At 34.9% G+C, this 57671-nt stretch carries 49 protein-coding genes (1 of these 49 running past the window's edge); 35 read left to right on the top strand and 14 right to left on the bottom strand.

All coding sequences use genetic code 11. The features are described 5' to 3' along the window. The 14 genes from J8H85_RS16350 to J8H85_RS16285 all read left to right on the top strand — a co-directional run. On the top strand, positions 1–82 hold the final stretch of the coding sequence (locus J8H85_RS16350; RefSeq protein ID WP_209656400.1) for a helix-turn-helix and ligand-binding sensor domain-containing protein. 2699 nt of this gene lie to the left of the window's left edge; only the last 82 of its 2781 coding nucleotides appear in the window; its start codon lies off the left edge, out of view; it ends in the stop codon at positions 80–82. A gap of 295 nt (positions 83–377) precedes the next feature. Beyond that, entirely contained in the window at positions 378–3422 is a 3045-nt protein-coding gene (locus J8H85_RS16345; RefSeq protein ID WP_209656398.1) for a SusC/RagA family TonB-linked outer membrane protein, read from the top strand. Between the two features lie 20 nt (positions 3423–3442). Further along, a complete protein-coding gene (locus tag J8H85_RS16340; RefSeq protein ID WP_209656396.1) occupies positions 3443–5083 on the top strand; it encodes a RagB/SusD family nutrient uptake outer membrane protein in 1641 nt (546 codons plus the stop codon). 152 nt (positions 5084–5235) lie between these two features. Further along, a complete protein-coding gene (locus J8H85_RS16335; protein WP_209656394.1) occupies positions 5236–6819 on the top strand; it encodes a glycerophosphodiester phosphodiesterase family protein in 1584 nt (527 codons plus the stop codon). Between the two features lie 79 nt (positions 6820–6898). Continuing rightward, on the top strand, positions 6899–7660 hold the full coding sequence (locus J8H85_RS16330; protein ID WP_317195022.1) for an endonuclease/exonuclease/phosphatase family protein: 762 nt from the start codon (positions 6899–6901) through the stop codon (positions 7658–7660). A gap of 266 nt (positions 7661–7926) precedes the next feature. After that, a complete protein-coding gene (locus J8H85_RS16325; RefSeq protein ID WP_209656390.1) occupies positions 7927–9405 on the top strand; it encodes a sulfatase family protein in 1479 nt (492 codons plus the stop codon). Positions 9406–9441: 36 nt separating this feature from the next. Continuing rightward, positions 9442–11766, top strand: a complete 2325-nt coding sequence (gene bglX / locus J8H85_RS16320) for a beta-glucosidase BglX (RefSeq protein ID WP_209656388.1) — start codon at positions 9442–9444, stop codon at positions 11764–11766. Positions 11767–11835: 69 nt separating this feature from the next. Then, positions 11836–13374, top strand: coding sequence for a glycerol-3-phosphate dehydrogenase/oxidase (locus tag J8H85_RS16315; RefSeq protein ID WP_209656406.1), 1539 nt, complete (start codon positions 11836–11838; stop codon positions 13372–13374). 116 nt (positions 13375–13490) lie between these two features. Beyond that, positions 13491–14984 carry a glycerol kinase GlpK gene (glpK, locus tag J8H85_RS16310; protein WP_209656386.1) on the top strand — a complete coding sequence of 498 codons (1494 nt, stop codon included), beginning with the start codon at positions 13491–13493 and terminating at the stop codon, positions 14982–14984. 106 nt (positions 14985–15090) lie between these two features. After that, the gene (locus tag J8H85_RS16305) at positions 15091–15819 is read left to right on the top strand and encodes an MIP/aquaporin family protein (protein ID WP_209656384.1); all 729 of its coding nucleotides are present in this window, start codon (positions 15091–15093) and stop codon (positions 15817–15819) included. Positions 15820–16045: 226 nt separating this feature from the next. After that, positions 16046–17896, top strand: a complete 1851-nt coding sequence (locus J8H85_RS16300; protein WP_209656404.1) for a glycoside hydrolase family 13 protein — start codon at positions 16046–16048, stop codon at positions 17894–17896. A gap of 235 nt (positions 17897–18131) precedes the next feature. Beyond that, positions 18132–18716, top strand: a complete 585-nt coding sequence (locus J8H85_RS16295; RefSeq protein WP_209656382.1) for a YceI family protein — start codon at positions 18132–18134, stop codon at positions 18714–18716. Between the two features lie 23 nt (positions 18717–18739). Beyond that, complete coding sequence (locus tag J8H85_RS16290) at positions 18740–20008, top strand: hypothetical protein (protein WP_209656379.1); 1269 nt, start codon at positions 18740–18742, stop codon at positions 20006–20008. A 121-nt stretch (positions 20009–20129) separates the two neighbouring features. Next, positions 20130–20720 carry a YceI family protein gene (locus J8H85_RS16285; protein WP_209656378.1) on the top strand — a complete coding sequence of 197 codons (591 nt, stop codon included), beginning with the start codon at positions 20130–20132 and terminating at the stop codon, positions 20718–20720. Positions 20721–20760: 40 nt separating this feature from the next. Here J8H85_RS16285 and J8H85_RS16280 read toward each other — a convergent pair whose 3' ends face one another. Continuing rightward, positions 20761–21597, bottom strand: coding sequence for a GIN domain-containing protein (locus tag J8H85_RS16280; protein WP_209656376.1), 837 nt, complete (start codon positions 21595–21597; stop codon positions 20761–20763). Positions 21598–21789: 192 nt separating this feature from the next. Between J8H85_RS16280 and J8H85_RS16275 the strand changes: the two genes are divergently transcribed. Then, a complete protein-coding gene (locus J8H85_RS16275; RefSeq protein WP_209656374.1) occupies positions 21790–23958 on the top strand; it encodes a prolyl oligopeptidase family serine peptidase in 2169 nt (722 codons plus the stop codon). A 168-nt stretch (positions 23959–24126) separates the two neighbouring features. Here J8H85_RS16275 and J8H85_RS16270 read toward each other — a convergent pair whose 3' ends face one another. From J8H85_RS16270 to J8H85_RS16255, 4 genes are all read right to left on the bottom strand, one after another. Beyond that, the gene (locus J8H85_RS16270) at positions 24127–24843 is read right to left on the bottom strand and encodes a head GIN domain-containing protein (RefSeq protein ID WP_209656372.1); all 717 of its coding nucleotides are present in this window, start codon (positions 24841–24843) and stop codon (positions 24127–24129) included. Positions 24844–25082: 239 nt separating this feature from the next. Next, positions 25083–26852 carry a PspC domain-containing protein gene (locus J8H85_RS16265; protein ID WP_209656370.1) on the bottom strand — a complete coding sequence of 590 codons (1770 nt, stop codon included), beginning with the start codon at positions 26850–26852 and terminating at the stop codon, positions 25083–25085. Then, positions 26849–27193 (bottom strand): PadR family transcriptional regulator, encoded by a 345-nt coding sequence (locus J8H85_RS16260; RefSeq protein ID WP_209656368.1) that lies wholly within the window; start codon positions 27191–27193, stop codon positions 26849–26851. Before J8H85_RS16260 ends, J8H85_RS16265 begins: the two co-directional genes overlap by 4 nt. A 184-nt stretch (positions 27194–27377) precedes the next feature. After that, a complete protein-coding gene (locus J8H85_RS16255; RefSeq protein WP_209656366.1) occupies positions 27378–27824 on the bottom strand; it encodes a DUF4870 domain-containing protein in 447 nt (148 codons plus the stop codon). A 146-nt stretch (positions 27825–27970) separates the two neighbouring features. Here J8H85_RS16255 and J8H85_RS16250 point away from each other — a divergent pair, with 146 nt between their 5' ends. The 7 genes from J8H85_RS16250 (at position 27971) to J8H85_RS16220 (ending at position 33356) form a co-directional block, all read left to right on the top strand. Next, the gene (locus J8H85_RS16250; RefSeq protein WP_209656363.1) at positions 27971–28426 is read left to right on the top strand and encodes a DUF4442 domain-containing protein; all 456 of its coding nucleotides are present in this window, start codon (positions 27971–27973) and stop codon (positions 28424–28426) included. A gap of 135 nt (positions 28427–28561) precedes the next feature. Next, a complete protein-coding gene (locus J8H85_RS16245; RefSeq protein ID WP_209656362.1) occupies positions 28562–29362 on the top strand; it encodes a TIGR00266 family protein in 801 nt (266 codons plus the stop codon). Between the two features lie 262 nt (positions 29363–29624). After that, positions 29625–29822 (top strand): hypothetical protein, encoded by a 198-nt coding sequence (locus J8H85_RS16240; protein WP_209656361.1) that lies wholly within the window; start codon positions 29625–29627, stop codon positions 29820–29822. 61 nt (positions 29823–29883) lie between these two features. Beyond that, positions 29884–30294 (top strand): hypothetical protein, encoded by a 411-nt coding sequence (locus J8H85_RS16235; protein ID WP_209656360.1) that lies wholly within the window; start codon positions 29884–29886, stop codon positions 30292–30294. 169 nt (positions 30295–30463) lie between these two features. Next, positions 30464–31264, top strand: coding sequence for an MbnP family protein (locus tag J8H85_RS16230; protein WP_209656359.1), 801 nt, complete (start codon positions 30464–30466; stop codon positions 31262–31264). Between the two features lie 81 nt (positions 31265–31345). Further along, positions 31346–32389: a cytochrome-c peroxidase gene (locus tag J8H85_RS16225; RefSeq protein WP_209656358.1), complete on the top strand. Its 1044-nt coding sequence runs from the start codon at positions 31346–31348 to the stop codon at positions 32387–32389. After that, a complete protein-coding gene (locus J8H85_RS16220) occupies positions 32364–33356 on the top strand; it encodes a transporter family protein (protein WP_209656357.1) in 993 nt (330 codons plus the stop codon). Before J8H85_RS16225 ends, J8H85_RS16220 begins: the two co-directional genes overlap by 26 nt. A 98-nt stretch (positions 33357–33454) precedes the next feature. Here J8H85_RS16220 and J8H85_RS16215 read toward each other — a convergent pair whose 3' ends face one another. Then, positions 33455–34396 carry a LysR substrate-binding domain-containing protein gene (locus J8H85_RS16215; protein WP_209656355.1) on the bottom strand — a complete coding sequence of 314 codons (942 nt, stop codon included), beginning with the start codon at positions 34394–34396 and terminating at the stop codon, positions 33455–33457. 103 nt (positions 34397–34499) lie between these two features. On the opposite strand from J8H85_RS16215, the gene J8H85_RS16210 reads away from it, so the two are divergent. Continuing rightward, positions 34500–34979 (top strand): Dps family protein, encoded by a 480-nt coding sequence (locus J8H85_RS16210; protein WP_209656353.1) that lies wholly within the window; start codon positions 34500–34502, stop codon positions 34977–34979. A 53-nt stretch (positions 34980–35032) separates the two neighbouring features. Here the strand turns inward: J8H85_RS16210 and J8H85_RS16205 are convergent, their stop codons facing one another. The 6 genes from J8H85_RS16205 to J8H85_RS16180 form a co-directional block, all read right to left on the bottom strand. Then, positions 35033–36364, bottom strand: a complete 1332-nt coding sequence (locus tag J8H85_RS16205) for a DUF58 domain-containing protein (RefSeq protein WP_209656351.1) — start codon at positions 36362–36364, stop codon at positions 35033–35035. A 228-nt stretch (positions 36365–36592) separates the two neighbouring features. Next, positions 36593–37591: an AAA family ATPase gene (locus tag J8H85_RS16200; protein ID WP_209656349.1), complete on the bottom strand. Its 999-nt coding sequence runs from the start codon at positions 37589–37591 to the stop codon at positions 36593–36595. After that, complete coding sequence (locus tag J8H85_RS16195; RefSeq protein ID WP_209656347.1) at positions 37591–38811, bottom strand: DUF4350 domain-containing protein; 1221 nt, start codon at positions 38809–38811, stop codon at positions 37591–37593. The genes J8H85_RS16200 and J8H85_RS16195 overlap by 1 nt, the downstream gene beginning before the upstream one ends. Next, positions 38804–39544 carry a hypothetical protein gene (locus J8H85_RS16190; RefSeq protein WP_209656345.1) on the bottom strand — a complete coding sequence of 247 codons (741 nt, stop codon included), beginning with the start codon at positions 39542–39544 and terminating at the stop codon, positions 38804–38806. Before J8H85_RS16190 ends, J8H85_RS16195 begins: the two co-directional genes overlap by 8 nt. Then, positions 39537–40457, bottom strand: coding sequence for a hypothetical protein (locus J8H85_RS16185; protein WP_209656343.1), 921 nt, complete (start codon positions 40455–40457; stop codon positions 39537–39539). Before J8H85_RS16185 ends, J8H85_RS16190 begins: the two co-directional genes overlap by 8 nt. Next, complete coding sequence (locus J8H85_RS16180) at positions 40454–41425, bottom strand: stage II sporulation protein M (RefSeq protein ID WP_209656341.1); 972 nt, start codon at positions 41423–41425, stop codon at positions 40454–40456. The genes J8H85_RS16185 and J8H85_RS16180 overlap by 4 nt, the downstream gene beginning before the upstream one ends. A 35-nt stretch (positions 41426–41460) precedes the next feature. Here J8H85_RS16180 and J8H85_RS16175 point away from each other — a divergent pair, with 35 nt between their 5' ends. Both J8H85_RS16175 and J8H85_RS16170 read left to right on the top strand, forming a co-directional pair. Beyond that, positions 41461–42186 carry an RDD family protein gene (locus J8H85_RS16175; protein WP_209656339.1) on the top strand — a complete coding sequence of 242 codons (726 nt, stop codon included), beginning with the start codon at positions 41461–41463 and terminating at the stop codon, positions 42184–42186. A 95-nt stretch (positions 42187–42281) separates the two neighbouring features. Continuing rightward, positions 42282–42893, top strand: a complete 612-nt coding sequence (locus tag J8H85_RS16170; protein WP_209656402.1) for a trimeric intracellular cation channel family protein — start codon at positions 42282–42284, stop codon at positions 42891–42893. A gap of 110 nt (positions 42894–43003) precedes the next feature. On the opposite strand, the gene J8H85_RS16165 is transcribed toward J8H85_RS16170, so the two are convergent. Further along, positions 43004–43717 carry a peptidylprolyl isomerase gene (locus tag J8H85_RS16165; RefSeq protein WP_209656337.1) on the bottom strand — a complete coding sequence of 238 codons (714 nt, stop codon included), beginning with the start codon at positions 43715–43717 and terminating at the stop codon, positions 43004–43006. Between the two features lie 5 nt (positions 43718–43722). Between J8H85_RS16165 and J8H85_RS16160 the strand changes: the two genes are divergently transcribed. Both J8H85_RS16160 and J8H85_RS16155 read left to right on the top strand, forming a co-directional pair. Then, complete coding sequence (locus tag J8H85_RS16160) at positions 43723–44364, top strand: NUDIX hydrolase (RefSeq protein ID WP_209656335.1); 642 nt, start codon at positions 43723–43725, stop codon at positions 44362–44364. Between the two features lie 50 nt (positions 44365–44414). Further along, positions 44415–45212 carry a lysophospholipid acyltransferase family protein gene (locus tag J8H85_RS16155; RefSeq protein ID WP_209656334.1) on the top strand — a complete coding sequence of 266 codons (798 nt, stop codon included), beginning with the start codon at positions 44415–44417 and terminating at the stop codon, positions 45210–45212. A 159-nt stretch (positions 45213–45371) separates the two neighbouring features. Here the strand turns inward: J8H85_RS16155 and J8H85_RS16150 are convergent, their stop codons facing one another. Continuing rightward, entirely contained in the window at positions 45372–46298 is a 927-nt protein-coding gene (locus J8H85_RS16150) for a T9SS type A sorting domain-containing protein (protein WP_209656332.1), read from the bottom strand. A 366-nt stretch (positions 46299–46664) separates the two neighbouring features. Between J8H85_RS16150 and J8H85_RS16145 the strand changes: the two genes are divergently transcribed. The 8 genes from J8H85_RS16145 (at position 46665) to J8H85_RS16110 (ending at position 57529) form a co-directional block, all read left to right on the top strand. Further along, positions 46665–49286, top strand: a complete 2622-nt coding sequence (locus J8H85_RS16145) for an MGH1-like glycoside hydrolase domain-containing protein (RefSeq protein WP_209656330.1) — start codon at positions 46665–46667, stop codon at positions 49284–49286. A gap of 107 nt (positions 49287–49393) precedes the next feature. Next, positions 49394–49606, top strand: a complete 213-nt coding sequence (locus J8H85_RS16140; RefSeq protein WP_209656328.1) for a hypothetical protein — start codon at positions 49394–49396, stop codon at positions 49604–49606. Between the two features lie 135 nt (positions 49607–49741). After that, on the top strand, positions 49742–50653 hold the full coding sequence (locus tag J8H85_RS16135) for a fibronectin type III domain-containing protein (RefSeq protein WP_209656326.1): 912 nt from the start codon (positions 49742–49744) through the stop codon (positions 50651–50653). A gap of 324 nt (positions 50654–50977) precedes the next feature. After that, positions 50978–51919 (top strand): TerC/Alx family metal homeostasis membrane protein, encoded by a 942-nt coding sequence (locus J8H85_RS16130; RefSeq protein WP_209656324.1) that lies wholly within the window; start codon positions 50978–50980, stop codon positions 51917–51919. 445 nt (positions 51920–52364) lie between these two features. Further along, complete coding sequence (locus J8H85_RS16125; RefSeq protein WP_209656322.1) at positions 52365–53228, top strand: UDP-2,3-diacylglucosamine diphosphatase; 864 nt, start codon at positions 52365–52367, stop codon at positions 53226–53228. A gap of 5 nt (positions 53229–53233) precedes the next feature. After that, positions 53234–54223: a glycosyltransferase family protein gene (locus J8H85_RS16120; RefSeq protein WP_209656320.1), complete on the top strand. Its 990-nt coding sequence runs from the start codon at positions 53234–53236 to the stop codon at positions 54221–54223. A 14-nt stretch (positions 54224–54237) separates the two neighbouring features. Next, positions 54238–55602, top strand: a complete 1365-nt coding sequence (locus J8H85_RS16115) for a GH1 family beta-glucosidase (protein WP_209656318.1) — start codon at positions 54238–54240, stop codon at positions 55600–55602. A gap of 694 nt (positions 55603–56296) precedes the next feature. Beyond that, a complete protein-coding gene (locus tag J8H85_RS16110; protein ID WP_209656316.1) occupies positions 56297–57529 on the top strand; it encodes a hypothetical protein in 1233 nt (410 codons plus the stop codon). Positions 57530–57671 lie beyond the last annotated feature (142 nt).

Raw genomic sequence — 57671 nt, 5'->3', positions numbered from 1 at the left:
TGAAACTAAACGTTACAGGTTAAGAAAGAAATTAGGTTTAGAGCATGATAGTGGGCTAGTTAACTATATCTTAAACTTCTAGTAACACTACAAGCCTGTTTTTTACCACGACATTACCACTACAAGGGCCGAAAAGCTAATGTTTTCGCGGGTTTCTGTATAAAATTTTTCTAATTATAACTTTACCGTATTTATAGGGCTTTTGGCTTAATATTTAAAAGTTAACACCTTTTTAAATTACGATGTTCGTTTTTTGTCGGGGTTAAAATTATGGAATTATCAATTTTAGGGGTTAAGTTTACATATGCTTAATTTTTATGTAAAAGTTAAAATCGAGCAGAACTATACTTTTGAAACTAAACTTAAAATTACATTCTATGAAACTAAAATTATTTAATCAAAAAATTAAAATCCTAATTCCATTATTGTTTTTTCTGGCTTCGGTTGTAGCCATGGCACAATCGCAAAAAACAATAACTGGAACGGTATTATCTGCAGACGATAATATGCCATTACCAGGAGCTTCGGTAATTGTAAAAGGAACTACCAATGGTGTGTCTACAGATTTTGATGGAAAATTTTCAATATCGGTTGCCAATAGCGCAACAACCTTAACCATATCATATATAGGTTTTAAAACTAAAGATGTAGCAATTACTTCAAATACAATAAATGTTTTATTAGCGGTAGATGCCAGTACTTTAGATGAGGTTGTTGTGGTAGGTTATGGTACACAAAGAAAAAGCGATTTGGTAAATGCTGTGGGAACAGCCGATTTATCTAAAGCCGTAATGACGCCAACATCCGATGTTACCGAAATGCTTAGAGGTAGAATTGCGGGCTTGCAAGTTGAAGTTGGCGGTGGTACCTTAAGACCAGGAGGTAGTTCTGAAGTTATATTTAGAGGTCGCAGTTCTATTGAAGGTAACACAAGCGCTATTTACGTTGTAGATGGTATTATTAGAGAAGGAGGTATTGAAGATATCAATTCGGATGATATAAAATCAATTGAAGTTCTTAAAGATGCTTCTGCACAAGCTATTTATGGGTCTCGAGGTGCTAATGGTGTTATTTTGATAACCACTAAAAGAGGTACTGTAGGGAAGGTAAATGTTTCTTATCATGGCTATGTTACCACAAAAAATATTGAACGCAATTTTGATGTATATAGCGGACAGGAATTTGCGCAGTTAAGAAGGGAAGCTTTAAGGGCGGACGATGCTAACGATGCGTACCCTGGTGAAACAGTGGCGTTTACTTCTGTAGAGTTAAATAATATTGCCAACAATAATTTTGTTGATTGGGAAGAAGAATTGTTAAGAACTGGAACTATTAACAGTCAGTCTATTAGTGTAGCTGGTGGTACTGAATTAACAAAAGTGTACGGAAGTATAAACTATTTTAAAGAAGACGGTATCATACCTACCTCTAGCTATGCAAGAAAAAATTTAAGATTGAATGTAGATCAAAAAATTAATGACAAGTTCTCTGTTAATTTTGATTTGAATCTGTTGAATGATGACATAGACAGAGCTGCGGCGGTTAACGTTATAACATTTTCCCCATTGGGAAGTGCTTACAATCCCGATGGTAGCATAACCCAATTTCCAGATGGTGAACTTGGTAGTGCAACAAACCCTTTATGGAATTTACGCGAACAAACCAACAATGAAAAAGGGAATGACTTTGTAATAAACGTAACGCCTACATGGCAAATTACTAAAAACTTACAATATCAATTAAAAACCAATTTAACGCGAAAAAACTCTGAACGCGGCCAATATCAATCTTCTTTAAGTTCTGCGGGTGATGCAGACAGAGGTATCGCAAGAATTGACAATCAATTAAGAGAATCGTATTTAATTGAAAATATTTTAACTTATGATAAAGAATTCAATGCAGACCATAAGTTCGATTTAACATTAGTACAATCTTCTCAAGAAGATAAATTCTCTAGAACTTTTACGCAAGCAACAGGGTTTCCAAATGAAAGCTTAGGCTATAATGGTATTACAAATGCCATTGGACTTGTTTCGGTAGAACGCGATCAAACCTCTCAAAGAAATGCATCGTTTATGGGAAGAGCACGTTATAACTTAATGGATAGATACTTGTTTTCAGCAACGTACAGAGCAGATGGCGCTTCAGTTAATGCATCGGGAAATAAGTGGGCACATAATCCTGCCGCTTCATTCGCATGGAAAATTCACAATGAAAGTTTTTTAGAAGATGTAGATGCTATTCAAGAATTAAAGTTTAGAGCCAGTTATGGTAGCTTAGTTAATGGTTTAAAACAAGCTTACACATCACTTTTTACGGCAGAAGGTCAAAATTATATTTTTGATGGTGAAACAGCATCTGGGTATTCGCCTTCTGTAGTTTTGCCTAACCTAGATTTGAAATATGAAAAAATAACAACCTTAAATTTAGGTCTTGATTATGCATTATTCAACAGGTTCTTAACAGGTTCCATTGAGTATTATGATTCAAGAACAACCAATTTGTTGTTAAGAAGACCAGTGCCTTCTATCACCGGTTATCAATATACATTTTTTAATGCAGGCGAATTACAAAACTCAGGTATTGAGTTAAGCTTAACAGCCAATTTGATTAATACCGATGATTTTAAATGGTCTGTTACTACCAATTGGTCTAATAATAAAAATGAATTGATAGAGCTTTATAATGATGGTGATGGTAATCCTGTTTTAGAAGACAATGCCTATAATTATTATGTTGGGCAACCAAGCAGGGTTATTAGACACTATCAATTTGATGGCATCTATCAAGAAGGAGATGATTTTGCAAATGCACCACAAGCAAATCCAGATTCTGCAATACCACAACCAAATCTTAGATCTGGTGATATTAGAGTTAAAGATGTGAATAATGATGGTAAAATAACCCAAGAGGATATCGTTTATACAGACCCTAATCCAGACTGGTTTGGCTCGCTTTCTTCAACAGTATCTTACAAGGGGTTTGATTTGTTAGTCGATTTTTATGCCGTAGAAGGTGCTACCAGAGTAAACCCGTTTTTAACCGATTTCAATAATGGTGGTACATTGCAAAGTAGAGTAAATGGGGTAAAAGTACCTTATTACACTCCCGAAAATCCATCAACAACCTATCCAAGACCTAGTTACACGTCGCCACCTCAATTTTTAAATTCATTGGGTGTTAAAGACGCTTCATATATAAGACTTAGAACCCTTAGTTTAGGGTACACGTTGCCACAATCTGTTTTTACAAAACTCAGCATTGAAGAAATTAAGTTTTATGTAACAGCAACAAATTTATGGACTAAAACAGATTACATAGGGTATAGTCCAGAAGTAAATATAAGAAACACTTTTTCTAGTGCGGATACAGGATATCCAGATGCAAGAAGTTTAACATTTGGAGTAAAAGTTAATTTATAATTTTAAAAAATATAGATATTATGAATACAAAACATTTTTATAAAAGGACAGCAGCTTGTTTGCTGGTATTTATAGCACTTTTCACAACGGTATCGTGCGAGGAGTTTTTGGAAGAACAACCAAGTACCTTAATTGATTCTGGTTATGTGTACAACACAGAAGCTGGGTTACAAGCGGGTGTTGTAAGTTTATACAATTTTAACAGAGATCGTTATGATATAAATGAACAAGATTATATGGGTGGGGTAATCTTATCCGCTTTAGCTGATTTAAGTTTAACCAGATCTGGTTATGCAGGTAATATAGGAAGATACACAAGAAATATTGCACCTAGTGGCGATTTGGGAGCGCAATTTATGTCAAGGCTATTTTGGAAAAATTATTATAAAATAGCATCCAAAGCCACCGATATTATCAATGCGGCAGAAGTGGTTAAAGGTGTAAGTGAAGCGTCCAGAAATCAAATTATTGCAGAAGCCAAATTTTTTAGGGCCGAAGCTTATTTTATGTTATACAGAATGTATAATAACATTTATGTAACTACAGAATCTGTAACAGTTGATAATGCCTTTATTGTTATTCAAGATAAATCTTCAAAAGAAGAAATATATGCATTGTTAAATAGTGATTTAAGTTTTGCTATAGAGCATTTGGATTGGAATGTAACTTTTGGCCGTGTATCTAAAGGAACAGCTAAACATGTTAAAGCCGTAGTGGCCATGACTGAAGGCAATTGGGCAGAAGCCAAAGCGCAAGCGTTAGATGTTATAGAAAACCCTAATAGTCCTCATAAATTAGTACCTACTACTGCTGATGTATTTAAAGGCGATAGAAATCACTCAGAACAATTATTTGTTATTCAAGCTAAAGATGATGTGTTAGGTGGTGGTGGTGCCAATATGGTTAATGCATATTATACAGCCCAATACTTCCAGTTAGATGGTGGTGCCGAAGTTGATTCTGATATATCTCAAGGAGGAAGAGGCTTTGCGCGTATTAGACCAAATCGTTATTTATTAGGTCTTTTGGAACAGGATCCAAATGACACAAGAGATGATGATACCTATTTCAGATTAAAATACTATTACAATAAAGGCCCTAGATCAGGACAACAAATAACTGCATTCAGACGTAGAGAAACGTCTACTAGTACAACTCCAAGTGCTTCCGAAGTGAATAATTATTATCGTTTTATATCGCCTTCTTGCCTTAAGTTTGCTCAAGAGGATGACGATCCTAATTCCTATACACAAAGAAGTAATATTATGGTGTATCGATTGGCGGAAACCTATTTAATAGCCGCTGAAGCCATATTGAGATCTGGTAGCGGAGATCCTTTACCTTATTTTAATGCTATTAGAAAAAGAGCCAAAGCAGCAGAATTTACCAGTTTAACATTACAAGATATTTTAGACGAGAATGCACGCGAATTGGCTTTTGAAGGACAACGTTGGTTTACTTTAAAAAGGTTCGGACAAGAAGTAATGAACTATCAAATGAGAACATATTCTGGAGATGGTCCTTATTACCCAACGTATTATAACGGTGCCCAAGACTCTAGATTAAATTGGAAAGACCATTATATAAATATGCCCATCTTTCAAGATGATATCGATTTATTTGGGCCTAACTACCCTCAAAATGATGGTTACAATAATTAAAATTTTTTAATATTTATCACAAGAGATTATAGTTTCTCACTGATTAATAGCAGGTTTAAGATATAAGGGCAATTAACTGCCCTTGTATCTTAATAAAATATATAATGAAATAGATTTAAGATGGCATTATAAGAGCCATTATTTAAGAAGCAATGCGGTATTTATTTATATGTATAGTAGTAATAGGTTTTATTTCCTGTAAAGCCACTTTTCAAAAGGATATGGTTGCTTTTGCAGATAATCCTGTAATTGCACACCGTGGCGCATGGAAAACGAATAATCTCCCGGAAAATTCCATAGCATCATTAAAACGTGCTATTGAATTTAACTGTGTAGGGTCTGAGTTTGATGTTAGAATGACTTCGGACGATGTACTTATTGTTACCCACGATGCCGATTATAACAATTTGGTTGTAGAAGAAACCACCTATGCAGAATTATCCAAACACAAACTTTCTAATGGTGAAACGTTGCCAACTTTAGAACAATATCTATTGGTGGGTATGCAAAACAATACAGGTACAGGTTTGGTATGCGAAATAAAACCTTCTAAAACAGAAGGACAAAATTTGGTTATTGCAGAGAAAGTGGTGAAAATGGTTAAAGCATTAAATGCGGAACCTTTCATATTAACATACATCAGTTTTAGTTATGAAATTCTAAAAAAAGTAAAAGAGCTAGATCCAAATGCTAAAACACAATATTTAGATGGTTCTAAAACACCCGAACGTTTAAAAGAAGATGGCATAACGGGTATGGACTACCTAGTTTATAAGTATAAAATACGTCCGCAATGGATTGATGGTGCTAAAGAACATGGATTGATATTGAATGCTTGGGTAGCCAATACCACTGAAGATATGGATTGGTTATTGGCAAACGATTTTGATTTTATCACGACCGATGAGCCCGAATTATTATTTGAAAGAATAGCAAAGAGCCCAACAAAACAAGGTTACAAGTTGGTTTGGAGCGATGAGTTTAATTATAAAGGCAAACCCGATAACACCAAATGGGCTTACGATTATGGCTTTATAAGCAACCAAGAAAAACAATATTTTACCGATAGTTTAAAAAACGCTAGAGTAGAAAACGGTCATTTAATTATTGAAGCCCATAAAGAGAAAATTGCCAATAAAGATTATGGTAACGAGGAATTAAAGAAGAAAAGTTGGTTAAAATATGTTGCCGAAATTGATACCGCACAATATACCTCGGCACGATTAAAAACTGATGGATTGGCATCATGGAAATACGGACGTATAGAAGTGAAAGCAAAATTGCCAAAAGGCGTTGGTTTATGGCCCGCCATTTGGATGCTTGGTGAAAACAGAAAACAAGTAGGTTGGCCAGAAAGTGGCGAAATAGATATTATGGAGCATGTGGGTTTTAATCCCGATTCTATATTCGGAACCATCCATACCAAAGCCTATAACCACATGATTGGCACCGAAAGAGGCAAAAAAATATTCATAGACAAGCCTTATGATACTTTTCATGTGTTTGCTTTAGAATGGACACCAGAAAAAATGGATTTTATTTTAGATGATGTGGTTTATAATCAAATTGAAAACGAGCATAAAACAACAGCGGAATGGCCATTCGACCAGAAGTTTCATTTAATATTGAACGTGTCCGTTGGTGGTATGTTAGGTGGACAAAAAGGAATTGACGACAGTGTGTTTCCTCAAAAAATGATGATTGATTACGTTAGAGTTTTTCAAAAAAAAGAATAAGCATATGAAAAAATATTTAGGATTATTACTCATTGTTATGCTAAGCGTTACAAGTTGCCAAAGTCAAAATTTTAGCGCTATGACGTATAATATTCGTTTGGATGTGGCTTCCGATGGTGAAAATGCATGGACACACAGAAAAGACTTTTTAAGTTCGCAAGTGCTGTTTTTTGCTCCAGATATTTTAGGGGTACAGGAGGCAAGACCAAACCAAATGAGTGACTTAAAACAAGCCTTAAAAAATTATAATACTATTGGCTTAGGAAGGGACGGCGGCAGTGAAGGGGAGCATTCTTCCATATTTTACAATACCAAAAAGTTTAAGGTTGAAAACGAAAACACATTTTGGCTTTCTGAAACACCTGAAAAAGTTTCAAAAGGTTGGGATGCCGCTTATCCAAGAATTTGCACCTATGGTTTGTTTACCGATTTAAAAACCAAAAAGAAATTTTGGGTTTTCAATACGCATTTAGATCATGTGGGCGAGCAGGCAAAGTTAAACGGTATCAAGCAAATCCAGAAAAAAATGGTGGAAGTGAATACCAAAAATTATCCTGTGATTTTGATGGGCGATTTTAATGTAGAACTGAATAGTTTGCTGATTAAAAATTTATTGGAAGATATGCTGAATACCGAAACAGCTGCCAAATTAACGTTTGGGCCTAACGGAACATTCAATGGTTTTAAATTTAATGAAGCGGTAACCCGAAAGATTGATTACGTTTTTATATCAAAATCTGAAAACCTTAAGGTAAACAAACAAGCGGTTTTGAGTGATTCTAAAGAGTTGAAATATCCGTCGGACCACTTTCCGGTGTATGTTGAATTTACTTTAAAATAGAATTTTTTAATACGAAAAATAGTTGTCATTTAATTGAAATACAAATGAATAACTATATGTCACACTGAGCTTGTCGAAGTGGGTATTGAAAAGATATTTTTAATGCAACATAGACTTGGATTGGTCTAAATGATAGCTGGTAATTCCGCGTTAGGGATTGCAGCGGAAAGCCCACAGCGGTCCCGAAATTTCGGGAGCGCGAGGCTTGTAGCGGAAAGCCCGACCCAAAGGGTAACGCCCAAATTATAAACTAATTAAATAAACACATGAAAAATATACTCATTATTGCGCTGTTTTTTGGTTTGTTTTCTTGTAAAAATAATGTGCAGTCTGTAAAAAAAGATAAGGCACCTAATGTCCTTTTGATTGTTGTGGACGATCAAGGATATGCTGATTTTGAGCCTTTTAAAAACCATGATACCTCGGCAGAAACGCCCAATATGGGGAAGTTGGCAAAATCGGGGATGGTATTTACCCAAGCATATACTACGGCGCCTGTTTGCAGTCCGTCGAGAGTGGGTATGCTCACGGGGAAAAACCAAATTAGATGGGATAAATATGCCAGTTGGGGACCTGGTTTGCCCGATTCGGTTAAAACCATTGCTGAATATTTAAAAGAAGCGGGGTATGCCACGGCTAGAATTGGGAAGAACGATTTAGGGAAAAATTTCCATAAGTATGATGTTAGGGAATACCCTTTAAAGCACGGTTACGACGAGTTTTTAGGTTTTAGTGCCCATGCGCACGACTATTGGTTGCTTTCGCAAGAAATGAAAGATAGAACGCCCGATCCTAACGGAACGAGTGCTGTTTTAGGCCCGTTAATGCACAATAATGGCGTGAAAAGTTATGATGAAGGCTATTTGACGGATATTTTAACAGACGAGGCTATTCAGTACATTCAAAAATCTAAAGACAAGCCGTTTTTTTTGACGCTGGCTTACAATTCGGTGCATCATTTAATTCATGAAGTCCCACAGAAATATTTAGACAAATATGATGTGAAACCCATTCCCAATTATGATCCTGATAGTTTAATGGCTTATGCGAAACATAAACCCGGGAGTTATGCGGCGTATTATGATAAATATTCGCGGTTAGGCGATATTCAAGATGAAGATTTGAGAAAATATTATTTAGCAAATTTGAATTGTTTGGATGATAATATTGGAAAGCTTTTAGAATCTATTAAGAATCAAGGTTTAGATAATGAAACGCTCATCATCTTTTTGTCTGATAATGGCGGAACACCTTTAAATGGTGCCAATAACAGCCCGTTGACTGCCGGGAAATACTCCATTTGGGAAGGTGGTATTCGGGTGCCCATGGCAATAAGCTGGCTTGGAAAAATTGCTGCTGGTCAAACCCAAAATGCGTATGTGTCCGCTATGGATATTTTACCAACCATTGCATCGGCAGTTGGTATTAAATTAACGGATAATACCATTGATGGTATCAATTTATTACAACCAGAAAAAGACAGGGTGTTGGTTTGGAAATGGCAAAAAACCTGGGCCGTTAGAAAAGGCGATTGGAAATTAACAAACACCAATGAAGAACACTGGAAAGGCAGACCAAGTAATTTATATATTAAGCCTATTAGAGATGATTTTACGTTAAAATTATTCAATTTAGAAGAAGACCCTGGAGAAAGAATTGATTTATCAACCCAATATCCCGATAAAGTAAAAGAATTAGAAACTGCTTACCAAAACTGGTGTGATACCAATATTGGCAAGTATTAAAAGTTATGTCCGATGGATAGAAACAAGCGCAAAAAAATGAAAAAACAAATCCTATTATTCATTCCAATACTACTCATAGCTGTTTTATTATATAGCTTTAAGAAACGTGTCACTAGTGAAAAGCATGATTATGCAGTCAGTCATTTAGATGCAAGAACAGAACAAAAAGTAGATTCTGTTTTAGCACTTATGCGTGTGAATGAAAAAATTGGACAGTTGGTACAATACAGCGGTAAGTGGGATGCTACTGGTCCGTCATCCTCTAATGGCGATCAGCATAAATTAGACAAACTTAAAAATGGCGAAGTTGGTTCCATGTTGAACATCGCTTCAGTAGCAACCATTCGGGAAACCCAGAAAATAGTTATGGAACATTCCAGACTTAAAATACCATTAATTTTTGGGTATGATGTCATTCACGGTTACAAAACCATTTTCCCAATTCCACTGGGTGAAAGCGCCAGTTGGGATTTAGATATCATCAAACAAACCGCTGCCATTGCTGCTAAAGAAACTGCTGCTTCAGGGATCCACTGGACCTTTGCACCCATGATTGATGTGTCTAGAGACGCACGCTGGGGCAGAATTATGGAAGGTGCTGGTGAAGACACTTATTTGAATACTGTAATAGGGGTGGCTCGTATTCAAGGCTTTCAAGGAAACGATTTATCTTCAACAAGCACTATTGCCGCATGTGCAAAACATTTTGCGGGCTACGGATTTGCAGAGGCTGGAAGGGATTATAATACTGTAAATATTGGTGAATACGAATTGCATAACACCATTTTGCCACCATTTAAAGCGGCGGCAGAGGCTGGTGTGGCTACATTTATGAATTCGTTTAACGATATAGATGGCATTCCTTCCACAGGAAATAAAGTGCTGCAAAGAGATATTTTGAAAAGGGATTGGGGTTGGAATGGTTTTGTAGTATCCGATTGGGGTTCTATTGGAGAAATGATAGCACACGGTTATGCCAAAGATAAAAAACAAGCCAGTGAAATAGCGTTGAATGCCGGTAGCGATATGGATATGGAATCGTATGCTTATGAAGCACATTTAGAAACCTTGTTGAAAGAAAATAAAATAACTATGGCTCAATTGGATGATGCCGTAAAGCGTGTTTTACGGTTGAAATTTCAATTAGGTTTGTTTGATGACCCTTATAAATATTGCAATGAAGAACGCGAAAAAAACGATGTTTACACCAAAGAACATTTGGCCATTGCTCGCGATGGTGCAAAAAAATCCATCGTTTTACTTAAAAATGAAACGAAACTGTTACCAATTTCCAAAAGCATAAAAAGTATTGCAGTTATCGGGCCGCTTGCCAACGATAAAGATGCACCGCTAGGAAACTGGAGAGCAAAAGGTACATACAATTCGGCAGTTTCACTTTTAGAAGGTGTTAAAAATGCCGTAGGTAAAACAACCAAAGTCTATTATGAAAAGGGAGCTGAGTTAACCATACCTACCGTAAAACCTGGAGAAAACCAATTTTTACATCCTTTAAAATTTAATGATACGGATACTTCGGGTATTCCTGCTGCTGTTGAAGCCGCTAAAAAAGCTGAGGTTGTTTTGTTGGCAATAGGAGAGGATGCTTTTCAAACGGGCGAGGGTAGAAGTCAGACTAATATTGGTTTTTTCGGTGTACAGCAACAATTATTGGAAGCCGTTTACAAAGTGAATAAAAACGTGGTAATTGTTTTAATGAACGGAAGACCCATGGATATTTCTTGGGCAGCAAAAAATATTCCTTCTATTTTAGAATGTTGGTTTTTAGGTTCAGAATCAGGTAATGCCATTGCCGATGTATTGTTTGGAGACTATAATCCGTCGGGTAAATTACCGGTTTCATTTCCACATAACGTAGGGCAAGAACCTTTATATTACAACCAAAAAAATACAGGTAGGCCTTATAGCCCAAGTCATGTTACGTATTCGGGTTATATAGATGCACCAAAAACCGCTTTATATCCTTTTGGTTTTGGGTTGAGCTATACCACTTTTGAATATAAAAACTTGAAATTGGATAAAAAAGAAATCGCAAAAAACGGAGAAATCAAATTATCTGTTGAAGTTTCAAATACAGGAACTAGAGATGGTGAAGAAGTGATTCAGCTATATATCCGAGATTTATTTGGAAGTTTAACACGTCCAATAAAAGAATTAAAAGACTTCAAAAAAATAATGATTAAAGCTGGTGAAACAAAAACCGTTAACTTTATAATTAATGCTGAAAAGCTTCAGTTTTACACCATCAACAAAAAATGGGAGGTTGAACCTGGCGATTTTAATGTATGGGTCGGAGGCGATTCAAACGCTAAATTAAAAGCAACATTTTCAGTGACAGAATAAAAAACATAAAATCACATCAAAAAATAACTATTGAAAGAGAACAATATTTTTAAAAGAGAAACACTCATAATGCAATTGGAAGCAAATACCAATTGGGATGTGATAATTATTGGAGGTGGTGCCACAGGTTTGGGCGTTGCTTTAGATAGTGCCACGCGAGGGTTTAAAACACTGTTATTGGAACAAGTGGATTTTGCAAAAGGCACCTCGAGTAGGAGTACAAAATTGCTTCATGGCGGGGTGCGCTATTTGGCACAAGGCAACATCGATTTGGTTAAAGAAGCGTTGTACGAAAGAGGTTTGTTGTTAAAAAATGCTTCTCATTTGGCAAATAATCAGTCTTTTATCATTCCAAATTATAATTGGTTTGATACGATTAAATATACAATCGGACTTAAAATTTACGATGCTTTGGCAGGTAAATTAAGTTTTGGAACCTCCATTCGAATTAATAAAAAAGAAACACTTTCAAGATTAAGTACCATTAAAAACGGAAAACTTAAAGGCGGTGTGGTATATCATGATGGTCAATTTGATGATGCCAGATTAGCAGTAAATATAGCACAAACGGCTATAGAGCACGGAGCGACTGTTTTAAATCATTTTAAAGTAAATCAGCTAACAAAAAATAGCAAAGGAATAGTAAATGGCGTGGTGGCAGAAGATACTGAAACAAAAGTTTCCTATACCTTAAACGCTAAAGTGGTTATAAATGCTACAGGTGTTTTTACTGATGAAATTCTGAAAATGGATAATTCTGAAGCAAAAAACATGGTGCGCCCAAGTCAAGGCATACATTTGGTTTTAGATAAATCATTTTTGCCAGGAAACGATGCGATTATGATTCCAAAAACCAACGATGGCAGGGTATTGTTTTTAGTGCCGTGGCATGATAAAATAGTGGTTGGAACTACCGATACCTTGCTTGATAGCCATAGTTTAGAGCCCAAAGCTTTAGATGAAGAAATAGATTTCATTATCGATACAGCAAACAGTTATCTAACAAAAATGGTAAGTAGGGCAGATGTGTTGAGCATTTTTGCAGGTTTACGCCCATTGTCAGCACCCAAAAATAAGTCTGAAAAAACCAAAGAAATTTCAAGAAGCCATAAAATTATTGTTTCAAATTCTGAATTGATTACCATAACGGGCGGTAAATGGACAACTTATAGACGTATGGCTCAAGACACCGTGAATAAAGCTATTTCCATTGGGAAATTAGAAAGTAAACCCTGTAAAACAAAAGGTGTAAAAATCCATGGGGCTATGGATTCAATTGATAAAACACAGCATCAATATATTTATGGAAGTGATAAGGCTGCTATTCAAGAATTAATCAGGGAAACTCCAGAATTAGGAGATACACTACACCCACGGCTTCCTTATACCAAAGCAGAAATTATTTGGGCCATTCGATATGAAATGGCAAGAACTGTGGAAGATATTTTGGCAAGAAGAGTTCGTACACTGTTTTTAGATGCTAAAGCTACTTTAGAAATAATTCCTATGGTAACCAAAATATTAGCAAATGAATTAGGTAAAGATGATATATGGGAATTACAGCAAATTAATGAATGTACCAAAATAGCAAATCAATATGTATTGTAAAGAAAGTTAAGACGTTTGTCGTGGAGGTGTTAAGTTGAAGTTCTTTAACAACCAACCACTAATCAACCAAAAACCAACTAACACCAACTACCAACTAAATAATAAAACTAATTACTATGGAAAAATATATACTTGCCCTAGACCAAGGAACAACCAGTTCCCGAGCTATTGTTTTCGACAAAAAAGGAAGCATCGTATCTGTAGCACAAAAAGAATTTACCCAATATTTTCCAAAACCAGGTTGGGTGGAACACGACCCTAATGAAATTTGGTCCACACAAGCTGGTGTTGCAGCCGAAGCTATTGCAAAAAAAGGTTTGAATGTTGAAAACATGGCGGCTATTGGAATTACCAACCAGCGTGAAACGGTTGTGGTTTGGGATAAAAACACCGGAAAGCCTGTTTACAATGCTATTGTGTGGCAAGATAAAAGAACTTCCGATTATTGCGATGAGCTTAAAAAGCAAGGTAAAAGTGATTTGATAAGAGAAAAAACAGGATTGGTAATTGATTCCTATTTTTCGGGCACCAAAGTAAAATGGATTTTAGACCATGTAGAAGGTGCAAGAAAAAAAGCCGAAGCGGGAGACTTAATTTTAGGAACTATTGATACCTGGTTGATTTGGAATTTCACCAAAGGCGATCAACACGTAACCGATGTTTCCAATGCATCAAGAACCTTGCTGTTCAACATCAATACCATGGATTGGGATGATGAGTTGCTAGAGTTGCTCACCATTCCTAAAAGTATGTTGCCAGAAGTTAAACAATCTAGCGAAGTATATGGGCATACAAAATCGACGTTTTATGATGCCAACATTCCAATTTCTGGAATAGCAGGCGATCAACAAGCTGCTTTATTCGGGCAAATGTGTACCAAACCCGGCATGGTTAAAAATACCTATGGCACAGGCTGTTTCATGTTGATGAACATTGGGGAGAAACCCATAGTTTCAAAAAACAACTTATTAACCACAGTAGCGTGGAAAATTAATGGAAAAACCCACTACGCTTTAGAAGGCAGTATCTTCATTGCTGGCGCTGTGGTTCAGTGGTTGCGCGATAGTTTGAAAATAATAAGAACCTCTGATGATGTTGAAAAGTTAGCGGGCTCCGTTAAAAGTTCTGATGGGGTTTATTTTGTGCCAGCATTTGCAGGATTAGGAGCGCCACATTGGAACCAACATGCACAAGGAACTATTTTTGGGTTGACTAGAGGTAGTACCGATGCCCATATAGCACGTGCTGCTATAGAATCTATGGCGTATCAAACCATGGATGTATTAAAAGCGATGGAAGCCGATTCGGGGATCTCTATAAAAGAGTTACGGGTTGATGGTGGCGCTACGGTAAATAACACCCTTATGCAATTTCAGGCAGATGTGTTGAATACGGTAACAGTACGTCCTAAAGTGGTGGAAACGACTGCTATGGGTGCAGCATTTTTAGCGGGATTAGCTGTTGGTTATTGGGAAAGTGCTGAGGAAATTCAGGAAATATGGCAAACCGATACGTCTTTTAAACCAACGACAGAAAGAGATATCATTGATAAGGAAATTAAAGGTTGGTATAAAGCTATTGATGCTTTGGAATATTGGTCAAAATTGTAATAAAAATAATTACGAATTAAGAATTACGCATCACGATTCACGATTCACGAATTTCAATAGTTAAAAGCAATAAAATCGTATATCAACCTTCAAAACATAAATAATTATGACACCATTTATAGCAGAAATTATAGGGACAGCTTTACTAATTTTATTAGGAGGTGGCGTAGTTGCCAACGTCGTTTTAAATAAAACAATAGGTAATAATAGTGGTTGGATTGTTATCACAGCAGGTTGGGCATTGGCTGTTTATGTAGCGGTGGTTGTAACTGGGCCATATAGTGGTGCTCATATTAATCCTGCGGTTAGTATTGCGTTAGCTATTGCTGGTAAATTTCCTTGGGAGTCGGTACCTTCTTATATTGTAGCACAAATGATAGGTGCCATGTTAGGTGCTTCAACTGTTTGGTTGGTTTATAAAAACCATTTCGAGGCTACTGATGATGGCGCTACCAAAAAAGCGGTTTTTTGTACAGCACCGGCAATTCGGAATACGGTTTCAAATTTAATTAGTGAAATCGTGGGTACTTTTGTATTGATTTTCACCATTCTATATTTTACAAATGCAACTATTAATGATACACAAACCATAATAGGCTTAGGTTCTTTAGGTGCTGTTCCCGTTGCTTTTTTGGTTTGGGCTATAGGTTTGTCATTAGGTGGTACAACAGGGTACGCTATTAATCCGGCGAGGGATTTAGGTCCACGAATTATGCACGCACTTCTTCCTATTAAAAATAAAGCTTCAAGTGATTGGGGTTATTCCTGGATTCCTATTTTGGGCCCTATTATCGGGGCTTCTATGGCAGCTTTTTTAATGTTGGCTTTGTCGTAATTAGAAATGTTTTTTTTTAATTTTTATTTTGATACTAATTATTTATAAAACATAGTATCCAGTGAATATTGCCAAAAGTGTTTTTTTAGGTACTTCATTTAAAGATTTTATTAAAAATAGATTGTATATATGAAATTTCATTTCAAATAATAATAGTTGTATTATATTTATTAAGTTGCTAAGGTTTTATATTTACTGTTTAGTGGATTAAAATTAAAGCCATAAAATTTTTATAATAGTGAAACGAAATGATATTGAACGTATAGAGCCTTCCAATTGGTGGGTAGGGTTTAAAAATTCTGAATTACAGTTATTGGTAAGGCACCCAATGATATCTATGGCTATACCTGAAATAAATTATTTGGGTGTAACCATAAAAAGTGTACATAAAGGCGATAGTGATAATTACTTATTTATAGATTTAGAAATAGATAAAACAACCAGGGCAGGTGCATTCAATATTGTATTTAAGTTGGATAATGGTGATGTTATAGAACAAAACTACGAACTGAAATCGAGAAAAAAACCTGCTGAAGATTTTGTAGGGTTTGATAGTTCAGATGTTATCTATCTTATCACCCCAGATCGATTTTCAAAAGGAAATCCTTCCAACGAAATTAATGAAGATTTATTAGAAAAAACCATTGATAGAAGCAATCCTTATGCGCGACATGGTGGCGATATTAAAGGAATTATCAATCATTTGGATTATATAGAAAGTATGGGATTTACCGCCATTTGGTCATGCCCTGTATTAACAAATAATATGCCCAGTGGTTCATATCATGGGTATGCCATGACCGATTTTTATGAAATCGATCCTCGGTTTGGAACTTTAGAAGATTATCTAGAGTTGGCACATAAAACCAAGGAAAAAGGGATGAAACTTATTATGGATCAAGTGGCAAACCATTGCGGATTGGAACATTGGTGGATGAAGGATTTACCATTTCATGATTGGGTTAATTATCAGGATCACTATGAAGAAAACAAAGATTCGTGGGATAAAAAAGCCATCATTACATCCAATCACAGACGTACCATTAACCAAGATATTTACGCTTCAAGAAAAGACCGTGAACAAATGAATGATGGTTGGTTTATGTCTGGGATGCCCGATTTAAATCAACGCAACCCATTTATGGCAAACTACCTCATTCAAAACAGTATTTGGTGGATTGAAACTGCCAATTTAGGTGGTATTCGTCAAGATACCTATCCATATTCTGATAAAGAGTTTATGAGCCGGTGGGCGGGTGCTATCATGGAACAATACCCCAATTTTAATATTGTTGGCGAAGAATGGAGTTACAACCCTTTAATTATTGGATATTGGCAAAAAGGCGCTATTAATAGGGATGGTTATAAATCTAACTTAAAATCCCCTATGGATTTTGCAATGCAACGTCAAATTGTAAACGCTTTAAATGAACAAGAAAACTGGGACACAGGCTTGGTTAAAATGTATGAAGGGTTGGCAAACGACTTTCACTACGCAACACCAAAAGACATTATGGTTTTTCCCGATAACCATGATATGAGCCGCATTTTTACCCAATTAAATGAAGATTTATTGAGCAATAAAATGGCAGTGGGTTATATTTTAACTTTACCTCGAATACCGCAAATTTATTACGGCACCGAAGTTTTAATGAACGATTCCGCAAACCCAGGCGATCACGGTTTAATTCGTAGTGATTTTCCAGGTGGTTGGGAAGGCGATGCCGTAAATGCGTTTACAGGAAAAGGTTTAACCGATGCGCAAATAGATATGCAAGGTTTTATAAAACAAATATTGCTGTATCGTAAAAAAAGTAAAGCCATACACAAAGGAAAAACCATCCATTTTGCTCCATTTAATAGCACGTATTTATTGTTTAGAATTTTTGAAAATGAAACGGTAGCTGTTATTATCAACAAAAATGAAGAACCAATAACTATTAATCTGGAACATTTTGAAGAAATATGTTTATATGGAAAAACTTTGAAAAATATTGTGAATAACGATGTGTTTATTTGGGGAAAAGACATGCTACTAAATTCAAAAGGAATTACTATTCTATCAACAAAGTTTTAAAATTTTTTCTTAACTAATTAATTTGATGTCATTTTTTTTGGTCCATTAATTAAAATGAATTTTACGTTTTACTAAATTGATATTTAGTTATTTAAGAGGTCTTCAATGTGCTGTGGGCCTCTTTTTTTGTGGTGAAAATTTACTTGCCTAGAATCAAAAAATTAGTAATATGACTATTATCATATTTTAATACTTGCTTAACTAAGAAATTTGCTTCATAATAAAAATCAAAATTATGAATAGCAATATTAAAATGTTTAAAAGAGTTTTTGGCTTTATGCTTCTTTTAGTCTTCACATCTCATTCAATCCAAGCCCAACAATTTAATTTAGTAAACAAAGAATCTACATTAACGGTTTTAGGAACTTCAAGTTTACACGATTGGCACTTAACTGCCGAACAACAAAGTGGAAAAATAGTTTTTAAAAGTCTTGAAGCAGGTGAAATTGAGTCATGTACCATTAATATAGTTGCAGAAAGCCTTAAAAGTGGTAAGTCTAGCATGGATAAAAACACCTATAAAGCTTTAAATACAAGCAGCCACAAAAATATTTCTTTTCAATTAACTAGTGTAAAAGAAACAGTAAATAAAGGAAATGGCAAATTTGTAATTAAAGCAGAAGGAAACTTAAGTATTTCTGGAGTTAAAAAAAGCATTCCTTTAGAGTTTTCTCTTAGCATAGTAGACGGTAAAATTACGCTTACAGGTGAAAAGAAAATTAAAATGACCGACTTTAAAATCGATCCTCCAACAGCTTTATTAGGCACCATCACAACGGGTGATGATATAACAATTAAATTTTCAACCATATATAAATAATCAACAAATAAAAAACAAAAATCATGAAATCAATATTAAATAAAGCAATATTCTTAGGAATCGCATTAGTAGGGTTCGGTATAAATGCCCAAAACCGAAATTTAGATAATTTTCAACCACAAGACCAAGATGGTATAGGTGTTTTTGAGACGCGTAAAGATACTGTTACAACTTTTGATGGTGTAAAAGTTAGAGTTGGTGGTGCTTCTACACTTCAATTCCAAGCTTTGGACAATGAGAACTCTGGAGCTGTTCCTTTAGGCGAAATTGGAAGCAATTTTAACTTAGCAACTGCCAATTTAGATTTAGACGTGGCACTTTATGATGGTGTTAGAATGCATTTAAGAACATATCTATCTTCTAGACACCACCCAGAACCTTATGTTAAAGGTGGATATTTCCAAATTGATAAATTAAATTTTATTAGTGAAGGCTTTTTGGAAGACCTTATGAAAAAAACCACTATTAAAATTGGACACATGGAAAATAACTACGGTGATGCGCACTTTAGAAGAAGTGATAATGCACAAACACTTTTCAATCCGTTTGTTGGAAACTTAATTATGGATTCTTTTACAACCGAAGTAGGCGCTGAAGTTTTTTACCAATGCAATAGTGGATTATTCGGAATGATTGGGTTCTCTAACGGTAAACTTAACCAAAATGTTAAGATAGCAAATGGTACTACAGGAGGCGCTGCATTTTTAGCTAAAGTAGGTTATGATAAACAAATTAACGACGATTTTAGATTTAGATTATCTGGCTCTTTATATAATACAGGATACGCACCATCTGTTTATTTATACACAGCAGACAGAGCAGGTTCTAGATATTACAGTGTGATGCAAGATGCCACTGCAACTAGCGATAACTTTAGATCTGGACGTTTCGACCCAGGATTCAAAAACAAAATTACTGCAGTTATGATTAATCCTTTCTTAAAATATGGAGGTTTGGAAGTTTTTGGAACTGTTGAGTTAACTTCAGGAAGAGCTTTAACTGAAGCCGATAGAAGAAAAGCTACACAATACGCAGGTGAACTTATCTATAGATTTGGTGCTAAAGAGAACGTTTATTTAGGTACTCGATACAATACTGTAAATGCTGAATTAGCTAGTGGCGATGATGTAAGCATAAACAGATTCCAACTAGGTGCTGGTTGGTTTATGACAAAAAACATCTTGTTAAAAGCTGAATATGTAAACCAAAAATATAACGATTACCCAACTGGAAACTTGTTAGAAGATGGTAAGTTTAACGGTCTTGTAATTGAAGCTGCCATAAGTTTCTAATATAAAAACAATTAAAACCCCAACAAGTCTCAAAGGTAGGTATTCCATTAAATTAATTAAAATTGGCACTTACTTTTGAGACTTGTATTTTATAATAAAATTTACGAATATTAGTTTTAATATGATGATTATCAAGAAGTTTGTATTTTTAATTGCTATTTTAACAGCAGTAGCTTTTACAACTAGAGACTCGGTTAGTAAAAGCACATCGGTTGTTATAACTGCAGAAAGTTCTTTGTTTGTGAAGGGTACTACCAATGTAAGTAACTTTTCTTGTGTATTTAATATTAATAAATTTAAAAACCCAATACAGGTAACGTATCACCTGAAAAGTGATAAAATGGTTTTCAATAAAACCGCATTAATTTTAGAAACTGATTGTTTCGACTGCGGAGGAAAAGCTATAAATAGCGATTTTCAAAAAATTCTAAAAGCCGATAGATATCCTCAAATTAAATTGTATTTAAAGGAAATTAGTCAAATTGAAAACACCTTGGATGTTCACGCACTGGTAAATATTGAAATTGCTGGAATAACCAAAAGCTATAAAATTCCTGTAAAGGTTAAAAATAACGAAACCTTGCGAATTGCTGGAGACTTAAGAATAAGTTTATCCGATTATAATCTAGAAGCACCTAAAAAAATTTTCGGACTCATTTCTGTAGATGATAAAATTGAAATCCATTTTCAATTGGGAGTTATAGAAAAATAAAATATTATAATAGTTCAAATTCTAGTATAGTGTATTGCTATTATTTTTCTTTCTTTTGAAGTTTAGAAGTGCCCCTAAGTTTATTTATAATAATTTTAGGTTCTCCATACAAATAAACACTACTGGTACCCGAAGCATCAATAGTTACGGTATCTGTAACTTCTATAAAGGCGTCACTGGACATTTCGTTTAAAGTGTTACAAGTTGTAGCAGTAAAATTTTTACCATTAAACCCTGAAGAATTATCGGTTCTTAATCCAAATTCATTGGTTTCCCCTTCAATATTGGCGCTGGCATGTTGATATAAATCGATATTGGTTACAGGCGCGTATATTAGTGCGTCAATTTTACTATTATCGGTTAATGATAGTTTTGCATTCTCGCAGGTTAAATTAAGCTTCACTTTGGATTTCCCATTACTTTGAAACTCAAAATTGGTGGTTTTTATAGTTAAACCCGCTTTTGAAGAACCTTCTGTTATAAGAATAGCATTTTCCAGATCCATGGTAGTTAACGACAGTATTTCGCCAGAATCGGTGGTTTTAATATTGTTTAAACTATCATCATAATTAACGGTTATATTCAATCTTTTTTTTGAGGTGATTTTTGCAGTTTTATCAAACGATAAAACACCGTTACTCACATTAAACTTTATAAATTCATGTAAGTTTTCATCGGTTTCAATAGTTACGGAAGGTACGGTGTTATAAATTATTTCAATATCAAAATCTTCATCAACAATAATGGTATGAAATGGGTTGATTTCTGTTTGAATGACGGTCACATTTTTATTTCCTTTTACTTTTTCGGGTTTTTGTGCCTCAGAAATAAAGCAGAAAAATAAAACAAATAAAATAGTGAAAAATGGTTTATTCATCGATTTGAAAGAAAGTTGTTGTGTTAACAAAGATAAGCAAAAACCATACTAAACCTTAATTTAAGCTTCTACGAAAAAAAATAGGTTCCTTTAATTTATAAAGGCATGCTTTATTTTTGTAAATTGAAGACTATTCCTAAGAGTTTTTTGATAATTTATTTTTAAGGTTAAACTGTTGATAATTAAATTATTATGAAAAAAATATTAAGTACTGTATTAATGGTGGTAGGCTTTGCTATAAATGCGCAAGAATCCATTAAGCCAGCTTTAGCTCCAGTTAAAGTTGTAACTAACCAATATCATGGCATAACATTAGAAGATCCATATCAATATATGGAAGATTTAAGTAATCCAGAAGTTGTTTCATGGATGAAAGAAAACGCAAATTATGCATCCTCCGTTTTAAATAGTATTTCAGGAAAAAAGGTATTATTTGATAAAATGATGGAGTTGATAGATAGGAGAGCTTCCTCAGTGAATGGTTTAAAAATTACCAAGAGTAATGTTTACTATTATTTAAAGCGCGTCCCTGGTGAAGAGATTGCTAAAATGTATAAACGAAATGGCTATGAAGGAGAAGAATCTCTTTTTTTTGATCCAGAAACCTATAAAGAAGGTACTGATGAAACATATGCTATCCAATCAATTAGCCCTAATATACAAGGAGATAAAATAGCTGTAACCGTTGCAGCTAACGGTTCTGAGAATCCAGAGACTTTGATTTTTACAGAGAACGGAGAAAGATTTCCCGAAATATTGCATTTGGCTTCAGGTATATCATGGTTAAAATCCGGTAAAGAATTCTATTACAATAAGTTAAATTCTCCCGATGTAACAGATATGAATAGAGGGGTTTTTACAAAGGTTTATATTCATAAAATGGAAACCGAACAAGAAGCAGACGCTTTGGTTTTTTCATCTGAATTGCATCCCGAAGTTCCTATTGAAAGTGAAGAATATCCTATTGTAATTTACTCTGAAGAATCAAATTTAGATTTACTGCTTATATCTTCCGTAGATAATAGTTTGGAAGTATTTTATAAAGAACCTCAATCCGATTCAAACACGAAATGGAAAATATTAATGGAGCGAATTAATAACGTTGTTAATTTTGACGTCGATAATAAATATATTTATTTTCTTTCTTTCAAAGATGCATCCAATTATAAAATTTTGAAAGCGTCACTAAAGGCACCCGCTTTTTCGAATGCTAAAACTATTGTTTCAGAATCTAAATCTGAAATGATAACCGATTTAGAAGTTACTAAAGATGGACTCTATTATGCTGTTATGAAAAATGGGGTAGAAGCCAATGTGTATTTTCTTCCTAACAATAAAAAAGTTCCTGTAAAACTTCAATTACCATTTGCGGCGGGTCAAGTTGATTTGGAAAGTAAAAATAGCGAATCATCTGAAATTTGGATATCCATTTCAGGTTGGACATCTCCAAGCAAACGGTTTTTATATCATCCAGCAACAAACACATTTACGCATCAACAATTATCAACTCCTGTGGAATATCCGGAATTAGATAACTTGATAGCTAAAGAAGTTATGGTTAGATCTCACGATGGCGTTATGGTGCCAGTTTCCATTATTCATAAAAAGAACATAGAAATGGATGGGCAAAACCCTACGGTAATCTACACTTATGGTGCTTATGGTAGTTCTACTAATCCGTTTTTTAGCCCTATCACATTGGCGTATACTTTATACAATGGTGTGTTGGTGGTGCCACATGTAAGAGGTGGTGGAGAGTTGGGCGAAGCATGGCATAGAGCAGGCCAAAAAGAAACAAAACCTAATACATGGAAAGATGGCATTGCAACGGCAGAATATTTGATTAACGAAGGCTATACCATTCCAAGTAAATTATCCATTTTTGGAGGAAGTGCTGGAGGAATTTTTGTTGGAAGGGCTATAACAGAACGCCCAGATTTATTTGTTGCAGGAGCGCCTATGGTAGGAGCCATGAATACCGTTAGGATGGAAGAAACTCCAAACGGACCCGTAAACACACCTGAATTTGGTACGGTTAAAGATCCTGAAGAATTTAAAGGTTTATTGGAAATGGATTCTTATCATCACATAGAGCCTGATACTGAATACCCTGCTATGTTAATTACGGCTGGAATAAATGATCCACGTGTTATAGCATGGCAACCTGCAAAGTTTGCAGCTAAATTGCAAGCGGCCAATACCTCTGATAAACCCATTTTATTTTTAACTAACTTTGAAGGTGGCCATGGTGGAGGCACCAAACTAACAGATACTATAAATGAATTAGCAGGCATGTTTGCTTTCTTTTATTGGCAATCTGGACACCCCAATTTTCAATTGGCCAAACCTGATGAAGATTAATACAAAGAGGCTGCCTAAAAAGTCTCAATAAGTGTCATTCTGAATTCATTTCAGAATCTTAACTCGTTGATAATCAATATTTGTTAAAAACTGAAACAAGTTCAGTTTGACAATATATAGACTTTTTAGACAACCTCCTGTTTTTAAAATTTGGTTGGTTGTAAATGGTTATTGTTTTTTAACACTGCCAGAAGAGCTATCGCTTTTATTTACAATTTCTGGGTTTCCTAGGTATTTAATGTCGCCACCACTGCTAGCGTTTGCCGTTAATTCTTTGGAGGTGTTTACCGTAATATTGGCACCACTGGTTGCTTTAACTTGGCTAGATTCAGCTGTTAAATCGGCAGCTTTTATAGCGCTACCGCTGGTTGCTTCTGCAATAAGTTTAATGGTTTTTCCAGATAGTTTTAAATCGCTGCCACTGGTAGATTTACAATTTAATGAAGCGGTATTAACATCCAAAACCATATCGCTACCACTTGTGGTTTCTAAATCCAAATCTTTAATGGTAAATGTGTTGGTAGATTTTACATCGCTGCCACTAGTAGCTATAATGCTGGTAACATCTTTAAAGTTTACTATAACTTTTTTAGAAATGCAATTGCCAATGTTTTCTTTAGTATGAATTTTTAAAACATTATCAATAACTTCGGTTATAATAAGATCTTGTAAATTGTCATCGGCTTCAACCTTAATACTTTCGTCGTCACTTTGTGTTAAAACCACATTTAAACCTTCTGAAGCTTTTATGGCTGTAAATGGGATGTTTATTGGGCGGTTTTCAACAGTAACATGTCCATTTCCTTTTACGCCAAAGTTAAAATTGCAGGAGAATAAACTTAAGCTTACTATAGTTGCTACAATAATTTTTACTAATGTTGTCATAACTGTTCGTTTTTAATGCAGTCTGAATAAGTGTTTTTGTATTTGCTTTGTCAGTTTGAGCTTTTCGAAACCTATATTGATTATTAATAAGTTAAAATTTTTCGACAAGCTCATTATGACGTGCAATTACACTTTTTCAGACAGCCTTGATTGATGATTTTTGTTGTTCAAATATCTAATTTTTTGGTTTTGATTAGTAACTTAAATACCTGAACTGTTGTTTTTTAGTGCTGAAATGTTTAATTATCGGATTTAATATTTATACCGTCGCCATCAATTTTTAATTTCACTTCTTCCGATTCGGCATTAATGCCTTCATCGTTAATTTTCAAATGGCTTTTATCACCTTTAATTTCTATACCGTTTTTATCTATTTTAACATTAGGAACATCAATGTTTACTTCAAATTCATCATCATCACAATCGTTACATATAATACCTTCTTCAGTAACATTTAAATAATGGTTTACATAGTTTGATGGAATTCTATAGTTTAAAAAATGCTTTGTGTTGTTGTTAAATTTAGCAACAGTTCCTTCAGGTAAATACAAAATAACGGTTACTTCTTGGTCGGAAAATTTGTTTTTGGAAAGGGTAGATAGATAAGGATCTAAGTTTAATTCATTTCCTTTTAAGGTATAATTATAATGGATGTTTTTGGCGCGTTCAATGGCTTTTTCATAGTCTCTGCCATCGGCACTTTTTTCAATACTTATATGTGCTAACGAATCGGTAGTTGATTTAACAAGAATAAGGATGTCTGAATTGTAAATGGTTTTTTCACCTTTTTCATTACTGGCTACTTTAAAAGAATCATGTCTGTCGTATCGATTTCTTAATAAATCATTGTCAGTCATTTTTACTTCTAAAGTATCGTTAGCGGTAATTAACAGTTCTTGTTTCTCAATAACACGTTCGTTAAAAGCATGTTCGCTGGCTTGCCTAATACCCATAACCACCAATCCAATAATTGAAATTAACCATAAACCTAAAAGCGTGAATTTTGCAATATTACCTATAGATTTCAGGTTGTTTACTAGAATTTTTAAGCCTAAGTAGAACAGGAAAAAGAATGGTATTCCAATGGCAAAAAAGACTAATAATGATGCCAACCAAATAGGTGTGTTACCAGCATTGGCAATGTCTATTAAGTCTAAACCTGGTATGTTTACAACATTCGCAACACCTACTGAAAACCACCCAATAATTAAGGCAATCAATGCAAAGGCACCAACAAGAATTAAAATAATACCTATAAATTTGGCTATTATTTTAAAGAAGAACATAATAACATCTGCTAAAGTGTCAAAAAACGTTTTAGAGCTCGATTTTATCTTGTTTCCCTGTTTGTTAAAATCTACTTTTTTAGCAGCGTTCGAAACCGAATCACTTACGTTTTTTGCAACATCGCTTACTGTTTCAGTAACGGTCTCAAACCCGTCTTTTATTTTTTTTTCAATGTTGCTAATGTTCACGGGTTCGCCCGTCATCATTATTTTTTCGGCTGTTGTTTTCGCTTCAGGTACTAAAATCCAAAGTAAAATGTACAGTAGGATGCCCGTTCCCATTCCAAAAATTAATAATACCCATAGTAAACGTATCCAAATGGTATCAATACCTAAATAATGCCCCAATCCAGAAGCTACACCACCAATATAAGAGTTCTCGGTATCTCTAAATAGCTTTTTTGAGGCCGATGATTTTCTTTCGTAGCTCGTTTGTGGTTCGTCCTCAAATATCTCGTCGTCCACCAAATAATCTTCCGGTTGCCCCATAATGGAAATGACTTCGTCTACTTCCTTAATTCTTATTACCTGTCTGTCGTTTTGTACACGCTCATTAAAAAGCTCTGCAATACGCGCCTCAATATCTGCAATAATCTCGTTACGACCTTGAGAGTCTGTAAATGAACGTTTTATAGCCTCAAGATAATGTTGCAGCTTTAAATATGCATCTTCATCAATGTGGAAGAAAGTGCCTGCTAAATTTATGTTGACTGTTTTATTCATTTTTCTTGTTGTTTTTTGGTGTTGGTTACTAAGTTCACAGCGTTTTGCAATTCGCTCCACGTGGTGTTTAATTCGGTTAAAAATAACTTGCCGGTTTCCGTCAATCCGTAATATTTTCTAGGCGGTCCAGAGGTACTTTCCTCCCAGCGGTAGTTTAAAAGTCCAGCATTTTTCAATCTGGTTAGTAGTGGGTAAATAGTCCCTTCAACCACTAGCAATTTTGCGTCTTTTAGCGTGTCTAAAATTTCTGCAACATACGCATCGTCGTCCTTTAGGACCGATAGTATGCAGAATTCCAAAACCCCTTTACGCATTTGTGCTTTTGTGTTCTCTATCTTCATGGTGTCATTCGTTTAATTTTGTGAAACTGTTCATTTTTTGATTGATTTTTGATGATTTATTGATGAAATTTTATTTTTCTCTTTTGTGCGTTACCCTATCGGGTCGGGCTTTACGTTACAAGTCCTCGCTCGTACCTCGCTGTGGGCTTTCCACTGCAATCCCTAACGCCGGCATATTTGCCATTTACTTTAAAAAATTAATGGTAAATGGGTATTTGTAATATGCCCCATCCCTAGCTTTTAAACTCGCATTAACAATTAAAACAAGTTCTATTATAAAGGCAATAACCGCAACTACGCCCAATGCGCCACCTATATATAATAGAGCCGATGGTTTACCTATATTAATATGGAAATCATGAAATCCGTTAAAATCTATAAAATCAAAATGACTAAATAGGTTGAAAACAAAAAACGGAATAGAAAGCGTTCCAATAATAATGGCATACAGTAACATGCTTATTTGAAAATTAATAGCCTGTTTTCCGTGTTGGTCCACAAACTCCGATTTTTCCTTATTAGCAACCCATAACACAATAGGCCCAATAAAATTCCCAAACGGAATAATAAACCTACTAAAGGTTGATAAATGAATAAATGTGGCAATGTTTTTTTGATGATTATCTAACATGATTTTAAAACATATAATAGTTTCTTATGCAAATATATGTCTTTAAAAAGGTATTATGTTACGCATAGTACCATATTTTAACATAAAATTAACAATTCAAGATGAAAAATATTTTCATAACTTAGTAAAAAATTAAATCATTATAAATGAATATAACTCCCATAAAACTAAATACTTACACCTTTTTCAAGTTGCCATCGGCATATATTTGTGGTGTAAGAACCCAATCTATAGATGCCAATAAATGCGTGGTTACGGTAAAACACCGTTGGATAAATCAAAACCCATTTAATTCCATGTTTTGGGCAGTGCAAGGTATGGCGGCAGAGTTTTCTACGGGCGCTTTAATGATGACGAAAATAAAAGCCTCAGGTAAGCGGGTGTCTATGTTAGTCACATCGAACACCGCTACATTTACTAAAAAAGCAACCGGTAAAATAACCTTCACTTGTAACGATGGACAATTAATAGATGAAGCACTTATCAAAGCCATTGAAACAGGCGAGGGGCAAACCATTAGTATGAAATCCATAGGAGTAAATGAAGAAGGACTAGAAGTTTCAACCTTTGTTTTTGAATGGAGCATTAAAGCTAAGAGTTAAGTTGTATGTTGTAAAGTCGTTTAGCTGTTTTACAACTTAACAACTAACAAAAAAATGTAACAAATTCTCAAACAATGCTACAAATAAACAATTCAACGATTTAACAAATCAACAAATCAACAAAAAACAATAAAAATGACAGCACACGAAATTGACTATAGAATTTACGGCGAAGAAATGCAATATGTAGAAATAGAACTCGACCCGCAAGAAGGTGTTATTGCCGAAGCAGGAAGTTTTATGATGATGGACGATGGCATTAAAATGGAAACCATTTTTGGTGATGGTGCCAAAAACGATTCTGGGTTTTTAGGAAAAATTTTAGGCGCAGGAAAACGTATTCTAACAGGCGAAAGTTTGTTTATGACGGCGTTTTACAACACCCTAACAGGAAAGCGCAATGTAAGTTTTGCATCACCTTACCCAGGAAAAATTATCCCCATAGATTTAACCGAATTTCGAGGTAAGTTTATTTGCCAAAAAGATGCTTTTTTATGCGCAGCCAAAGGAGTAAGTATTGGTATAGAATTTTCAAAAAAATTAGGTCGTGGACTTTTTGGAGGTGAAGGTTTCATCATGCAAAAACTAGAGGGCGATGGTATGGCATTTGTGCATGCTGGTGGTACCATGGCAAAAAAAGTATTGCAACGCGGTGAAACGTTGCGTGTAGATACCGGTTGTATTGTGGGCTTTACCCAAGATGTAGATTATGATATTGAGTTTGTTGGCGGTATTAAAAACACCATTTTTGGAGGTGAAGGTTTGTTTTTTGCAAAACTTCAAGGTCCAGGAACGGTATATATCCAGTCTTTACCATTTAGTAGGTTGGCGGGGCGTGTATTGGCATCGGCGCCACAAGGCGGTGGAAAAGATAAAGGAGAAGGTAGTATTTTAGGTGGTTTAGGAAATCTTTTAGATGGTGATAATAGTTTCTAAAAACTTCTTTTTCTTTGAATTATTATCGTTGAAAGTAGATATTTCAAGGTTGAAATAAAATTTTTGTTTTAAAAATCTTAAAAAAATATCACTAATTAATAGTTTTTTATGTAAAAGTTCTATATACTTGTCGAGTTATTGAAACGTTAATTTTAATAAAATTTTAAAATACTTTAATATTTTTCATTAAATTTATAACTCAATAAAAACAATAGAGCCTATAAAATAAATCTACAATTATTAAACCTAAACCTTACAAAATATGGCAAGAGCAATGCTTGAGTATACAAAAACTGTGCTTAAAAAAGTTAGTTTTGATGCTTCGTTGTTTTGCAAAGAAGTACAAAAGGCAATCCAAAATTTATTACCTTACGAGTTAGAAGAGCTTAAACAATTTATTCTTTCTCTTGTACAGCAAAACCCAGAATTAAATCAATGTTTAATTTATTTAAAACCATAAAAAAGAGCGACCATTAGGTCGCTTTTTTTATGACAAAAATCAGTTAAAGTATTCAGTTGAATTGTATATTTGCAAGAAAACAACTCATCTGAAAAAGCTTATTACCATATTTCTTTTATTTTGCTTTTCCATTCGTCCGGCATTTTATATTGGACAATTGGTTTATTTTGAGTTGAATATAGATGGTATAATTGAAAAATACTGTATAAACAAAGATAAACCAGAGTTTCAATGTAATGGTAAATGTCATTTAGCAACTCAGTTAAGTGAAACTTCAAATAAAAATGATGATGATAGCAATAAACCTTTAAGGGTTATTTCCGAATCATTTATACCCGTATTTATATCTACTTCCCAAGAAGTGAAATTCAACAAATTTATTGTTGAAGTTTATAAAAAAGATAGTTTTTGTTATACCAATGACTACCACTTTCTACATGTATATAAAGCATACAAACCCCCAATTGCTTAAAATTTAATATTCAGTTTTTTACAAGGCTTTTTTAGAGCTTGCCAGTAATAGCACGTTGCTATTAAATTTCTAATAAATGAAACATCTATGATGATACCTTTTTATCATTGATGAAGGACTCTGTGGATGTTGTATTTGACAATTAAAAAAAAACAATAAAAATTTACCTATGAAAATCACTAAAATAGCATTGGCATTATTGCTATGCGTATCAATTATATCATGTTCATCAGATGATGAAAGTCTAGAAGGACAAACAGGAACTTTAACTTTAAAGTTCGATAATAGCGTGGGGGATCAAGATTTTATTTTCGGAACTTCCTATAATAAATCCAACAATGAATCATATAAACTTACAACCTTAAAATATATTGTCAGCAATGTTAGGGTTAAAGATTCTGAAGGTAACACATTTACTTATCCAACTGAAAATAATGTCTTTATTATAGATGAAGCTAACGGAAATAATGCAGGCGAAATACTAATTACATTAGATGGAGTTGATGCTGCCGATTATACTGAAATTACTTTTGGGATAGGCATTGACCAAACACGTTATGCTTTGGGAGCCGATGGTCAAGGCGATTTTCTTGCTAATGCACAAGCCGCAGGTATGATGTGGGCGTGGGCTACAGGATACAGGTTTATGCGTTTTGATGGTACTTACTCTTCCACTATTGCTAATCCTGCAGTTGAAGATGGAGCTTTGGCTTTGCACATGGGTAGCGTGGGTACATCTTTAGATAATTATAAAGAAGTTACTTTAGCATTCCCAAACACAGTAAGAGTGCGCGAAACAGCGCAACCTGAAGTACATATTGTTGCCGATATTTCTAAAGTGTTTGATGGTGAAACATCTGTAAACTTTGCCGATGGTTACAACCAAGTACACACCAGTGCAGAAACAACACCTGTGATTGCCAATAATCTAAAGGGTATTTTTGAGGTGCACCATGTACACAATAACTAAATCATAATTAGATACGGTTAGGAAGTAGTTTTATAATTGCTTCCTAATCATTCTATATATGAATTTGTAAAAAGATAGCAGATGAAAAAAATACTTATTACAGTTATTTTTGTTCAGCTTTTTTTGGTGTCGTGTTCAGAAGATGAAGGTGTTTATATTCCAAGACCTTTAACATTAGAGCTGCCGTCAAACTTTCCAGATATTGTCTATAATCTGGAGAACAACCCCTTAACCCAAGAAGGTTTCGAGTTGGGTAAATCCTTGTTTTATGAGGGGAGATTGTCTGCCAATGATGCTATTCCATGTGCTTTTTGTCACGAACAAGCTTTTGCATTTACCCATCATGGGCATACTTTAAGCCATGGCGTTAATGGAGGCATAGGGTTTAGAAATGCAACACCCATCCAAAATATGGCATTTCAAAAAGAGTTTATGTGGGATGGATCTGCTACACATTTAGACTTTCAACCTATTATTCCACTTACAAGCGAATTGGAAATGGGTGAAACCTTATCAAATGTTGTAGAAAAGCTTAAAAAGGACTCTTACTATCAAAAGCAATTTGCAAAAGCCTTTGATGATGGCGAGATTAATTCAGCAAACATGCTAAAAGCCTTATCACAATTTATGGTTATGATGGTATCTTCAAATTCTAAATACGATAAATACGTTAGAAATGAAGATAATGTTACTTTATCTCAAATAGAATTAGATGGTTTAAACACCTTTAAAAACAAATGTACATCCTGTCATGCAACCGATTTGTTTACGGACCAATCCTATAGAAACAACGGGTTGCCTGTAAACCCAAAATTAAATGATAAAGGGCGGTTTGTAATTTTTGAAAACCCAAATGATTTGTACAAATTTAAAGTGCCCAGTTTAAGAAACGTGGAAAACACCTTTCCATACATGCATGATGGAAGGTTTGCAACTTTAGAAGCCGTTTTAGATTTTTACAACTCAGGCGCTGTGGATAACGGAAATGTAGATCCATCACTTCTAAGAGCCGATAACACCTATGGCATTACATTAAATGCCTATGAAAAAGAGAGCATTATTGCGTTCTTAAAAACACTTACAGATAACGAATTTTTAAATGATAAAAGATTTGCAGAATATTAATATAAAAGCGGTTTTGATAGGACTGTTGTTTTTTTTAATTCCTTTACAAAATGAAGCGAAATCCATACCGCCACATGAACACAGTGCGTTTGAGTTTTTTTGCGATTTATGCGGATGTTCTACCAGTAGTGGAAGTTCTAGTTTTGGCACTTTAGGAAATGTGAGTTTTGTGGGAGTAAGATACATTTACCAAGATTTTAAATCGAAAGACGGTATTTTTAGTAATTCGCCAACAAGTACGGAACGTTTCAATACCTATCAACTTTGGGGGCGTGTACCTATTAGTGAAAGATTTTCATTAAATGCCATCATTCCATATCAAGATTTAAAAAGGGAATTTGAAGATAGAAGTGAACATAGAAATGGTTTGGGTGATATGTCAATCATTGGTTGGTATCAATTTAAATTTTATAAAAAGAAAGCTGAAAATGAGGATGATGCAAACGAAGAAAGAGAATTATCTGCACACCAATTAAATTTTGGTTTAGGGGCGAAGTTACCAACAGGCGCTTTTGAGGAAGGTTTAGCCAATAGAGTAAACCCAGGCTTTCAGGTAGGAACAGGAAGTTTTGACGCTGTGTTTTCGTTGATGCACACCTATTCCAGAAACAAAGTAGGTGTAAATACAACCGCAACCTATTATTTAAAAACAGAAAACAAAAACGAATACCGTTTTGGAAATCAATTTAGTTTTGCTTCAAACGTCTATTACAATGTACCGTTTGAAAAATCGGCTTTAAGTCCGTTTATAGGTGTTTCGGGCGATGTATATGATTCCATAAAACAATTTGGTGAAGCGTTACAAGGTACTAATGGAAACATTGTAAACGGAACACTGGGTTCTGAGTTTATGGTTGATAAGTTTATAGTAGGAGCAAATTATACATTTCCTATAAATCAGCATTTGTTTGGAGATAATGTAACGTCTAAAAACAGATTTACTATTTATTTGAATTATGTATTGTAAATGAAGTTGTTTGAACATGTGTCAGGTCGAGCGCAGTCGAGACCTAATTTTTTAAGTTCTCGACTGCGCTCGACCTGATAAACATTTTGATGCTTTTTTTATTTAGATGGCAACGGACTAATAATTTTTACATCCTGAAACGCAATAGCACCACGAATTACGCCAGATATAACATCTTGCAAGGCTTCAATAATTTGCATTTTCAATTCACTCTTATGGTAAATAAGGCTTACTTCCCTGGCAGGTGTGGGCTCGTTAAAGTAATGCAGGTTTTGTTTTTCCTTTTCATTAATATCCAAGGTATGTAAATAGGGTAGAAGCGTCATCCCTAAACCTTCGTTCGATAATTTTATCAAGGTTTCAATACTGCCACTTTCCAACTGAAATTGCTCGTCCGATTGATCTTTAAAAGCTTTACATAAATTAATCACGCCATCTCTAAAACAATGTCCATCTTCAAGCAATAGCATATCGCTAATATCCAAATCAGCCACATCAATTTTTTTGTTGCCATGCAATCTATGGTTATTAGGAATGTAACTCACAAAAGGTTCAAAATAAAGTACACGTTCTTTAATGTTTTCATCTTCTAAAGGCGTAGCGGCAATGGCGGCATCTAGATGGCCATCTTTTAAGCGTTCAATAATTTCCTCGGTGGTAAGCTCTTCAATTTTAAGCTTTATTTTAGGGTGTTTTTTTATGAAATTTTTCAAAAACATGGGCAGAAGTGTTGGCATAACCGTAGGGATGATGCCAAGTTTGAATTCGCCACCAATAAACCCTTTTTGTTGGTCTACAATATCCTGGATTCTATACGATTCGTTTACAATATTTCTGGCTTGCGTTACTATTTTTCTGCCAACATCGGTCAATTCAATGGGTTTTTTGCTACGGTCGAAAATTTGAATATCCAATTCTTCTTCCAGTTTTTGTATTTGCATGCTTAAGGTTGGCTGCGTTACAAAACATTTTTCAGCTGCTTTTGTGAAATTTTGATTTTCGGCTACTGCCAAAACATAGTATAATTGTGTAATAGTCATGTATATCAATTTAGCCTATAAAAGTATAAAAACTATCAATAAAACTTATCGATTTAACTGTTAATTATAGATTAAATTTGTAGTATAATAAAACAGAGTACTGATGACATTAAATAGTATAGGATTAGACATTGAAAAGACCAAAGATTTGGCAAAAGACTTAAATAACTTGTTGGCAAATTTTCAAATATATTATCAAAACCTACGTGGTATCCATTGGAACATTAAAGGAAAACGCTTTTTTGATTTGCATGTGAAGTTTGAAGAATTGTACACCGATGCCAATATGAAAGTAGATTTAATTGCAGAACGTGTTTTAGCATTGGGCGAAACACCGCTTCATACTTTTAAAGATTATATGGAACATGCCCGAGTACCTATTGGTAAAAATATTTCACAAGATGAAAAGGCAGTGACTTTAATTGTTGATTCCCTGTCGGAATTATTAAAAATTGAACGTGCCATTTTAGATAAATCGGGCGATGCCAACGATGAAGGTACCAACTCCATGATGAGTGATTTTATAACGGAACAAGAAAAAACCGTTTGGATGATGAAGGCTTGGTTAAGCGAAACCGTTTAATACAAGACTGATTAATAGCCGGAAAGACCTTCAAATTTGAAGGTCTTTTTTTATTACAACAAACCTCTAGCTTTTATTTCCAAATATTTGTTAATTGTGTTTATTGTTAAATGTTCGGGAGGCGTTAATATACTTTGGATACCGTGTTTTTGAAGCTCGTTTACAATTAATTTCTTTTCATAAATAAACTTTTCAGCAATGGTTTTTTCGAATATTTCAAAGGTGTTTGTGGCACTTTTTCGGGTAAGTTTTTGTAATTCGGTATTTTCAAAAAAGATAACAACCAATAAATGGTTTTTAGCAATGGCTTTTAGATAAGGTAATTGCCTGTGCAAAGCATCTAAAGTTTCAAAGTTGGTGTATAACAACAGTAAACTTCGTTGGTTTAAGCTACGCTTTATATCTATATACAATCTTGAAAAATCCGACTCTACAAAATCGGTATCTAAATTATACAAGGTTTCCAAAATAGTATTCATTTGCGATGGCCTACGTTCGGCAACTACACGGTTTTCAACCTTTCTTGAAAATGAAAATAACCCTGCTTTATCTTGCTTCTTTAATGCTACATTGCTAATTACTAAGGATGCATTAATGGCATAATCCAGCAAACTTAACCCTTCAAAGGGCATTTTCATGACCCTGCCTTTATCAATCACACTGTAAACAGGTTGCGAGCGCTCGTCTTGGTATTGATTTACCATCAGTCGGTTGCTTTTTGCGGTAGCTTTCCAGTTGATGTTGCGCAAATCATCACCTTGTACGTAATCTTTAATTTGCTCAAATTCCATAGTATGCCCAATGCGGCGTATCTTTTTCAAACCATATTCAAAAATCTTGTTTGAAAAGGCCATAAGCATGTATTTTTTCAACTGTAAAAACGATGGGTAATTGGGCACCATCGCATCTTTTCCAAATTGAAAACGTCTTGAAATTAAACAGATGGGGCTACAAGCATACAAATTTAAATGGCCAAAATAATATTCGCCGCGTTCTAAAGGGCGAAGGGTGTAGGTAATTTTTTTATTAGCTTGTTTTTCTAATTTTGTATCTATTTCAAAATCGCGTTTTTGGTATTGAAACGGTAGCTCATCAATAAGTTTTATACTACTGGTGAAATTGTAATTGTTTTTTAATGAAATTTCAATAGGATTATCGTCTCCATTACTCAATTTTTCTGGTAAAATTCGCGATGCTGTGATGCCTTTTTGTTTGAATAGCAAGATGACATCTATTATCAATAAACTTACAAAAACAAAAAACAACATTTGGGCGATGACCAATAACCCTGGAAAAATATATGCCAGAATAAATAGGAAAACAAGAACACTTACACTTACAAAAAAGTGAGTATTTAAGTAGATATTTTTGAAAAAGTGTTTCATTTATTAATTTTTGCCACGACTATAAAGTCCTTATTCTTGTTTCTAACAGCGTAGCGATTTTAAATCTATTTAAATATTTATAAAATGCCCGTTATCAATTATAAATTACTGTCTTCTCGAGCGCAGTCGAGAGGTTATTGAGCTTAATAACTTCAAAGTGAGGTCTCGACTGCGCTCGACCTGACATTTAGAGCTTTGTTATGAGTGATTACGGATAAGCCTTGAAATTTATCTTGGAATTTCAATAGTTTCTAAAATTTGTTCAATAACTTTTTCAACCGTAAAACCTTCCATTTCCCGTTCTGGGGTTAATACCAAACGGTGCTTTAATACGGCTTTGGTACAGCGTTTTATATCGTCGGGAGTTACAAAATCCCTTCCGTTAATAGCAGCGTTGGATTTGGCAGCATTCAATATGGCAATAGATGCACGTGGTGAAGCGCCTAAATACAAATTGGCATTGGTACGTGTGTTGTTTATAATAGAAGCAATGTAGCTTATTAAATGGTTTTCAACCAATATTTGCTTTATCAAACCTTGGTAGTGTGCAATTTGCTGTGCGTTTAAAACGGGTATAACCGCATTAAAATCTAAAATATCTTGTCTTTGGTGGTTTTCCATTAAAATTTGAACCTCGTTTTCAAGCGTTGGGTAATCTACATTTATTTTGAACAGAAAACGGTCCAATTGCGCTTCAGGCAAGCGGTATGTGCCTTCTTGTTCAATGGGGTTTTGGGTTGCAAATACTAAAAATGGTGACTCCATAACATATCTGGTACCATCCATGGTAATTTGGCGTTCGCCCATAACTTCAAACAAAGCAGCTTGCGTTTTTGCAGGGGCCCGGTTTATCTCATCAATCAGAATAATGTTTGAAAAAATAGGACCTTTTTTATACTCAAACTCGTTGGTTTTTACATTAAAAATGGAAGTTCCTAAAATGTCACTTGGCATTAAATCGGGTGTGAACTGAATTCTGCTAAAACCGACCGCCAGTGTTTTTGCCAATAATTTAGCGGTAATGGTTTTTGCAACTCCAGGAACTCCTTCAATAAGGGTGTGCCCGTTTGAAAGCAAAGAAATGATGAGCAATTCAATCATCTCGTTTTGTCCAACAATTATTTTGCCTATTTCTTTTTTTATGGCTTTCACATGGTTTTGAAGCGGTTTTAAATCGAGTCTGCTTTCAAAATTTACATCTTGATTTTCAGGAGTTTGTTCTTCCATTATGCTGTGTGTTTTGTAAATGATTCTATGAGTTTGTTAAGTTGAATTAAATCGGCTTCGGTATGGTTCGATTTCGATTTTAAATAAACAATATAGTCTATTAAAGCTTTGGTATCTTCCTTTTTGTTGGATGATTTGATAGCTAATTTCGAAATAAAATGATCGCCCAATTCATTCGTATTTAAATAGTATTTTGTGCGGATTTGTTCTAAAAAATACTGGATTTTATTGGTGATAATGTTGGTGAAATTACCATGTTGATAGTACAAATCGCCAATGGTTCTGGTAAAATCCACAGTAGCGTTTTTTAAAGGTTCTACCACGGGAATGATGCGTTGGGTGCGTTTCCCTCTAAAAATAACAAATAGTATTAACGATAGTAGGGCAATATAAAACGCCCACTTTAATGCTTGGTTTTGAAGCACAAAACGTAACGGACTGCTAATAACTTTGCGTCCGCTTTTATAATAACTATCCCAAATAATTTGATGTTTGGGTAAAAACGATAAAACGGTTGCGGCATACGCTTCATTTTGGTTCAGCATATGGTAATTGCTAAACGCAAATGGGTTGGTATGTATAAAAAACGCCCCATTTTTATTTCCAAAAGGCACTTTTATAAAGTTGATGTTCGTATCTGGAATGGTATCATTAATAATTTTTTCGGTTTTTTCAACTTTGCTAGTGCCCAACGCAACGGCGTTAAGCGTATCTAAACTAGTGAAAAAGCTGTTTTCAATAACATCATTAAATTGGCGTTCGTTGGGTTTTAAATTGGGGCTAGTAAAGCTATTTAAAGAGGGCTTTTTGAAAAAATTATTATAGTCTGAACCAATTCTTATATTTAACGTATCGCTTAAAACACCATACATATAGTTGGTACTAATAAATACCGAGTTGCCATTTTCTACATATTTAATAAGCGATTCGGAGTCTTGTTTGTCGAAATGTATGCCATTATTTATAAAAAGGCTAACCGTTTTTTTATCAGTTTCAACATCTTTTAAATTTTCAAAAGCCGTTTTATTTGAAATTTTTATGGGTTTATCTGAAATGTTTTTTAACTCATTAAAAAGCACGTAGCAACCTAATGGAATTTTATCGACAGCCGTATAAGAATCGCGCCAATTTAAAGCCTTGGGTTTGGTTATTTCTGCAAGCATCATCAACACGATAACCGCTCCTATAGCATAGAGTGCTATTTTAGATTTTTTATCCATGTTGCAGCGTGTTTATTTTGTCGAAATCAGATTGGTTTTTCACATAAATAGCTTCATCAATGGGGAATTCGCCATACCAAACATAATCGTATATATAGGATATGCGCTTGAAAACGGATTTGGTGTTTTCGTCCTTAATCTCGTTTAAATATTCGTTGTTTGTTTTATCGTAATGCCATTCAATAATGTTTTTATTGGTAAGTAGTTTTAACGATTTTAAGTACAAATAGCGTGTTGCCAATCTGTAATTGTTGTCTTTTAAAGCAGCTTCAACCAGTTGGTCAAAATTCACATCTTTTATGTTTTCTTCAACGTATTTAAAATTGTCAATCTCTTGGGTATCTGTTTTAAATACTGAATTTATAGGCGATTGCATTAAAAATTTAATGATTACATAGAGCACAACAACACCTAAAATCCCATATATAATGTATTCAAAAGTTTTGTAATCAATAAATTCAATATCAATACCTAAAGCATTTTTTAACCAAACAAAGATATTTCTTAACCACTCAAAAAATTTCTGTAAGATACGTTGCAATAAATTGATACCGCCGGTATCGTTTATGGAATAGTTGAAATCATCACCTTTATAACGATCTTTTATGGCATCTTTAAAGTAAGTCACCTTAATATTTGAAGAGTCTCTTTGAATACTATCTTGTGCAAAACAATATGCAGTGCTAAGAAATAGACCAAAAGTAACCGAAATATGGTGCTTCATTTTATTCATTAACCCCAATTTGTTCAATTTTGTTTCTTAAAAATACATTGTTTTTTTCTTCATATATATTGTAATACAACACGCTGTACGCAATTTGCGATAAAGCCTGAGTGTAAATAAACGAGAGTAAAAACATGGCAAAACCTAATGTGAATATAACGTTGGCGAAAATGCTTGTTACTAAATCTACATTGCTTTCCAATGAAAAATAAACGTAAATACCAATGATGAAACCAGGGATAGAAATGATTAACATGGTAATCATCATATTTAAAATACCAATTACCAAACCGTAAAGAATCACTTTTCCGAAGCTGGAAAAGGTAAACGACCAACCTTCTGATAAAGCACTGCTCAACCCTTTATTGTCCGAGAAAATAGAAATAAATGATAAGCCGAAAAATGCAGCAAGTAAAAAACTTAATCCATACTGAATGAGCATGCCTATTAACGGAATAAAGGCAAAAATCAGGGAAACTATAAAATACCCAATGTATAAACCGATGCCTAAAAAGATGAATAGAATAACGGTGCCTAAATTATGTTTGATTTTCTGCCACACGTTTTTAGACTGTACCTCGCCGGAACTATTAACATATTCAGCCATATAAGCACTTGAAAAACTATAATTTATAAGTGCCGTTACAAATAAAACAAGTACCAGAACCACTGCGCCAACAATTAAATAAATGGTGTGGTCGCCATCGTTGTTCATGCCAAACCTAAAATCTCTACTGGCTAGCCCCATAAAACCGGTTACCAATAAATAGGACGCAATAATGGAAAGGATGATACTTACGGCATTATAGCGCAAGTACAAACTGGTGTATTTTTTAAAGTTGTATTTAAGAAACAGAAAATAGGTGTTTATGGTTTCGCCAAAATCATGTCTGTTGCGTAATTCTATGTAGGGTTTGTTCATTTTTTTAAATCAGATTGATAAGCGTTGTTCAACTTTATGGGGTAAATAACGTAGTAAAATAATATTAAAAACAGCGAGCAGGCAATGATGCCGTATGATACTACCCAAGGCATTTGTTCGCCATATCGGGTGATGAAACCTTCAATAAAACCAGCAATAATAAAAAACGGTATGGTGCTTACCACAATTTTCAATCCGTCTTTGGCACCTTTGGTAAAAGCCACCCGTCTGGAATAAGTTTTCGGAAATAAAAAACTATTGCCCATTACCAAACCAGCACAACCTGCAATAACAATAACAGAAATTTCAATAGTACCATGTAACCAAACGGTTGATGTTTTTTCTAAAATCCCGTAGTTGTAAAAAAAGGTGATAAACGCTCCCAACATAATCCCGTTGCTAAAAAGAATATAAATAGTGCCCACGCTAAAAATGACTCCAAATGCAAACGCAATAATGGCCACCCGGATATTGTTTATGGTAATGCCCAAAAACGACCCAATATTGCTGCCGCTTTTGTAAACCGCCATGGGTTCGCCCTTTTCAATGTTTTCTATGGTCATGTTTACATAGGCATCGCCCAAAATTAAACGCACAAACGAATCGTCGTTTAAAGTTGAAACCGCACCAATGCCCACAGCAGCCATAAATATTAAAAACGTATATAATAATGTTTTTTGATAGTTTTTGAAGAACAGCGGAAATTCGTATTTCCAAAAAGAAACAATCTTGTTTTTAGATTCTCTTTTGGTGATATAAATTTTTTGATGCGCCTCTGATGCTAAAGAATTTAAGTATAGCAAGGTTTTACTATCGGGGTAGTAGGTTTGCGCGTAAGCAAGGTCGTTTGTAAGATGTATGTAATAAGAAGCTAAGTCGTCCGGATTTATTTTTGCATTATTGTGTAACGCATTTTCAAAACCCATCCATTTTTCCTTATTTTGCTTCACGAAAGATGCTTCGCGCATAAAACTATTTTAATTAGAAACGAATATACATTTCAATGAGCAATTTAGCAATTAACACAGCACAAAATGTTAATTTAGATTACAAATTAATTGGTTTGGGCGAGCGGTTTGTCGCATTCTTAATTGATGGTCTTATTTTATTGACCTACATAACCATTATGGAGAACTTGGTAGCGCTCTCTGATATTTTCAGTACCGATGATTGGACCAAACGTGGTATAATAGGCTTAGTAACCTTACCTGCACTTTTTTATTCGGTGTTGTGCCACATTCTTTTTAGTGGGCAAACCATAGGGAAAATGATATTGAAAATAAAGGTTGTTCGTGTAGATGGTGCCCCAACCCAGTGGTATAATTTGCTAGTGAGGTGGATGTTGCGTATTGTGGATATTTGGATGTTTTTTTCCTCTATTGGCGTTTTAAGCATTTTGTTGTCTGATAAAAAGCAACGTGTAGGCGATGCCGCTGCAGGAACGGTTGTTATTAGTGTAAAAAAGAAACACAAAATTACCAGTACCATTTTAGAAGATTTAGAAGAGGATTATCAGCCGGTTTTTACCAATGTTACCCAACTTACCGATAAAGATGTACGCATCATAAAGGAAGCATTCACCATTTCAAAAAAGAATAACGATTATAAAACCCTTACTTTATTAAGAAACAAAGTGTCCAGTGTTTTAAATATCGAATCCAATTTATACGATGTAGATTTTTTAAACACCATTTTAAAAGATTATAATTACTATACGCAGCACATGTAGATTGAAGTTGAAAGTAACAAAGTAGCAAAGTTGAAAGTACAAAGTTATTTCAGCTTAACAACTAAACAAATTAACACCCAACACCCAAAACCATGATGTTCATCCAAATTATAGAAATATTAGGAACCTTCGCCTTTGCCATTTCAGGTGTATTGGTGGCATTAGAAAAAAGAATGGATCCCTTTGGTGTGCTTATTATTGCATTTGTAACCTCAGTTGGTGGCGGAACATTAAGAGATGTACTTATAGGAGTAACTCCTGTAACATGGATGTTAAATATGACCTACGTTTATGTTATTCTTGGAGCTACTGTTTTCTCTATTATATTTAGGAAATATCTTGATTATTTAAGGATATCCTTATTTCTTTTTGATACTATTGGTATTGGTTTATATACCGTTGTGGGTATACAAAAAGGCTTGATTATGGGTTTACATCCTATAATCTGTATTGCATTAGGTACTATAACGGCTTGTTTTGGAGGTGTTATTAGAGATATTTTATGTAATGAAATTCCTGTGATTTTTAGAAAAGAAGTATATGCAACTGCTTGTATTTTAGGAGGATTTGCTTATTTTATCCTCAGGAAATTGCCAATAGATGATAACATTGTATTTGTTATTTCTGGTTCAATAGTTATTGCGGTACGCTTGATAGCTGTGAAATTTAAAATTAGCTTACCTAGTTTGTATAAGGATGAAGTTTGAAAGTTTGAAAGTTTGAAAGTTTCAAAGTTTCAAAGTCTCAAAGTTTAATTTTGCCTATTGCCTATTGCCTATTGCCTATTGCCTATTGCCTATTGCCTATTGCCTATTGCCTATTTAATAATCTCCACATTTCTAATATAAATATTACGTAGCGGCCAATCGGCATCATCTTTTTCAACAGCGGCTATTTTGTCTACCACATCCATGCCTCTGGTCACTTTTCCAAAAATAGTATAATCACCATCTAAAAAGTGTGCACCACCTTGTTGTTGCACAATAAAAAACTCGTATGGCGACGCTAGTTTGTGTGGGTTATCAATCTCGCTACTGGGCATAGATACCATACCTCGGTCGTGTTTAAATCCGCGTTTGGTGTCTGGTGGTAACAAATATTTACCAATATAGGTACGTTTGTTAGCGGTTTTTTTGTCGTCGCTATTTCCTGCCTGTACCATAAAATTATCAATCACTCTATAAAACTGAGTGCCATTAAAATACTTTTGCTTAGTTAAAAAGATAAAGTTAGAACGGTGGAATTTGGTTTCATTAAACAATAAAATGTCAATGGTTCCAAAATCGGTAGTTAAACGTACTTTGTTTTCCTTGTGTACTTTGTCATACTGCAAAAAAAACTCCATAGCATTTTTAGAATTTAATTTAGGGAATGCTCTATTTACAACATCGGTAGTGTCTTCATCACCGGTAAGGCCCTCTTCTATAGCAACCGTTGTTATTTCTTTTTTAGGAATTATTTTCTTTTTACTTTCCTTATCTTCACAATTGAAAAAGAGAATAAAACCACATAATAATAAGATAACGCGCATACAGAATGAATTTTGATGAGTTTTTAATATCAATTTCAAAAATAAAAAATATACCGCTACCAGCCCAAGCTTCTCAGTTTAAAATGGTGCCTCCATTTAGGCAGGAACTATTAAAACAACAAGAACATGCTATAAAAACAGCAAAAAGGGCAGGGGTTTTGGCATTGTTTTATCCTGATGTTAATCAAATGACCCACTTGGTTTTAATTCTAAGGAAAACATACCATGGCGTGCATTCGGCCCAAGTGGGGTTTCCTGGTGGCAAATTGGAAGCGCATGACGTTTCTTTGGAAGCGGCCGCTATTAGGGAAACGTTTGAAGAAGTAGGAGTGCCTATAAAAAAAATAGAAGTGGTAAAAGCATTAACTGAAGTTTACATACCGCCCAGTAACTTTTATGTGCATCCATTTATAGGCATCTCAAAAACAACGCCGCAATTTATAAAACAAGATGATGAGGTGGAAGCCATCATTGAAGTAAAATTGAATCATTTTTTAGATGATGCCAATATTATTACTGAAATAGTAAATACCTCGTATAGTGTTGATGTTGAGGTGCCTGCATTCAAACTCAATAACTATGTGGTTTGGGGTGCCACAGCAATGATGCTTAGTGAGATTAAAGATTTATTAAAACAACTCATGTAGTTTATAGATTTATTACATTTGTACTATCTAACCAAATTGACGCGTGATTTATGGGATTGTTTAAAAGAAATCCATTTGGGCATATACTTTTTGTTAAAAAGTGGCTAATTAGAATTTTTGGGGCTTTAACCCACAGACGCTTCCGTGGCTTTAATGAGTTGCAAATAGAAGGCTCTGAAGTTCTTAAAAACCTGCCGGATAATAATGTATTGTTCATATCAAACCATCAAACCTACTTTGCCGATGTAGTGGCTATGTTCCATGTGTTTAATGCGAGTTTAAGCGGACGCACAGATTCCATTAAAAACATTGGTTATATATGGAACCCAAAACTAAATATCTATTACGTAGCTGCCAAAGAAACCATGAAAGCTGGTTTATTGCCTAAAATTTTAGCATACATGGGGTCTATTAGCATTGAACGTACATGGAGGGCTGAAGGACAAGACGTAAACCGTCAAGTAAAAATGAGTGATATTTCTAATATTGGAAAGGCTTTAGACGATGGATGGGTGATCACCTTTCCACAAGGTACAACTACACCTTTCAAACCTATCAGAAAAGGTACGGCATTCATTATAAAAAAGTACAAACCTGTTGTAGTCCCTATTGTAATTGATGGTTTCAGACGCTCATTCGATAAAAAGGGCTTGCGCATTAAAAAGAAAAACATTCTTCAATCTATTGAAATAAAAGAACCTTTGGTGATAGATTATGATAACGAATCTACGGATGATATTGTAAAACGCATCGAGTATGCCATAGAGCAGCATCCATCCTTTTTAAAAGTTATTTCTCAAAAAGAACTGGAAGCAGAAGAAGCACTGAATAAACTTCGTGAATGGTAATATAAAATATTTTTTTAAATTCAGTTTATAAGCTTTTCTAAACAAACACGTTAACACTATGTTTGTCTGAAACATTTTTATAATTAAAATAAGAAAAAACCTGCTCAAAATAAACACTTATTTTGAGCAGGTTTTTAAAATATCTATACTTTGTTAATACTATTTCACTACTAATTTGGTAGAAGTAGTATCGACTTGCACAATATACATCCCCGGATTTAAGTTATGGTTAATAGTTGTTTTTTTAACATTGGTATTCACAGTTTTACTTAAAATAACGCTACCCAATAAATTATAAACCTTTACAGTAGCGGTACTTTTAGAGTAACTCTTTTCCAACTCAATATTGAATGAATTATTGGTTGAAGGATTTGGATATATTTTAAATGCATTGTTTTTTGTAACAACATCGTCTATACCTAATGTCAACGAACCTTCTGTATCGGAAGTACCGTCATCTTTGGCCTCTTTATAAGCCTCAAGAGCAGCTATGTCAGCAAAAGAGGCAATCCAATCTACAACAAATGAACCTCCATTTGGATTATCTGCAATAGTAAAATTAATTCTACTAATTGCTATATTGCCAGCAGTAAAATTGGCATCCGTACTAAAATCAAAATAATAAATTTTGTTACCAGCTGCAGTTGTAGTAGTACCAGCTGCTGTATATCTCGAACCACTGTTGTTCATCCAAGCTCCTGCTGTAAGATTATACATTTCCAACTTAAATGTTCCAGCTGCAACTCTGTCACCAATAAACTTGATAGCCAAAATTTTGTCTGTGTTTGAATTGATGGTGTAACTACTGGTGCCTCCACCGTTAGTTATATCAAATTTAACATCTGATCTGTAACTCCCAGTAAAAGGTTCGCTTTGTCCCCCCATGGTAACATTTAAATGTCCGCCAGATACGGCTGATGTGCCTGCAGGAATTGTTCCTCCAGCAGGATTAGTTCTTTCTGGATTATTTCCTACAATCCAACCGCCAAAATCTGTAAAAACATGGTTAATACCGCCTTGGGCTGAAATTAAATTTGCTGTGCATAGCATTGTAGCTGCTAATAAAAATTGTAATTTTTTTTGCATAATGAATTTATTTAGTTAAATATTACTCAAAATTACTCATAACTATAGAGTAATGGTATAAATTATAATCCATAAGCTATAAACTATGTTCCATTTTTTAAAAAACTAATAAATTACAGATTTTAAGTTTTAATAAAGTATCACTTCATTAATTTTTAGATGTTTTTTTATGAGATATTAAAAGAAAGCGAACAAAAAAAAGAAATTACACAATACTTTTTACAAGGTGTAACTATTTCTAATAAATAACTTATTTTTATTCAAAAGCGTATAAAATTCAAAAGTTGTAAGTCTACAATTTAGTGTAGAAATTATCTTTTCACTTTTTAATTTTATCAATTATACAAAATTCTCATACCAAAATATATGATTCAAAAAGGTTCGGAAGCAGAAAGACTAAAAGTCCCTAACAATTACAAAAACTGGAAAAAATGGGGGCCGTATTTAGCAGAAAGACAATGGGGAACCGTTAGGGAAGATTATAGCAATCATGGTGAAGCCTGGGAGTTTATAGACCATGAAAAAGCTCGTAGTAATGCTTATAGATGGGGAGAAGAGGGCATAGGTGGTTTTACCGATTCACGAGAAATACTATGTTTGGCACCTGCTTTTTGGAATGGTAAAGATCCTATTCTGAAAGAACGCCTATTCGGACTCACCAACAACCAAGGGAACCACGGGGAAGATGTAAAGGAACTTTATTTCCACCAAGTATCCTCACCTACACATTCCTACTCTAAATATCTTTATAAATATCCACATGCTGAATTTCCGTATGGCGATTTAGTAAACGGCAACCAACGTGGGCGCCATGAACCGGAATACGAGTTGTTGGATACGGATGCTTTTAAGGATAATGCTTATTTCGATTGCTTTATTGAATATGCCAAAGCCGATTTAGATGATATTTTAATGAAGGTGACCGTGGTAAATAGAGGTAAAAAAGCAGCGGATATTCATGTATTGCCACACTTATGGTTTCGTAATTTTTGGAAGCATAACAAACGCTATGAACGCCCTGTGATGAAATCTATTTCAAGTAATAGTGTGCAATCTAGAAGTATCAGAAACGGTAGGTACTATTTGTATCATGAAGATGCAGAACAGTTATTTTGTGATAACGAAACCAATAACAAACGGATTTATAATTTTGCTAATGATGTTAAATATGTAAAAGATGGTATTAACGACCATGTGTTACACGGAAAAGCAACCGTAAACCCAGATAAAACAGGGTCTAAGTTTGCCGTTTGGCACCAATTTAAGTTAAAGGCAGGCGAAGAAAAAAGTATTAAAATACGTTTAAGTAAAAAGAAAGTAAAAGACCCTTGGGATGAGTTTGATGCCATATTCCATCAACGTATTACCGAATGTGAGGAGTTTTATACTGAAACTATAAGAACCGATATTCAAGAAACCCATCAAGCCATTGCCAAAAGTGCATTTTCTGGTTTGTTATGGACCAAGCAATTCTATTATAACGATGTGTTTAAATGGTTGTTTGGTGGCCCAGGTGAAAGTAAACCCGAGCGGGCAAATATGCGAAATTACAGTTGGCAACACCTTACCAACAGGCATGTTATTTCCATGCCCGATAAATGGGAGTACCCGTGGTATGCTGCTTGGGATTTGGCATTCCATATGGCATCGTTTGTAGAAATTGATCCTTTTTTCGCTAAAGAACAGTTGTTGTTGGTGCTTAAAGAAAACTATATGCACCCTAACGGACAAATTCCTGCTTACGAGTGGAATTTTAGTGATGTAAACCCGCCTGTGCATTCATATGCTGTGTGGAATGTGTATGAAAAAGATAAAAACTATACGGGTAGGGGCGATACAGAATTTTTAGAAAAAGCCTTCCAAAAACTACTTATCAATTTTACGTGGTGGGTAAACCAAAAAGATACCAGTGGTACAGACCTTTTTGAAGGCGGTTTTTTAGGGTTGGATAATATTGGGGTGTTCGATAGGAACCATATGCCGCCGGGTATTAAAAAAATGCAACAAGCCGATGCTACCAGTTGGATGGCCATGTTCACGCTTAATATGCTTCGCATGTCTTTGGAATTGGCTAAAACCAATAAAATATATGAAGAATCTGCCGCTAAGTTTTTTAGGCATTTCTTAAACATAGCTTGGGCGATGCACCACATTGGTAAAAAAGATATTTCACTTTGGGATGATGAAGATAATTTCTATTACGATGTGGTAGAAATGGCAAACGGAAGTACCAGTCGCCTTAAAGTACGCTCCTTGGTAGGTGTTATTCCTATGTTTGCCGCCGAAATTATGCATAAAGACCTCTTTGAAGAATTAAAGGATTTCAGGTTTAGGGCGAACGAAATTATAAGAACGCGCCCCGACTTAGCGTCTTTAATTACCAATTTAGATGAAACGAACCAAGACGGTAATTACCTATTCGCCATCATGCGTGGTTTTAGGCTAGAGCATTTATTGATCCGTTTATTAGATGAAAACGAGTTCCTGTCAGATTATGGTATTCGTTCCTTATCTAAGTACCACGAAGCGCATCCTTTTGTTTTTGAGCATCATGGGCATCATCAAATTCAATACGAACCAGGGGAGAGTCGTTCCAATATGTTTGGTGGTAACTCCAACTGGCGTGGACCCATTTGGATGCCATTAAATTATATGATCATTCAGTCCTTACGCAAGTATTATTCTTTTTACGGACCCACCTATCAATATGAGTTTCCAACGGGTTCTGGCAACAAACTCAACTTAAAACAAATTGCTAACGAGCTTACAAAACGTTTGGTAAAACTGTTTGAAGCCAATGAAGAAGGCAAATTCCAGTACCATGCCGATAGTGCCGATAACAAGTTTTCAAAGGATGAACATTTTAAAGATTTACACTTGTTTTACGAGTTTTTTGATGGCGACAACGGTAAAGGCCTGGGCGCATCGCACCAAACAGGGTGGACAGCACTGATAGCTAATTTGATTATGGAAATGGATGAGGAGTGATTAACAATTATCAATTGACGATTCTCTTAAGTGTACTGTCACTCAATATTTTATTTTTTTAACGCAACCAAATAAGAAAAATAGTATCTAAGTATAAAAAAATACTTATGAGAAAATTTTTTATTATATCCCTTGGTCTGCTTTTTGCCTGCAGAAATGAAACGCCGTTTTCTGAAGCTGATATTTGCGATACCAATGAGAGTTCTTGTTATGGTACAGAAGAGCCAATAACAGAGGGAAGTGGTTTGTCTGCTCCAAATAAGAGCCTTAATATGTACCAGGATGGTGAGAGAACATATATAAATGTAGCATTTTTATAATTCATTATTTTATTCCGGAAAGACTATGGGCTATTGTAGTCTGGTTAATCATCTTTTTTAAAACCGTTGATAAAATTAGCTAGCTGCTTTTGTTTAGCAAACCTTTCAGGATAAATATTCTAAAATACATAACATATGAAAGCAAATAGTTTTAGATTGTTTCTTTTGTCCATCCCTTTTTTTATCGCGCTTTTTTGTGGTTGCAGCGACGATCCAAAAAATGATAGTTTACCAATTGTTCAAACATTAGAGGTTACCAATATTACGTCCAACCAGGCTACTTCGGGAGGTATGGTTACGCACGATGGCGGGCAACCAGTTACTGAACGGGGTATTTGTTGGGATATTAACCCGCAGCCAACAAAGGATTTGCAAACTAAAAAAGTAAACGGACATGGCACAGGTAGTTTTGAGAGTCATTTTGATAATCTAGAGCCAAATCAACAATATTTTGTTAGGGCATATGCTACCAATAGTATGGGGACTTCTTATGGAAATGAAGTAAGTTTTTTTACAGAACAAGGTAATACTATTGTGTATAAAATGTCTGGAAGTACGGTAAAGTATGGCGATTTAGATCCTATTGCAATAGATTTGTCCGATGATGGCTATGTAGATTTTACCATATTTGTAGAGCTAACGGCAAACAGTTTGGGCGACCGTTTGTATGTAGGTATGAATCCGGTAGGTGTAAATGGAATTAAATCAGGATCAGCAATAGATGATAACTTCTTGAACATGGGTTTTTTGGTTGCCCAAACTGAAGGTTCTATTATTGATGCAGGTTTAAATACCAATGAACGCTGGACTACCGATTCTGGTGTTTTGGCAATAAGAAACACGTTTAACAATGGAAGTGTTTCTTATGAAGGGGCTTGGGGCGATGGCACGCACCTAGTAGGGGTACAACATAATAGGGCCAATTCTACCTACTTTGGCTGGATGCGCATAGCCTTTGATAAAACCACCGAGGTAGTTACCCTCATAGACTATGCTTACAATACAAAAGCAAACCAGCACATAAGGGCGGGAGTCACTTCAAATTAAATATGTGCGCGAAGTAGTAGAAATAGTAGGTTGAAGATTGTTAAGTGGTATATAAACATATATAAAACTAACTTTTGGTAAATCTAAACAAATTGTATTGCTTTATCAATCAACTTTTAAATAGTTACGGATGCTTGCTGTTCTGCCAAATCTCACAGTGTTCTACCTCACAAAATGGGATAAACAGATGGTTTTACTTCGGCTCCACATCCGGAAATGATGCCTAAAATATTCAAGCAAATGTTATTGTACTAAGTATGAAAATAGTTTAAAAATATATTACAAAATAGCATACATTAGCTTGAAAAATTAATCTGTAATACCATGGCAAGTACAACCCCTTGGATTGTTTTAATAGTATATGTTTTAGTGCTTTTGTTTATAGACTTTTTTGTTTTACATAAAAAGAATAAAACACCTTCAGTAAAAAAAGCCATATTAGAGGTTGTGTTTTTTGTGTCGAACGCACTGGTGTTTTCGGGGGTGCTGTATTGGTGTTATAGCCATAACTTGGTGGCAAATATTAATAATTTGTCGGCTACCGATGCTCTTATTAAATACCTAACGGGCTACATCATTGAACTTTCATTAAGTGTAGATAACCTGTTTGTAATAGCTATTATTTTTACATCGTTTAAAATACCAAGCCAGTACCAACACAAACTACTCTTTTTAGGTATTTTGGGAGCTATTGTATTTAGAGCTATTTTAATTAGCGTTGGTTTGGTGCTTATTAATAAAATACACGGAATGAACATTGTTTTTGGTCTGTTTTTACTGTTCACAGCTTTAAAGATGCTTAAAAAAGAAGCCGAACATACCGAATTTGATGAGCCTAAAGGCTATATGAAGTATTTTAGATTTAGCAATGTTATTGATGGCGGAAAGTTTGTTACCCGAGTAAATGGTAAACGCGTTTTTACTGCTTTGTTTGGAGCCTTGCTTACCATAGAGTTTACCGATTTGCTTTTTGCCCTCGATAGTATACCTGCCATTTTTGCCGTAACCACAGACCCGTTTATAGTTTACAGTTCTAATATTTTTGCCATTATGGGTTTACGCTCGTTGTACTTTTTCTTGGCAAACATGCTGGAAAGGTTTGTTTACTTAAAATACAGTGTGTTCGCTATATTGGTGTTTGTTTCTATAAAACTTATTACTGCAAGTTGGGTAGAAATTCCTGAGTGGTTTTCATTACTATTTATAGGTCTATCACTAGGTATTGGGGTGTATGTGTCGGCATCCATAGGGAATCATAAAAAGTGAAACGTTACGGTGAGGGATGAGAAATGAAGCGCAGTTTGCTTACTGTAATGCGATGCTTCTTTGTGTTCAAAGAACGTTACTGCGGGTTTTATGACATTAGAAGTTAGTCTTAAGATCTAATCTATCATTCGTAATTGATAGTCCATAACTCCTAACTCCTAATTCATAACTCATAACTCATAACTCGTAATTCCTAATTCGTAATTGATAATTCGTCAATCGTAATTCATCAAAACCTTAACCTCTATTTAATACTCCGTTAACTTATTATAAGTGAAATTGGCGCAATTTTGCATTTGAAATAAAATACACTATTTCAACATACAAAGCCTATGACGATAATCTTAACCGATTTATCTACTCTAGCAGTAAAACCCACAACTATTTGTTTAAGTAGTTACGCTTCCTCCCTAAAAATTAAAATCATAAAGCAAATTTCAAGCACATGAAAAAAAGACCTGTAGATATTGTTGTGATTTCAGATGTGCATTTAGGAACTTATGGCTGTCGTGCCAAAGAGCTTCATAAATACCTAAAATCCATAAAACCTGAAAAGGTGATATTGAATGGCGATATTATAGATGTTTGGCAATTCAGCAAACGCTATTGGCCAAAGTCGCATATGAAAATTATAAAACTCATCACCTCATGGATTTCCAGCGGTGTTGAGGTGCGTTACATAACGGGCAATCACGATGAGATGCTTCGTAAGTTTGTAGGTTTTCAAATGGGAAGTTTCAGTATTTCTAATAAAGAATTATTGAACATCGATGGAAAAAAAGCATGGATATTTCATGGCGATGTGTTCGATGTTACCATGCAACACTCCAAATCCATAGCCAAATTGGGTGCGGTGGGCTACGATTCGTTAATACTATTAAACAGTTTTATTAACTTCTTTGCAGCAAAGTTTGGTAAAGGGCCTATATCAATGTCTAAAAAAATAAAGAACAGCGTAAAGTCTGCCGTAAAGTTCATCAATAATTTTGAAAAAATAGCCTCGGATATTGCTATTGAAAACGAATACGATTATGTGATTTGCGGACACATCCATCAACCGGAAATAAAGCGTATTGAAACCGAAAAAGGTGAAGTTGTGTATTTGAATTCGGGCGATTGGGTAGAAAACCTAACCGCCTTAGAATATTTTGATGGCACATGGCATTTGTTCAGTTTTAAAGACAACTTTTTATTTGAAGATGATGTTGATGCAGACACCGAAGAAGATGATGTATTGGAAACCAAAGTGTTGTTTCAAAACATGATGAAGGAGTTTCAAACCGGTGTTAAACCATCTAAAGTTAATTAAACGGTATGAAAGTACTTTACGCTATTCAAGGCACGGGCAACGGGCATTTAAGTAGGGCGAGCGATATCATTCCCATCCTTCAAAAAAAGGATATTGAGTTGGATATTTTGGTAAGCGGTACCGAAGCCGACATCAACATTCCGTACCCCATCACGTACCGACTAAAAGGCCTGAGTTTTGTGTTTGGAAAAAAAGGAGGTGTCGATTTTTGGAAAACTTACTTTAAGGCAAAAAGCATGCGCCTTCATAAGGAAATAAGCAGCTTGCCCGTTGAAAACTACGATTTAGTAATCAACGATTTCGAACCTGTTTCGGCATGGGCGTGCAAACTAAAAAAGAAACCCTGCATCAGTTTAAGTCACCAAGCGGCGGTTATGGTTCCAAATGCACCAAAACCTAAGAAAAAAGACGCCTTAGGGAAGTTGATTCTTAAAAAATACGCACCCACAACCAAGCAATATGGGTTTCATTTTAAAGCCTATCAAGAAGGCGTGTTTACACCCGTTATCAGGCAGGATATTAGAAAAGCCGTTTGTGAAACAGGAAACCATTACACGGTGTATTTACCATCGTATGAAGATGAAAAAATACTAAGCATCCTTTCAAAAATCAAAGAGGTGTCCTGGCAAGTATTTTCAAAACATAATAAAAAAGTAACTACCTATAAAAATATTACGGTACAGCCTATTACCAACGAAGCCTTTGTAAAAAGTATGGCAACCAGCAAAGGCATTCTTTGTGGTGGCGGATTTGAAACCCCTGCCGAAGCCCTTTTTATGCGTAAAAAACTATTGGTAATCCCCATGAAAGGGCAGTACGAGCAACAATGCAATGCCGCAGCTTTAAAAGATATGGGCGTACCCGTAATAAAGGCACTTAAAAAAAAGTATATAAAAGATATTGTGTATTGGACGGAAACCCACACCATTATAGACGTAAACTACCCGGACATTACCGAACAAATTATAGATAAGCTGTTACAGGAAAATCTATAATACAAAACCACTTTATGGCTTTTAACAAACCCCAAAAACCTTTTAACCTAAAACCTCAAGATTTTGGAAAAGACTTTGTGTTTGGGGTCTCAACCGCAGCCTATCAAATTGAAGGTGCACATAATGTTCACAACAAAGGTGCTTCCATTTGGGATCAGTTCACCTCAAAAAATGGCAATACCTTTAACAACCAGCATGGGCAAATAGCCTGCGATTTCTACAATAGGTTTGAAGCGGATATTCTGCTTATGCAATCCATGAACATCAAACACTTTCGGTTTTCGTTGGCGTGGTCGCGCATCCTTCCAAACGGTACAGGAACCGTAAGTGCCGAAGGTATCGATTTTTACAATCGGGTTATCAATTTCTGTTTAAAATGTGGCATCACACCTTGGGTAACGCTTTACCATTGGGATTTGCCACAAGCCCTACAAAACCAAGGCGGTTGGGTAAATAGGGACGTGCTTTCGTGGTTTGAAAACTACGCACAAGTTTGCGCTACCCATTTTGGCGACCGTGTAAAAAACTGGATGGTACTAAACGAACCCATGGTATTTACAGGTGCCGGTTACTTTTTGGGCGTACATGCCCCAGGTAGTAAAGGCTTAAAAAACTTTTTGCCAGCGGTACACCATGCCATGCTTTGTCAAGCCATTGGTGGTAGGGTGTTGCGCGCCCTAGTGCCCAATGCCCATATAGGCACTACCTTTTCCTGTTCGCAAATAACCCCTTTTAGGGATACGCCCAAAGATATGCGGGCAGCCCAAAAAGCCGATGCGCTTTTAAATAGACTTTTTATAGAACCCCTGTTGGGGTTTGGTTACCCCACCGAACACGTGCCTGTGCTCAGGCGTATAGAAACCTATATAAAACCACAAGATTTAAAAAATGCTGTGTTTAATTTCGACTTTATTGGCGTACAAAATTACACCCGCGAAATGGTGAAACACAGTTATTATGTGCCCTACCTACGAGCCAAAATAGTAAAAGCCTCCAAGCGTAACGTAAAAACCACCCTTATGGATTGGGAAGTGTATCCGTCCAGTATTTACAACATGATAGAGCGGTTTAACCAATACAAAGGCATTAATAAAATCATCATTACCGAAAATGGCGCCGCTTTCCCTGATATGCTTATTGATGGCAAAGTGAACGATACAGAACGCCTACATTATTTACAGGCATACCTAGAGCAAGTGCACAAAGCCAAAAAAGACGGGCTCAACGTAGCAGGTTATTTTGTTTGGACCTTTACCGATAATTTTGAGTGGGCAGAAGGCTACCACCCACGTTTTGGTTTGGTTTACACCAATTTTTCAACACAACAGCGCATTGTAAAAGCATCGGGTAAATGGTATCAATCTTTTTTGGGGAATTAATAATTTACGTCATTGCGAACACAGTGAAGCAATCTTTCAATATTTGGGCGTTCCCCGAAAAGGGTCGGGCTTGGAATTTATCCTGAGCGTAGGCGAAGGGTTGCAAGTCCTCGCTCCTGCGTCGCTGTGGGCTTTCCATTTCAATCCCTAACGCGAACCCACGTCATTGCGAGAAGAGTCTGTAACGAGCGTAGACGAGGTAAAGCCATCTCATCATATTACTATTAAGTGTCAATAGTAGTAACCCACAAACCTAATAACCAAACACCTAACCACCAAACCCATGAAACAGATTGACACAATTTGACACAATATGAGACGATTTGACACAATTTGACACAATTTGACACACATTGAGACACCACCCCAAAAAAGTAGGGGTTTTGTTCGAGTTTTGTTCGGGTTTTGTTCGTCTACGGTTCGGGTGTATTTTTTTAAAATAGGGCTTTGCCTGAACAAAGGGCGAAGGAGGGTACATGGAAACAAAACTTTATGGATTTGTAAAAATTATGCTTTGAAATATTGTAAAACATTTCTAAATTGCTAAGTAATATATTTTTTACTTTAAAAAAAGAAAGAAATAGATGATTAAAAGCATTTGGACTTATGTATAGCTAACTAAAATGGCTGTATAAAAGGATGAAAGTTCAGTATATAAACAAGTTGTATGTCAGTTTGAATCACGTCAGAAAAAATGAATTATAAAATATTTACAGAGCCATTTGGAAATTTAATTTCATCAAAAGCAAGAGAAATCATTGCTGAAATTAACGCACAACCAGATGAGTATTTTAATAGCATTCCAATAGTAGAGTTTTCAAAATATCTTGAGTCTAAATATTCACTTGATGATTTTCCTTCCTTTATATGGGAAGAAATTGAAATGGAAATAGGAGAAACAGAAGTTTATGGTAGAGATTTTCCACCGACATTTGATATATCCAACCCAAATGAAAAATTTAAAAGAAAACTTGTTGAGTATAATATTCCCATTAATGGAAATGTTGGATTATTAAGGTTTTCGCCAACCAATAGGTATTCAACAAATGGAATGTATGGTACTCTAGAAATTCGAAATAATGCTTTGAATGTTCAATTTATCGATATCTATAATGAACCAGAAAAAATAGATTCAGATTTCGATAGAACAAAAAATGCAATAGTGGGAAAATTGAACGTAGTAAAAGGCGAATATGACAATTTTCATAAGGAATTGCCGAAATTCATCGATACGGAAATCAAGAAGAGAATTCAGAAAATAAATCACACGAATGATTATAAGTCTAAATTTAAATATCCAGTAAAGAAAAAAGATGTTCCTACCGCATTCGAATCACCAAGAATAGTAAAGAAAAGAAAAATTTCACCAAAACCTGTTGGAGCAGGTAATACTGTAACAAATCAAAAGTTCATAACTGATGAAGATTATATGCATATTCTTGGATTACTACAAGACTGTGGGAATAACTGGGAACATCATCCTGAACTTTATAAAGACAAAGGTGAAGAAGCATTAAGAGACCAACTGATTTTTGTTTTAGCACCAAATATAGAAGGGGTCGTAGCAGGAGAAGCTTATAACAAAAAAGGGAAAACAGATATTTCTATCAAGCACGAAAGCACAAATCTTTTTATCGGTGAATGTAAAATTTGGAAAGGACCAAAAGGATTTGTGGAAACAATTGACCAAATATTAGGCTATCTTACTTGGAGAGATTCTAAAGCTGCAATAATGATGTTTGTGCCTAATCAGGAAATTTCTGTGGTTAGAAAAGCAACAGAAGAAAGTGCTAAAGGTCATCCAAATTTTGTGAGAGTTTTAGATGTAATTAATAAGGGTTGGACTAATTACAGATTTCATATAGAAAATGACCCTGGGACATATATAACATTAGCTGTACAATTATATCATTTACCTGAACTATAAAAACCGAACCCCTGCTAGCGCGAGCGCAATGTCATTAAGTTAAGAGAATGTCATATGCTATCTTTTTGGTTTTTAGTTATTTTAGGTTTGATTCTAGTTCTGTATTTTCCTGAATCTCGTTCAAAAGAGCGATTTGGCCTTA

It is taken from the genome of Mariniflexile gromovii (genome assembly GCF_017814435.1).
GTDB lineage: Bacteria > Bacteroidota > Bacteroidia > Flavobacteriales > Flavobacteriaceae > Mariniflexile > Mariniflexile gromovii.
The sequence above is the reverse complement of the archived record's forward strand: the minus strand, read 5'-3'. Positions and strand labels throughout refer to the sequence as shown.

What these genes read in the sequence shown, in the direction of transcription:
- J8H85_RS16250 (WP_209656363.1), top strand. Translation starts at nt 27,971, where the DNA reads ATGAATATAACTCCCATAAAACTAAATACTTACACCTTTTTCAAGTTG.
- J8H85_RS16295 (WP_209656382.1), top strand. Translation starts at nt 18,132, where the DNA reads ATGAATAGCAATATTAAAATGTTTAAAAGAGTTTTTGGCTTTATGCTT.
- J8H85_RS16225 (WP_209656358.1), top strand. Translation starts at nt 31,346, where the DNA reads ATGAAAAAAATACTTATTACAGTTATTTTTGTTCAGCTTTTTTTGGTG.
- J8H85_RS16245 (WP_209656362.1), top strand. Translation starts at nt 28,562, where the DNA reads ATGACAGCACACGAAATTGACTATAGAATTTACGGCGAAGAAATGCAA.
- J8H85_RS16315 (WP_209656406.1), top strand. Translation starts at nt 11,836, where the DNA reads ATGCAATTGGAAGCAAATACCAATTGGGATGTGATAATTATTGGAGGT.
- J8H85_RS16285 (WP_209656378.1), top strand. Translation starts at nt 20,130, where the DNA reads ATGATGATTATCAAGAAGTTTGTATTTTTAATTGCTATTTTAACAGCA.
- J8H85_RS16155 (WP_209656334.1), top strand. Translation starts at nt 44,415, where the DNA reads ATGGGATTGTTTAAAAGAAATCCATTTGGGCATATACTTTTTGTTAAA.
- J8H85_RS16205 (WP_209656351.1), bottom strand. Translation starts at nt 36,364, where the DNA reads ATGAAACACTTTTTCAAAAATATCTACTTAAATACTCACTTTTTTGTA.
- glpK (WP_209656386.1), top strand. Translation starts at nt 13,491, where the DNA reads ATGGAAAAATATATACTTGCCCTAGACCAAGGAACAACCAGTTCCCGA.
- J8H85_RS16170 (WP_209656402.1), top strand. Translation starts at nt 42,282, where the DNA reads ATGTTCATCCAAATTATAGAAATATTAGGAACCTTCGCCTTTGCCATT.
- J8H85_RS16265 (WP_209656370.1), bottom strand. Translation starts at nt 26,852, where the DNA reads ATGAATAAAACAGTCAACATAAATTTAGCAGGCACTTTCTTCCACATT.
- J8H85_RS16190 (WP_209656345.1), bottom strand. Translation starts at nt 39,544, where the DNA reads ATGAATAAAATGAAGCACCATATTTCGGTTACTTTTGGTCTATTTCTT.
- J8H85_RS16115 (WP_209656318.1), top strand. Translation starts at nt 54,238, where the DNA reads ATGGCTTTTAACAAACCCCAAAAACCTTTTAACCTAAAACCTCAAGAT.
- J8H85_RS16150 (WP_209656332.1), bottom strand. Translation starts at nt 46,298, where the DNA reads ATGCAAAAAAAATTACAATTTTTATTAGCAGCTACAATGCTATGCACA.
- J8H85_RS16340 (WP_209656396.1), top strand. Translation starts at nt 3,443, where the DNA reads ATGAATACAAAACATTTTTATAAAAGGACAGCAGCTTGTTTGCTGGTA.
- J8H85_RS16125 (WP_209656322.1), top strand. Translation starts at nt 52,365, where the DNA reads ATGAAAAAAAGACCTGTAGATATTGTTGTGATTTCAGATGTGCATTTA.
- J8H85_RS16335 (WP_209656394.1), top strand. Translation starts at nt 5,236, where the DNA reads ATGCGGTATTTATTTATATGTATAGTAGTAATAGGTTTTATTTCCTGT.
- J8H85_RS16175 (WP_209656339.1), top strand. Translation starts at nt 41,461, where the DNA reads ATGAGCAATTTAGCAATTAACACAGCACAAAATGTTAATTTAGATTAC.
- J8H85_RS16330 (WP_317195022.1), top strand. Translation starts at nt 6,899, where the DNA reads ATGACGTATAATATTCGTTTGGATGTGGCTTCCGATGGTGAAAATGCA.
- J8H85_RS16290 (WP_209656379.1), top strand. Translation starts at nt 18,740, where the DNA reads ATGAAATCAATATTAAATAAAGCAATATTCTTAGGAATCGCATTAGTA.
- J8H85_RS16160 (WP_209656335.1), top strand. Translation starts at nt 43,723, where the DNA reads ATGAATTTTGATGAGTTTTTAATATCAATTTCAAAAATAAAAAATATA.
- J8H85_RS16180 (WP_209656341.1), bottom strand. Translation starts at nt 41,425, where the DNA reads ATGCGCGAAGCATCTTTCGTGAAGCAAAATAAGGAAAAATGGATGGGT.
- J8H85_RS16140 (WP_209656328.1), top strand. Translation starts at nt 49,394, where the DNA reads ATGAGAAAATTTTTTATTATATCCCTTGGTCTGCTTTTTGCCTGCAGA.
- J8H85_RS16110 (WP_209656316.1), top strand. Translation starts at nt 56,297, where the DNA reads ATGAATTATAAAATATTTACAGAGCCATTTGGAAATTTAATTTCATCA.
- J8H85_RS16255 (WP_209656366.1), bottom strand. Translation starts at nt 27,824, where the DNA reads ATGTTAGATAATCATCAAAAAAACATTGCCACATTTATTCATTTATCA.
- J8H85_RS16120 (WP_209656320.1), top strand. Translation starts at nt 53,234, where the DNA reads ATGAAAGTACTTTACGCTATTCAAGGCACGGGCAACGGGCATTTAAGT.
- J8H85_RS16145 (WP_209656330.1), top strand. Translation starts at nt 46,665, where the DNA reads ATGATTCAAAAAGGTTCGGAAGCAGAAAGACTAAAAGTCCCTAACAAT.
- J8H85_RS16240 (WP_209656361.1), top strand. Translation starts at nt 29,625, where the DNA reads ATGGCAAGAGCAATGCTTGAGTATACAAAAACTGTGCTTAAAAAAGTT.
- J8H85_RS16130 (WP_209656324.1), top strand. Translation starts at nt 50,978, where the DNA reads ATGGCAAGTACAACCCCTTGGATTGTTTTAATAGTATATGTTTTAGTG.
- J8H85_RS16275 (WP_209656374.1), top strand. Translation starts at nt 21,790, where the DNA reads ATGAAAAAAATATTAAGTACTGTATTAATGGTGGTAGGCTTTGCTATA.
- J8H85_RS16200 (WP_209656349.1), bottom strand. Translation starts at nt 37,591, where the DNA reads ATGGAAGAACAAACTCCTGAAAATCAAGATGTAAATTTTGAAAGCAGA.
- J8H85_RS16210 (WP_209656353.1), top strand. Translation starts at nt 34,500, where the DNA reads ATGACATTAAATAGTATAGGATTAGACATTGAAAAGACCAAAGATTTG.
- J8H85_RS16230 (WP_209656359.1), top strand. Translation starts at nt 30,464, where the DNA reads ATGAAAATCACTAAAATAGCATTGGCATTATTGCTATGCGTATCAATT.
- J8H85_RS16280 (WP_209656376.1), bottom strand. Translation starts at nt 21,597, where the DNA reads ATGAATAAACCATTTTTCACTATTTTATTTGTTTTATTTTTCTGCTTT.
- J8H85_RS16325 (WP_209656390.1), top strand. Translation starts at nt 7,927, where the DNA reads ATGAAAAATATACTCATTATTGCGCTGTTTTTTGGTTTGTTTTCTTGT.
- J8H85_RS16345 (WP_209656398.1), top strand. Translation starts at nt 378, where the DNA reads ATGAAACTAAAATTATTTAATCAAAAAATTAAAATCCTAATTCCATTA.
- J8H85_RS16165 (WP_209656337.1), bottom strand. Translation starts at nt 43,717, where the DNA reads ATGCGCGTTATCTTATTATTATGTGGTTTTATTCTCTTTTTCAATTGT.
- J8H85_RS16305 (WP_209656384.1), top strand. Translation starts at nt 15,091, where the DNA reads ATGACACCATTTATAGCAGAAATTATAGGGACAGCTTTACTAATTTTA.
- J8H85_RS16215 (WP_209656355.1), bottom strand. Translation starts at nt 34,396, where the DNA reads ATGACTATTACACAATTATACTATGTTTTGGCAGTAGCCGAAAATCAA.
- J8H85_RS16260 (WP_209656368.1), bottom strand. Translation starts at nt 27,193, where the DNA reads ATGAAGATAGAGAACACAAAAGCACAAATGCGTAAAGGGGTTTTGGAA.
- J8H85_RS16220 (WP_209656357.1), top strand. Translation starts at nt 32,364, where the DNA reads ATGATAAAAGATTTGCAGAATATTAATATAAAAGCGGTTTTGATAGGA.
- J8H85_RS16195 (WP_209656347.1), bottom strand. Translation starts at nt 38,811, where the DNA reads ATGGATAAAAAATCTAAAATAGCACTCTATGCTATAGGAGCGGTTATC.
- J8H85_RS16270 (WP_209656372.1), bottom strand. Translation starts at nt 24,843, where the DNA reads ATGACAACATTAGTAAAAATTATTGTAGCAACTATAGTAAGCTTAAGT.
- J8H85_RS16135 (WP_209656326.1), top strand. Translation starts at nt 49,742, where the DNA reads ATGAAAGCAAATAGTTTTAGATTGTTTCTTTTGTCCATCCCTTTTTTT.
- J8H85_RS16185 (WP_209656343.1), bottom strand. Translation starts at nt 40,457, where the DNA reads ATGAACAAACCCTACATAGAATTACGCAACAGACATGATTTTGGCGAA.
- bglX (WP_209656388.1), top strand. Translation starts at nt 9,442, where the DNA reads ATGAAAAAACAAATCCTATTATTCATTCCAATACTACTCATAGCTGTT.